We start from the raw sequence: 57,671 nt of genomic DNA on the forward strand, positions 1-57,671 counted from the left end.
TCGACGATGTTCTTGGCGGTGTCCTTGACCAGCTGGAGCTGCTCCTGGGGCGTGTTGCCCAGGGCGTTGCCGCCCAGCGCGATGACAACGGACTTGCCGTCACCCTTCTGATAAGGCATGCTAATTCACCTTGTCTTTCTTTAGGAGAGGGTGGCGTACATGACAGCCTTGATGGTGTGCATGCGGTTCTCGGCCTCGTCGAACACCTTGGACTGCTTGGACTCGAACACCTCGTCGGTGACTTCCATCTCGGTGACGCCGAAGCGCTCGGCGATGTCGGCACCGATGGTGGTGTTGGTGTCGTGGAAGGCCGGCAGGCAGTGCAGGAAGATGGCGTTGGGGTCAGCCACAGCCATGAGCTCGGAGGTCACGCGATACGGCTCGAGCAGACGGATGCGCTCGGTCCACACCTCGTCCGGCTCGCCCATGGACACCCACACGTCGGTGTAGATGGCATGCGCGCCCGTGCAGGCGGCCTTGGCATCTTCGGTCAGCGTGATGGTGCAGCCGTTCTCGGCAGCGATTTCCTTGCAGGTCTCGACCAGCTCGGCCTCCGGCATGTTCTCCTTGGGGCCGCAGGCAACGAAGTTCATGCCCAGCTTGGAGCACACGACCATGAGCGAACGAGCAACGTTGTTGGCAGCGTCGCCCATGAACACCAGGGTCTTGCCCTTGATGTCGTAGTTGAAGTTCTCCTGCACCGTCAGGATGTCAGCGAGCATCTGCGTGGGATGCCACTCGGTGGTCAGGCCGTTCCACACCGGCACGCCAGCGTTGGCGCCGAGTTCCTCGACGTCGGTCTGAGCATAGCCACGGAACTCGATGCCGTCGTAGAAGCGGCCGAGCACGCGGGCGGTGTCCTCGATGGACTCCTTCTTGCCCATCTGCGAGCTGCCGGGATCGAGGTAGGTCACGCCCATGCCCAGGTCCATAGCGCCAACTTCGAACGCGCAACGCGTACGGGTGGACGTCTTCTGGAACAGCAGGACGATGTTCTTGCCCTCGAGGTAGCGATGGGGGGTACCCGTCAATTTCAGGTTCTTGAACTCGCGGGACAGCTTCAGGAGGTACTCGATCTCCTCGGTCGTGAAGTCGAGGAGCCTCAGAAAGTTGCGACCGCTCAGGCTAGTAGGCATAGTTCATTCCTTTCGTCGTTACTGACAACAAACTTGAAAATCGGCAGGCGGCGCCAAGTTTTCCACCTGCCCCTTTTCGGTGCGCCTCGACCGCTTCGCACAGTCTTGGCGCACCGTAAAAGACAGAAACCGGATGGAACTAGATTATCGCACGAGCGAGGGTAAGACTAGTCCTCGCGGATCAGCGGCATGCTCATGCAGCGCGGGCCGCCACGGCCGCGGGACAGCTCGGCGGAGGGCATCTCCAAAACGTTGAGACCCTTCTCCTTGAGCAGCGCGTTCGTCACGTCGTTGCGCTCGTACACCACGATGGTGCCCGGAGCGATGCACAGCGTGTTCGAGCCGTCGTTCCACTGCTCGCGCTCGGCCGCGATGCGGTCGCCGCCGCCGCAGGGGATGAGCTCCACGGGGTTGCCGACGTACTTCGCCAGGATATCCTCAAGCGTGTCGTTCATTTCCTTGACCTTGATACCGTCGCCTTCGGCGGTGATCTCGAACACGGTCAGCGGGCCCATGATGCCCGGGTGGATGGTGAACTTGTCAACGTCGATCTGGGTGAACACCGTGTCGAGGTGCATCATGGCGCGGTTGTTCGGAATGTAGAACGCCAGGATGGTGTCGACCGGGCTGGTTTCATCGTTGAAGATGTTGTGCGCGATCGCGTCGATGGCGTCGGGCTCCGTGCGCTGCGAGATGCCGATGGCCAGCACGTGATCGTTGATGTTGAGGATGTCGCCGCCCTCGATGTGGAACGTGTTGTAGCGGCTGTAGTACTCAGGGGTTCCCTGGAAATCGGGATGGTACTTGAAGATGTACTCGGCGTAGATGGTCTCGCGGTTACGCGTGACGGAGTACATGCGGTTGATGGACACGCCGTTGCCGATGGACGCGAACGGGTCGCGGGTGAAGTACAGGTTCGGCATCGGGGCGACGACCATCTTGGAAGACTCGGAAACCAGGTCAACCAAGGAGTTCGACTTGTCCGTATGCAGCTCGGTAAGGTTGATGCCCTCCATCGTCTTCATGACGAAGTCCTTGGCATCGGGGTAGTTCTCCTGCAGGTAGTCGAAGATGATCTTCTGGTAGCGCTCCGTGCGGATGCCGGCCTCTTCGATCCACTGCTTCAGGAACTGCTCGCGCAGCGCAGGGTCAGACTCGAGCACCTCAGCCGTGAGGTCCTCCAGGTAAACGACCTCGACGCCGTTGTCACGCAGAATCTGCGCGAAAGCGTCGTGCTCCTCCTGGGCGACCTTCAAGAACGGGATGTCGTCGAACAGCAGCTCTTCGAGCGTGTTCGGCGTCAGGTTCAGAAGCTCTCGGCCAGGGCGATGGAGCAGAACTTTCTTCAAGGGCTTGATCTCGCTCTTGACGTTCACGCCAGCCATTGCAACCCTCCTTTTCCTTTTATGCATTTACAGATTTTCGACTTGCGGCAGCGCCCGTTGCGCACCGGGCGTCCGTTCGACATCGCCAAAATCTCATGGTTCGAAATAAATTGCAACCACAAAACCGAAACAAAACGGACCCCCTCGCAAAGGCACGTGCTTTTTCGGCGAATGGTAAGGTAAATCTACGCATTTCTTCACATTTTGAACACATTTACTAGCGCAAACTAAAGCGTTTGGACGCTCAAAAACGGCCTTATTCGCACAAAAACAAGCGTGCCTCCCCCCTTTCGCACCCGGGCCTTGTTTCGTGTTTATGCATAAATATTCAAAAAGATGCAATTACCCTGCAAACAGGTCGACGCTTTGCGCTCCAGCGCGGGCGCTTTAGGAGCCATTCATGCTTTCGAATCGAGTCTGAGCTATATAAAACCCCTGGTCTACGGCTATTTTTACCACGAGAGAAGCCCTATTGCCCCATTGGCTCATAGTTTGTCCCGCCCGGCTTCATTTAAGGTATAATACCGATGCTCAATGAAACGCGCCCATGGCTCAATGGATAGAGCAACGGACTTCTAATCCGTCGGTTGCAGGTTCGAGTCCTGCTGGGCGCACCAGATTGCTCCAGCCGTTTCGCTTTCGCGAAACGGCTTTTTACTGACTCCATTTTAAAAAACTTTGAATTATTTCAAATTTCTTTTTCTATTGCAATAGTTTTCGCGCATTATTTTTCTTTCCAACAACAGGCTGGAAACCCCGCGCCCATTCGACGCCCGTTCGGGAAACCGATTGGCAACAGCTGCGTCGCAGGGCGCTTCCCCTAAAGATGATAAGTTAGAATAGTAATCTAAATCACCGACAGAAACGCTCGCCCTTGCTCAGCGCATCGAGAGGAGCCGCACATGCCCTACCTGGAAAACCACACGCTTTACTACAAGAAATCCTGCCCGTACTGCCAAAAAGTTCTACGATTCATGGACGCGAACAAGATCACCATGGACACGCGCGACACGCTGCAACCGGGAAACCAGAACGACCTCGTGCGCATTGGAGGCAAGAAGCAAGTCCCCTGCCTCGTTATCGGCAACCGTCCGCTGTACGAATCGGACGACATCGTCTCGTACCTGCGGGGCATCGTATCCTAAAGCGGTGCCCCGACTTCTCGTCTGCGCACTCAGAATCGCTTGCGCAGACGAGCGGCACGCTCGCACAAGTACTCCACCAGCTCGTCTTCAGCAGACGTGGGAGTTCGCGTTTTCAGACGAGACGCCCCGAATCCCCACGTAAATCCGCGTAAAGGCACGGCGCGCACGTCCTCGTTGCCCTTGAACACTTCCAAACACGCCAAATGAGGCAGCGTGAACCCGACGCCCCTCCCGTGCAGCACGAACTCGTATATCCAGAAAATCTCGGAGTACTTCACGATCTCGGGCGGATTCGCTGCGGCGCGCGCGAACCAATCCGACAGCGCGCGGTAGCATTTGAAATCGTCGCCGGGCATGGCGATGCGTCGGCCCGCAAGGTCCTCGGGACCTATGGATTCGCAATCGCCGAGCGGATCGTCGCGGCGCACCCAATACCATACGGGAGACGTGTACAGAAGCCGGGATTCGAACTCCTCGTCGCACGGCACGACGGTCAAAGCCATGTCGTAGAGACCCTCTCTCAGCGCGGCCTCGCACAGAGCGTCGGGCATTTCGCACAGCGATATGGACACGTCTGCATGGGTTTTGAGGTAATCCTGCAAGAAATCGCAGCCGAGAAAACCGGGGATGCCGAGCGAGCAGGCAATACGCAGCTCGACGTAGCCGCTCGAAGCTATGCGATCGAACGCAGCTGCCAGCAAATTGCGCTCGGCTCGCACGCGTTTGGCGTACTCGTAGAACTCATGGGCGTACGGCGTGGCAACGCGCGAGCCGTCCTCATCCATGGTGAACAGCGAAACTCCCAGTTCGCGCTCCATACTGCGAATAGCCTTCGTGAATCCCTGAGGAGACATGGGAACCTTGGCGGCGGCAGCGCTGAAGCTGGGCGATTCGTACGCCAGTATGAAGTAGTCGCACCTGTCCTGAAGCATGGAGCCCTCCCTCCCCTTCTCCAGATCGAACCTTATTGTACTACCAACCGCGTACGAACGGGTGAAACCAAACGTTTCAAGGGGCATCGGCTAGCTGGCCGCGAATCCATTGCGCAACCCGATCCCGAAGGGCCAAACTGAAGGCACGCCGCAGGAGGGCGGCTGGAATCGCTTCTCAGGGAAGCGACGTACAAGGAGGATCATCATGTCCGAAGCAACCAGCAACTTGAGTCGTCGATCGTTTCTCGCAGGGGCCGGCATTCTGACCGCAGGATTCGCCGGAGCCGCGCTGACCGGCTGCAGCCCGAGCGCGCCCGCCACAGGCAGCAAGGACCCGGCTTCCGCGCCCGAAGCGGGCGGCAACGAGCCTGCCGCAAACGGCAGCGACGCTTTGTGGAACATCCCCGAACTGGGAGAGCCGAAAGAAACCGTCAAGGCGGACGTATGCATCGTCGGTGCGGGAGGAACGGGCACAGCAGCGGCCATCCAAGCCATTGACCTGGGTCTCAAGCCAGTTGTGATCGAGCGTCTTTCCGGATACGGCGGATCGTTCATCGGAACCGAAGGCATGACGGCCCTGGAAACGCATTTCACCAAGGCAGACGGCGACATCATGTTCGCCGGCGCCTACAATCCCAACGCCCCGTACGATGTGAAGAACGCCACGAACACGTGCCTGAACTACCATCACTGGATTCCGCAGCACAAGCTGTACGAGAACTTCTTCGGGCAGACGTCCGAAACCATCGATTGGTTGGAAAGCCACGGCATCGAATTCGAAGGGAACATCTCCATCGGCGCCGGTCCGAAGGTATGGCACGTCTACGACAAGGGAGACAACGCCAGTCCCGGCGGCTACTTCATGCAGTGCTTCGGCAAGGAGGCCGAGAAACTAGGCGTTGAAGCTCACTTCAACACATTCGGCCGCAAGCTGATCCTGGAAGACGGCAAAGTGGCCGGCGTTCTGGCCGAAAAGGACAACGGCGACGTATTGAAGGTCGAAGCGCCCGTGGTCATGATATGCACGGGCGGTTACGCGAACAACCCCGAAATGCTCTACAGCGTATCCGAAACGAAAAACGAGAACATCCAGGCGCTTGGCATGGACTGCCGGGCAGGCGACGGATTGAAGATGGCCAAGGACGCCGGCGCCGAATTCGCCGAAGGCCTGGGCACCGTCATGTGGTGCGGACCCGTCACTATAGGAGCCGTTACGGCAACGTGGACCACCGACGCGTACTCCGTAGGCGTGCAGCCCACCGTATGGCTCAACGAAAAGGGCCAGCGATTCTGCAAAGAAGACCTCTGGCTGGACGACTTCTCGGGCGCTGGCATGTGCGTACGCAACCAGGATAAAACGTTCGCCCTGTTCACCGAAGCAGATATGAAACGCTGGGAAGCCGACGGCCCCGATGGGCAAGTGTTCTCGTTCGGCACGCCGGGAACGCCGCTGGCAAAAGCGCGCGAGGTCCTGCAAAAAGCCGAAGGCTGCCACGTGGGCGATTCGCTGGAAGACCTCTGCGCCAAAGTCGGGCTGGACCCCGCCGCCGTCAAGGCGACCGTCGAGCAGTACAACGCCTACTGCGACGTCGCGGCGGGCCTGGACGGAGAAGACCCCAGCGCCGACGAGGAATTCGGCAAGCGATCCAAGTTCATGCACAAGGTGGACGCAGGCCCCTATTGGCTGTGCGAAACCGCTGACGGGTTCTACACCACGTGCGGCGGCATCAAGGTGAACGAGAAGATACAAGTCCTCGACGACAAGGACCAGGTGATTCCGGGCCTGTACGCCGGAGGCTCCGACGCAGGCGGACTGTACGGCGACTCCTACGACGTCAAGTTCGCACCTGGCTCGCAAGCCGCCTGGGCCGTGAACTCCGGGCGCCTGGCAATGAAGGACGCCAAGGAGTACCTGGGCAAGTAAGCCGTTTCGCCCGGTGCAGACGATTTTGCAGCCGCCAAGCATCCCTTCCAAACGCTTGGCGTCGAACGCACCGGGCACATCTTTGCGCTGCGGCTTCGGCGCCGCCCCCTCCCCCGCGCCGAAGTCGCAGGACCCCGTGCACCGCGACCCGATCTCAATTCGACCGAGTCGCGGTGCGCTTTCGAGCAGGCGTTTCGCGACGATGGCTCTTGCGCGATGAATTGGGATGTTGCCGCAAACCGCTCCGCATGCGGTAAAAAGCATCGATTCCTGCCAAAATTTCCGGTTTCCACCGCACAGGACGGCAAGCATCGGGGCGAAAGCGGCTCGATTCCCGCTTTGGGTTTTCGCGTCAATGGCCGGGTTCGACCGGATTCGTGGATTCCCTGGGATAATTTTGCGCGCATCGGAGAAACTTGCGGTACAATAGGCGCCGCGCTTAATGCGATATGCGGGTGTGGTTCAATGGTAGAACCTGAGCCTTCCAAGCTCATGACGCGGGTTCGATTCCCGTCACCCGCTCCACGAACGCTCAAGAAGCCCGATCATCGCGATCGGGCTTCTTTTTTCCTTCGCTTCCCTTGAGTCAGCAAGGCTACAATTCCAGCATTGCGCGGAACCCGCGCGCCGCATAGTAGGAATCGGCTCCGTTGTGAAACGTGAACACGCGGTTGTAACGACGGTCGCAGAACAGCGCGCCGCCTAAAGCGCGCACGTCGTCAGGAGTATCTATCCAGCTCGACGTCTTGAGGTCGAACGCACCGACCTCCTGCAAGCCCCGGTATTGAGCTTCGGTGAGAATCTTCGCGCCCATGGCATCCGCCACGCCAAGCGCGCTCCCTTGCGGCTTGTTGCGCTTGCGAGCTTGAAGCGCTGCGTCGTCGTAGCACAAGCCTCTTCTCCCGGCAGGACTTTCAGGCGAGCAGTCGAAGAACGCGAGCGCATCGCCAGCGGCTCGATCGCGCACGACGTCAGGTTGGCCGCCGGATGCCTCCATGGCCTGCAAGACGGCCAGCTTCCCGGGAGCCGCCGCAAGGCGAAGACGCACGTCGTCCCATGACGCATCAAGATGACGCTCGGGATGTTGTTCGAAACGGACGCGCAAGGTTGTCAGCAGATCGCCGAACTCACGATCAGCTTCGGAATGGACGGATTCCATCGCTATCGCCCCTTATCTAGTCTCATGCTCATTTGAAAACATGGTAGGACAAGAAGGCGCGCGCGGCGCACAGGACGCGAAACGGGAAGGAAACGGTTGCCGACGGCGTTTGCGCTTGTGACGAGAATGCCGAGATCTTGCAAGATTGCGAGCCACTTGCACAGACGCCGATCCGATTCAAAAAGAAAAATGGTCGGGATGACAGGATTCGAACCTGCGACATCCTGCTCCCAAAGCAGGCGCGCTACCAGGCTGCGCCACATCCCGACGTTCGGCTTGACGAAAGCCTATACATGATAAACGAACCGCATGATAATGGCAAACGCAAAGACGGCAAACGCCGGAGGGCAGCTCGAACGGCCCCGTACGACGTACGGCGCTTCAGCGAGCGGTTGCTAGCGCTTCGCCTCCAGCTTCGATCGCAGCTCGCGCAGGGCATTGCCGCGATGAGACACCGCGTTCTTCTCTTCGGGAAGCGCCTCGGCAAGCGTACGGCCATCCGCGAACACGTCCGGCAGGAACAGCGGGTCGTACCCGAAGCCGTTGCTCCCCCGCTCCTCATGCCCGATCCGGCCCTCCACGGTACCTCGCGCCACCGTCTCCGAACCGTCTTCGTCGATCAGCACGAGCGTGCACACGAATCGCGCCGTACGGTCGCGATCGGGCACGTCCGCAAGCGCTGAGAGAAGCTTGGCGTTGTTGTCGGCATCGGTGGCGTCTTCGCCTGCGTAACGAGCCGAGTACACGCCGGGCGCGCCGTCGAGCGCGTCGACCTCAAGACCGGAGTCATCGGCCAAAACGGCCTTCCCGCCGCTCGCTTCGTGCGCCGCGCGCGCCTTGATGCGCGCGTTGCCCAAAAACGTATCGGCATCTTCTGCAGGGTCGGACTGGATCCCCAGCTGACGCAGCGTGCCGAACTCCCAACCGGGAAAGTCCAGCGCCTCGGCGATCTCCTGAGCCTTATGAGCATTGTTGCTTGCGATGACAACCGTTTTCATGCGATGCCTTTCGTCTCTTTCATGCCAGCGGCCTGTAGCTGACGCAAAATGCCTACGAGCACGGGGGAAAGTCCACGCGCCCGGCGGCGTCGATAGGATTGCGAAACACCCGGCTGCCGAACGTGCGGAACTCTTCGGCATCCTCTCCGGTGGTGTAGAACTCGTAGCGCGGCACATGGTCGCACGAAGCAAGGGCTCCGCGTCGACCGAGTATCTGCATCACGTCGTTCGCGGCTTCCTTAGCCGACGAGATGAGCGTGACATCGCGCCCCACCACGCCGCCTATCAGCGCTTTCAGCAACGGAAAATGCGTGCAGCCAAGCACCAACGTGTCGATATCGCATCGACGGAGCGGCTCGAGATACTCCTTCGCGATTTCCTGGAACGCCGGACGGATGTAGACCTTCGACGCAAGCGAGGTGTAGTTTTCAATGGGTCCCTCGGCCATGCGAATGCCCTGCTCGGCAATCTCGACGAAACGGGGCGTAGCCGTCGAGAACACGGTGATCCCCGCGTCGATATGGCGGATGGCGTCGGTGTACGCGTTCGAGTCCACCGTCGCCTTCGTTGCAATTACCCCGACCCGGCGACTCTTCGTAGCGTGAACCGCCGCACGAGCCCCAGGTTCCACCACGCCGATGACCGGCACGGGAAACGTCTTTTGAGCATGAGCCAAACCGGCAGCCGTCGCCGTGTTGCACGCGATGACGATGAGCTTGACGCCGCGCTCCACCAGCCAGCCGCCGATCTGCTGCACGAATCCGTCAACCTCGGACAACGAGCGGGGCCCGTAGGGACAGCGAGCCGAATCTCCCAGGTACGTGATAGACTCGTGCGGAAGGACCTTCGCGATCTCGCGCGCAACGGTAAGCCCGCCAAAGCCTGAATCGAACACGCCGATCGGCGCGTTGTCGTAAGGAATGCGCAATCCGTTCTCGCGCGACTCGGTAGATGTTCGAAGATCGTCCATGCATCCAAGTATACCGCAGGCTCGGTTCATGCACCGAATCGGCACCGGGCTGCCATAGTTTCTGCTAATCTTGCAGCTGCCCTAAAATCCGAACGAACCCCCGAAGAAAGAAGCCCATGAGCTTTCAAGCTATCGAATACCAGATGATCGTGCTGTTTTTAGCCATGGCGCTTGGATTCGTCGCGCGCAAGCTGCACGTCATGAGCGAGGAATCGGACAAGATGCTCTCGCGCCTGGTACTGACCATCACCCTCCCATGCACGATCCTGGCATCCGTCCTCACGCGCGACAGCCTGCCCGATCCCGCCACTATCGAAACCATCCTTTTGTTCTCGTGCCTCGCGTTCGCGCTGGTCCTTGCCATCGCCTTCGCCGTGCCGCTTCTGTTCGGGCTCAATCCCTCGAAACGCGGAACGTACAGCTTCATGCTGGCGTTCGGCAACACGGGCTTTCTGGGATACCCGGTGCTCGAAGCGGTTTTCGGCCGCGAGGCGGTTCTTTACGGAGCGATATTCAACATCCCTTTCAACATTTTGGTGTTTACCGTAGGCGTTATGATGCTCTCCCAATCCGAGCGAAGCCTGAAAGAACAGGTGCGCGAAGGCGCACGCAACCTGATCAGCCCCAGTCTGATCGCATGCCTTGCAACCATGGCGCTCGCGCTTTTGAGCGTGACGGACATCGGCGTGTTCGGCGAAGCCATCGACACCATGGGCTCGATGACCACGCCAGCGGCGCTGCTCATCATTGGATCGAGCCTGGCAACCGTGCCTGTAAAAACAATGATCACGCACTTCAGAACCTACATCATGGCGGCGTTTCGCCTGCTGATCATTCCCGTATGCATCTGGCTTGCGTTCAGTCCCTTCGTTGCCGACCCGCTGCTGCTCGGCGTGCTGGTCGTGGTGAACGGAATGCCCGTGGCAACGAACGGCACCATCCTATGCCTGCGCTACGGAGGAGATCTGAACACCATCATACGCGGAACGTTCGTGACGACCGCGCTTTCGCTTGTAACCATCCCCGTTCTTGCCGCTTTGGTGGGCGGCGTGTAGGAGCGAACCATGTCCAAGCAACACGAAACGAAAACCAACGCCGTACGCGAACTGGAAGCAGCCCATGCCGACTTCGAAGCGCGCTTCTTCGACTGCCCCGAGGCCCTGTCGGGCGTCGAGGTGGCACAGCTTCTGGGACTCGACCAGGACCGCGTGTTCAAAACCCTGGTCACGCAGGGAAAATCGGGGGAACACTACGTGTTCATGATACCCGTGGCCTGCGAACTCGATCTCAAGAAGGCAGCGGCGACCGTGAACGAGAAAGCCGTAGCCATGATCAAAGCGCGCGAGCTTTTACCGCTCACCGGCTACGTGCACGGAGGCTGCTCTCCCGTGGGCATGAAAAAGCAGTTCGTCACGACCATCGACGAAACAGCCGAGCTGTTCGAGCGCATCGCCTTTTCCGGAGGGCGTATCGGATGCCAGGTGGAAATGCCGCTCTCCGAACTGGCGCGCATGATGCCGCTTGGCATAGCGGATCTGACCGTGGTATAGCCTACCAGTGGCTAACCACCACGTCACCCGGCTGAATGATGCCGTACAAAGCCGCAGCAGACGAAGGCGGCAGGTTCACGCAACCGTGGCTTCCGCCGCCGTCCTGGTACCTTGTACCGCCGAAATACGGCTGCCAATCGGCATCGTGCATGCCGATCACGTTGCCGACGAACGGCATCCAGTACTGCACGGTGGACTCGTACTTCGAACCGTCCAGGTTCGTTCCCTTCAACACTGACGGAGAAGCCTTCGAGTTGAGCACGTACACGCCCGTGGGGGTATTGTGCGCGCCGTTAGGCGTGCCGCTCACGCACGGGGCCTCCCAGATCAGCGCGCCCGAAGCATCGTAGAAGCGAACGTACTGCTCGGACAGGTCGATGTCGCAGTACCGAGCGCCCCAGTCCTGGGCGCCGGCGCCATTGAACGCCGTGCCCGAAGAGAACGTGGGCACCTCCGCGCTCTGCACGCTTCCTGCAGCGACCGCCTCTTTCACCATGGCAAGAAGCGCATCGCGATCGACGTCCCATCCGTAAGACCCGCCCTGGACGGTAATCACCTTGCCGTCGGGCCGCGTGTACGTACGCGCCGTGCCCACGGTGTCGCACGCGGCAACCACCCCGTCGACCCACGCGGTAAGAGCCTCTTCGTTCAACGTAGCGTTCACGTCTTCGCCGAGCACGACCCACTGAGAAACAAGGTCGGGATTAACAGCGCCCACCTGGGTTCCGCCCATAGTGAGCGTGAGGTTCGCCTTGATCATGGTGTTGGCCGAATCGGCCGCAGCTTTCAGTCGCTGATCGGAGGAGAGGACGGTCGGCTTCTTCAGATGGTCGGCCGTCAGCTTGGCCGTGGGGTCGAGCGCTACCAACGCCTCGTCAGCCGCCCGCACAACCGCATCGGCATCAAGGGCGGTTCCGGAGACCTCTGCTTTCACGACGAATGCGCCTACGGATTCATCGTAGGCAACCGTGGCATCCGCTGGCGGCGTAGCGGTTTCGTTGAACGTTTCCACAGCCTTACGTACGGCCTGCTCAAGGCCGGATTCGTTGAAGCTTGCAACCAATTTGTCGGTAGCATCGTGCGCGCGCGCCAGCTCAAGGGGCCACGCCCACGGGTTGACATCCGCATGAGCTTGCTGGACGATCTTTTCGGAATCAAGCGACAGACCGGCATCGGCAGCCGTCAACTTCAACGTGAACCCTTGCCCGGTCACGGTAAGCTTGTAATCCTCGACGGAGGATGCCAGAGAACGCTCGGCATCCGCGGAGGACATGAGCGACACGTCCACGTTGCCAATGGCGGAGTTCGGCATGAATCGATCGAAGAAGTACACCGACCCGCCGATGTATGCAGCAGCCGCCAGCGCCACGATCACGCCCAGCACGATGGCGAGCACCTTCAACGGCCTGCGCCGCCGACGAGGAACGGCCATCGCATCCGCGGAGAGCGTATGGAGCGAGTCGGGAGACGCGTACACCTGCTCGGAAGCGTACATCAACGGATAGTCCTCCGCCTTCGAAGCGGAAGCGGGCGGCATGGCGGCCGTCGCATCGGGAGCCGAAGAATCGGAGGGAACAGGAGAAAATACCTGCTCAGAATCGGTATCGTTCGGACGCTGCGCGCCAGCGGCATGACGGCCGTGCGCAGCCTTGTTATATTTCTTGTCGCTCATAATCTCTCTCATGAGGTCGGGGCGTCGCATTATTGTAGCAAGCAAAAGCTGCTTTTTCTGTAACAAAACGGCAGCAGCTACAACTAACGAGCCGTTCGGCGGCAGCGCGGAAGTCCCGGGGTTGGGCGCGAATCAGGGGCGTTTCCACGCGCTGGGTTGCCACCGACGCGTCCGAACCCGGGCTTCCGCTTGCCTGCGCACGCTTGAAGCAACAGCCCAACGAGCCTGCTCGCCCCATGCGAACCTGAAACAAAAAAAAGCCGCCCGATCTGCGATTTCGCACGATCTGGCGGCTTGCTTGTCTTGGTGGAGGCGCGGAGAATCGAACTCCGGTCCATACTACATAATCCATGAGGCTCTACAAGCTTAGTCGTTGGTCGGATTTCGGACGGGCGCGGTCCATCGACAAACGTAGCCCAACCTAGCCGGTTCGATCTTTGCTTGAGCCATACCGGCTACGTGCTCAAGCGCATTCCCCTTAGTTGATGCCGGACCGAGAGTCGGGGAAATCCCAAGGCCGACAGCCAGGTGCGATTAAGCAGCCATGGCGAGCGCCGGAGCGCTCTGAGTGTTGTTCTTGCCAATTAAATTGACGGTACCCCTGTTTAACGTGGCGAGGAGACCACGACCTGCTCCTCATTTCAAACGTACCATGTCGAAACCAGTCGCCCCCCTTGCATAAGGCAAGGCCGTTCGCCTGCTCGGCGAAACGTCCAGGGTCGATAAGCCCCACCTTGTCAAAGTTCACGCGACGACATCGCCTACCGGTGTATCGGAATGCCGGAGCGTCAGATGCATCGCGAACGTTCATTCTATCCGGTGATCCCGGTTTGTCAAGCGAAGGGCCTCCGAGCGCTTCCCCGAAGACCCTTCAACTAGGCAACTAGGCAGTTCGGCAAGCAGCCGCTACTTCTTCAAAAGCGAGCTGAAATCAAGGGCGCTCTTGATGTCGTCGAACGCACCCTTCAACTCAGCCGCAACGGCGATGCCGTCCTTGTAGATGGCGTTGACGTCCTCGGTCGCCTGAGCAACGCCTTCCTTCGTGATGCCCAGGTCGAATTCGTTGTCCTCCTCGGCACCCTCTTCTTCGTCCTCGTCGTCTTCGACGTACAGGTACTCGGCCTCCTCGCCGTCCTCCATGAGCACGAAGCCGATGCGATTGCCCTCGTCGTCTTCGATATAGCGGACGATATCGTCCTCGTCCAGCTCGAGCTCCACCAATTCGTACCCGTCGTCTTCATCGGAAGGCTCGTCGATGAACTCCTCGTCATCGTCGCCTACGATATGAAAGCCCTCCTCGGACAGATCGACTCCGGTCTTCTGCTCGACGACCGCCGCCAGGCCGCCGTCGTCACCATCGGGGCTGGTCTCCCCTTCGCCGTCGGGCCCTTCTTCGGCGAAGAAGTCCTCGTACGCCTCCTCGAGGTTCGCTTCGTCGTCGCGTGGATCGAACTCTTCGTCATCTTGGAATTCCTCGACGTCTTCGATCTCGGTTTGCTGATCGATCAGCTCGGCCTCCGTTTCGGCGCCGGCTTCCATGCTCTCCAGCTGTTCGTCCAAGCCCATGATGGCCTCCTTTTCCACTTCGTCGACCGGCGCGAGGCGCGGCTCGGCATCTAACGGTTGCGCTCCTTCAGCGCTCGCTCCACCTCGCGGCGAGAATCGCGGGCAGCCATGCTGGCTCGCTTGTCGTAGAGCTTCTTGCCGCGCGCGACCGCCAGCTCCACCTTCACGAGCGAATTCTCCTTGAAGTACATCTTAAGGGGCACGATGGCCATGCCCTTTTCCTTCACCTGCTCTTGCAGCTGGCGAATCTCCTTCTTATGGAGCAGCAGCTTGCGCTTGCGGTCCGAATCCACGTTCGCGATGTTGCCGTGCGTGTAGGGAGGAATGTGCACGTTGTGCAGCCACACCTCCCCGTTGCGGACGAGCGCGAAGCAATCCGTCAGCTGGCAGTGGTTCTCGCGCAGCGAGCGCACTTCGGTGCCCGTCAGCTCGATGCCGGCCTCCAGCGTTTCGAGGATCTCGTACTCGTGGAACGCCTTGCGGTTCTTGGCTATGGTCTGCGCTTCGCGTTTCATGAGCGTGTTACTCTCCTACTCCGCAGCGGCTTCGCGAAGCGCGTCGGCCGCAACGTCGGAATCCGCCGGGTCCTGCGCGTCGCTCGCATAGCCGCCCATGCCCGGCACGAAGCTTGCGTCCTCGTCCAGATCCAGCGCGAAGCGAACCAGCAAGCGCACCGTGGCGTCCAGGTCGGACAGGCACACCACCTCGGTGGGCGTGTGCATGTAGCGCAGCGGCACGGACACGAGGCCCGTGGGGATGCCGCCGCGCGTCACCTGAATGGCGCGCGCATCGGTGCCGGTCACCGCAGGCTCGGCCTCGATCTGGTACGGAATGCCCTCGGCCTTCGCCGCAGCCACCAAACGCTCGAACACTTCGGGGTTGATGTTGGGGCCGCGCGCAATGACGGGGCCTTCGCCGCACACGATCTTGCCGTACTTGGTCTTTTCGATGCCGGGGTAATCGGTGGCATGAGTGACGTCGAAGGCGATGGCCACGTCCGGGTTCTCGCCGTATGCGGACGTGGTTGCCCCGCGCACGCCGATCTCCTCCTGCACCGTGGCGGCCGCGATGAAGTCGCCTTGCGCACGGCCCGCCTTGGCCAGCTTCTCGAGCACGCGCGTGACCACCCACACGCCCGCCTTGTCGTCGAACGCGCGCGACACGGCCATGTTGCTGCCGAAGCGCTCGAAGCCCACGCCGAACGTGATGACGTCGCCCACGCGCACGAGCTTCTTCACGCGCTTGGCCGGCATGCCCAGGTCGATGACCAGCTGATCGATCGGCGTCACGTTCTTGCGCTCGTCGGCCTTGATCAGGTGGATGGGCTTGCGCCCCACCACACCGCGCAGAGGCTCGATCGAGTTGGAGGCGTGCACGTCCACGCGCAAGCCGGGCAGGATGGCCGCGTCGACGCCGCCCACGGCAGACACCGACAGAAAGCCGTCGTCGGAAACGTAGGTAACCATAACGCCGATCTCGTCCATGTGGGCAGCCAGCATGAGCGACGGACCCAGCCCGCGCCCGAACAGCCGCGCATGGACCGAGCCCATGACGTCGGTCTGAATCTCGTCCGCCGTGTCGGCAAGGCGCTCGCGGACAACCTTGGCCACCGCGATCTCGCTTCCGGTGGGCGACGGGGTTTCCAAAAGCCGCTTGAGGTATTTCACCTGGTTTTTCTTCATGATGCTCCTTATGAGACGATGCCGCTTTCGCGCGCGGCTACCACCATTCCTTCTTCTTCGCGCGTTTGCGCTCGGGCTTCGGCGCTCGGAAATCGAGTTCCAGCTGCTCGTCGCAGGCCACCGTGGTGGCTTTTTTGCGCTCGACCTTCACGATGCTCCACGACACGGCGTCTTTTCCGTACAGCTCGAGCATCTTCAGGCGCGCATCGCGCTGGTTGCCCTTGGTTCCCGCACGGGACTCGCTCTCGAATTCGAACAGGCCCTTCGCTCGAGCGTCGGAAGCGACGGGGGAAGAGTAATGGGCGATGTAGGTTTGCATATCCGTCCTTCTTGCAATGCTTGGTGCTTGTGAGCAATCTTACCACGAGCCGCACCTCTCGCGATGACGAGCGCTGGACTTCGAATAACCGTCACGCCCTTGACACCGGACGACCCGAAATCAGGAGCCGTCGGCCTCCCCTTCATGGAAGGCATCGGGCAGAGCAGCACGAAGCACCTGGTCGAACGGCTCTTGAAAAGCCCGTCGAACCAGGCGCTCCTTTTGGGGTCGAGACAGGTGCTTGAAGCGGTACTCCGCGCTCATGGCCTCGCGCTTCGTTGCGAACGCGGCCTGCGCGACAAGGCGAACCGGCAGACGGGAGCGCGTGTACTTCGCCCCCTTGCCCGCGTTGTGCGTACGCACGCGCTCGGCCACGTCGACCGTGTAGCCCGTGTACCACGTGCCGTCCGCGCATTCGATCACGTACAGATAGTGGGCGGCGTCCGTCGAATCGGACCGCACGGCGACGCTAGACCCGCACCTTCACGACGATCTTGCGCACATGCTTCGCCGCGCCGAACGAGCACCCGGGCTTATGCCCGTCTTCGGGGGCGAACACGGCAATCTGGCCCGCGCGCAGCACGATGCTGCTGCACCCCGGAGGCGTGCCGTACACGCCGAAGTCGGAATCTTCGTCGAACGAGCCGATCTCGATCATGCCTTCGAGCGGCGCGTACTGAATCAGCTCCTCGCCCGAAACCACGAACTGCACGTCGTAGTAGCGGCGGTGGGCTTCCATGCGCTTGTCCGGCGCGGGAACGGTCTCGTACTCCTGCACGTTCGCGAACACGTCGTCGCCGTCGATGTCGACGCGTCCGAGCGGCAACGCGGCCAAGTCGTCGCGCGAGAGGAACTCGTAGGCTTTCCGGAAGCGTTCGGCCAGGTAGTCGTTCTGCGCAGCATGCGCGAGCGGGGTAACGAGCATGGGTGTCCTTTCATAGCGGCTCGCGGCAACGCCGTGCTGTGGGCGCGCCGCTTCGTTCGGCATTGTTCGTGCAGCAGTATACACCTTGCCGCCGCCAACGGCGCCCGGCCCGCAAGCCCTGCGGCGCCGCATGCGCGAGCCCGTGAGCCTCGCGCAGCAGGCCGCCCGGCCTCACGCTCTTTCGGCGCGCCAATCCTCCCTGGCCAAACAGTACAGCAGCAGGTCCTGAAGCGTCCCGTCATGAGAAGGCTCCGCCGCATGCAGCACGCCTTCGCGCGAGAACCCGCACTTCTCGATGACCCGCCGGGAGCGATCGTTGAACGGGTAGCAGGTGCACGAGACGAGAAGCAGGCCCAGCTCGTCGAAGCCGTAACGGATCATCTCGCGTGCGGCTTCCGTCACGTAGCCGCGCCCCCACGCGCGCTTCGCCAACGCATAGCCCAGCATGAGGCAGTCGACGTTGCGCCGCTGCGGGTCGCGGATAAGGCCGATCGAGCCGATGCACGGCCCGCATGCACCGTCCTCGAAACGCTCGAATATGCCGAACACGTGCGGTGCCGAAGCGATCTCTTCCACGAAGAAGCGCGCATCCTCGCGCGTGCGATGCGGCGCCCACCCGGCGTCCGGCCCGATGGCGGGATCGCTGCAGTACGCGAACACGTCGTCGATGTCCGCCTCGGTAAGCGGGCGCAGCACAAGGCGCTCGGTTTGGAGCGCAGGGCACTGCGCGGACGACGACGCGAGCACGGCGGGCAACGCGCCCGGATCGCGAGCGACGCTGGCGGCGACGCACGCCCGTAGCTGGTTCTCGTCGAGCACGCGGACGCCCTCGGCGCGCAACGCTCGCGCAGCCACGCCGTACCCGGCAACGAGCGTGCCGGTGAACGTCCCGTCGTAGATAAGGCCGTTGCCGCAGGAGGGGCTTTTCGACTTCAGCACCGCAAGCTGGCAGCCTTGGGCGCGCACGCAATCGACCACGCTCTGCGCTCCGGCAAGAAACGCGTCGGTTCCGTCTGTGCCTTGACAGTCCACCACGCGCAGCGCGCGCTGCTCAGCCACGATCTCGAACGCCGGATGCGGCACGCTCAAACCGCCCGCAACCTCGGGGCACACGGGCGTCACCTCGTGGAAATCGCGCAAGGCCAGCACGTCCGCGCATGGCTTGGAGGCGCCGTCGAACCGGCACGGGGCGCTCAGCAAACACGCGCTCGCCGCTATCTTCATGAAGCACCGTCCGTTCCGTCGACTCTTTCACCGCCCCGTTTCCTTCTGCATTGTACCATCGGGCCGCGCGCGAACGGCACCAGCCGGGCGCATGGAACTCGGCAAGGCCCGGCACGCTTGCGCTTTCCGATTGAAGACCCGGGAAGCACCCTCGACGATCCGGCCGGCAAGGCAGATAATGACCGTACCAGTCCGTGCGCCGCATGGCGCCGTCCCGTCGAAGGAGCTCCGGTATGATCAACAACTTCTGCAAGAAACCGCTCTGGGAATGCTCGAAGACGCTCGCTGCCGTTGTGCAAGGGCAAAAGCCGGCCGACGTCGTGATTCGAGACGCCAAGCTGGTGAACGTTTGCACCGCGGAGATCCAGGAAGGCATCGACGTGGCCATCGCGCAAGGGCGCATCGCCTACTTGGGAAGCGCCGAACACTGCATCGGCGAAAGCACGCAGGTCATCGACGCGCAGGGACAGTACATCGCACCCGGATTCCTAGACGGGCACATCCACGTGGAATCGTCGATGATGGGCGTGGGCGAATACGCGCGCGCCGTCGTTCCCCACGGCACCACGGGCATCTACATGGATCCGCACGAGATCTGCAACGTGCTGGGACTCGACGGCGTGAAGGTGATGGACGAGGACGCCCATCGCACGCCGCTCAAAACCATGATCACCACCCCGTCGTGCGTGCCCGCGGTCCCCGGCTTCGAGGACACCGGCTCGTTCGTCGGCCCCGAAGACGTTGCCGAGACCATGAGCTGGCCGAGCGTCGTCGGGCTGGGCGAGATGATGAACTTCCCCGGCATCCTGGGCGGCACCGATCACGCGCACGGCGAAGTGGGAGCCACGCTGGAAGCCGGCAAGATCGTGACCGGCCACTACTCCATGCCCGAAACCGACCGAGGGCTGAACGCCTACATCGCCTCGGGCGTGCGCTGCTGCCACGAATCGACGCGCGCCGAAGACGCACTGGCCAAGATGCGCTTCGGCATGTACGCGATGCTGCGCTACGGATCCGCCTGGAAAGACCTGCCGGTGCTGGCCGAAGCCGTGACCGGCAACGACATCGACACGCGCTACGCAGTGCTCGTAAGCGACGACACGCATCCTCACACCCTGGTGGCCGACGGGCACCTCGACCACATCGTGCGCACGGCGGTCGAACTGGGCATCGACCCCGTCACCGCCATCCAGATGGTCACCATCAACTGCGCCCAGTGCTTCCAGATGGATCACGATCTGGGCTCCATCGCGCCGGGCAAGTGCGCCGACATCGTGTTCCTGGACAACCTGGAAGACCTGCGCGTCACGCGCGTCCTGATCGACGGCGACGTTGTCGCCGAAGACGGCAAGCCGACGTTCGACCTGGAGCCGTTCGTGTTCCCCGCATGGGTAACGCACTCCATGCACCTGGGGCTCGACATCACGCCCGAGACATTCGCCGTGCCGGTGCCCGAAGGAGCGTCGAACACGGCTGCGCGCATCCGCACCATCGAAGTCATACCGGGAAAGGTGGGGACGTTCGAAACGCACGTGGACCTGCCGGTGATCGAAGAGCTTCTGGAGTCCGACACCGGGCTCGACGTGCTCAAGACATTCGTATTCGAGCGGCACCACGAAACCGGCACGTTCGGCTACGGCTTCGTGAAGGGCTTCGGCATCAAGCGCGGAGCCATGGCGTCCACGGTGGCGCATGACGCGCACAACCTGCTGGTAGTCGGCACGAACGACGACGACATGGCGCTGGCCGCGAACACGCTGGCTTCCTGCGGAGGCGGCATGGCAGTTGTGGCCGACGGCGAGATCCTGGGCTTGGTGGAACTGCCCATCGCCGGCCTCATGGACGCGCTTCCCGCCGAAGAGCTGAGCGCGAAGGTGCATGCGCTGGAAGGCGCCTGGGAAAAGATCGGTTGCACGATGCCCTCGCCGTTCATGACCATGGCGCTCATCCCCCTGGCCTGTCTGCCCGAGCTGCGCCTGACGAACCGAGGGCTGGTCGACTGCACCACGTTCCAGTTCGCAAGCCTGCTGGCCGCGCAGTAAACCCGATCGCAAGAAAGCCCGGCACGCCGAAGTGGCCGGGCTTTCTCTTTTTTATTGGGAAGCAAAAGGCTCGGCTAGAGAACCGCGTCGTCTTCCTTGAGGTTCATGCTCATCGATACGCTCATCATCATGAGCATCTTCTCGACCAGGAGGCTCTTGCACATTTCCTTGAGCTCTTCGGGGTCATCGGGAATGAGATCGGCCTCCATTTCATCGACCATGTCGAAGGCGAACGACTCGTTCAGGCCGAAGACGTCGAAGAACTCGGGGTCGAAATCCGCGCCGCTCTCGTAACCGGCCCAATCGAGCATTTCCCCGTGCGCAGGATCGGAGGGATCCGCCAAGATGCGGCACAAGTCCTCGTACCCGCCCACGCCGCCGCAGTCTTCCGGCGGGGCGAGGCGCGCGCCGTCCACGCATATCGGGAAGAAGGGAACCAGGATGTCGGCTTCGGGAACCTCGTCCTCGACCTCCAGCTCTATCTCCCAGTTGTCCCCCAAGTCGTAGGTGTACAGAAGCTTGTCTCCCGGACGCAGCACTTCGGCCGCGCCCTTCTTCTCCGCATTGTAATGCGCGCCGCTTCCTGCGGGCTTCGTCGCCATGTCGTCGTAGAGCTGCGGAGCGTCGTAGGAGACGCCGTCCTTCTCGAACAGGTACAGATGATAGCCGGCCCAGTCGAACGACTTCGCAATCGATTCATGGAGCAGGCCCATGTCCACTCCGGAGGGAACCAGGATCCTGCGCCAAATAGGAGGCTCCGATTCGAGGATTGTGGCTTTGATCTGGTAAAGAGTGGGCTCCTGCGCCGATGAGGAGCCGTTGTCGCCCGGAAACTCGATGATTTTGGCCGTCATGGAAGGCCTCCTTCTTGATTGTCGTTCAGCAAGGTGAAGTGTAACAGAAAGCACCGTGGAATCGTCTGGCGCCCGCGTCCGGCTCGCCGTACAATGTCCTCGTGACGCTCATCGACGACATACGCGCGTACCGGCCCTTCAACCAGCAGGAGGCCGCGGACCGAACGACCATCCTTCAGCGACTGGAGGCCGATCCGCATGCGTTCGACCGCACGTCGCCCGCGCATGTGACGTGCTCGATCTGGACGGTCGACCCCTGCGCGGCCAAAGCCCTCATGGTCTACCACCGCATCTACGATTCCTGGTCGTGGATCGGCGGGCACGCCGACGGCGAGCGCGAGCTGGCGCGCGTCGCGCTGCGCGAACTGGAAGAGGAGACGGGCATCGCGCGGGCGCGCTTGGTGCCCTGCGGGCCGGGCGGCATCTTCTCGCTGGAAGTTCTTACCGTGAACGGCCACGAGAAGCGCGGCGCGTACGTCGGCTCGCACCTGCACCTCAACGTCACCTACCTGGCCGTCGCATCTCCCCGCGACCCGCTGCGCAGCAAGCCCGACGAGAACGCGGACGTGCGCTGGTTCGACCTTGCCGAAGCGTGCGAAGCCTCCACCGAGCCGTGGATCCGCGACCGCATCTACCGCAAGCTCGTCGAAAAGCTGGCCCTCGTCGATCCCGATGCGCTGCGCAGCGCGCATCTATCGGCTTCGCATGGAGAAGGCCCCGAATGAGCGCATTCCGCGAGCAAACAAACGTTCCCGCGATATACAATGGACGTTTGATCGCGAAAGGAGCGCGTCCATGATCTCAGAGCACGAACTCGGCAGCCAATGCGCATCCCGCACGCTTGCGCGGGCGCGCTCGATTGCGGAATCGGATCGCAACATCCTGACGAAGCAGGTGCGCTACGACGGCAACGAGACCACCTTGAGCGCGTTCGTGGCAAGCAGCAGCGGATGGGACGACCGCTACCGCACCTCCGTGGCGATCAACGAAAAGGACGACGCCATCCTTGACTACGCTTGCACCTGCCCCGCCTACCGCGAGTACGACGGCATGTGCAAGCACTGCGCGGCGCTGCTGCTGGCCTACAACGAGGAGCCCCAGAAATTCATGGGGTACCACGCCAAGAAAACCGCGGCCACGTCGAACTGCATCGCGGAGTTCATGAAGCGTACCGAACAGCTGACCAGCGACAACGACCTGCAAGGCACCATCGACATCGAAACGACCGTGGCCTACGGCTACCGCGACTGGTCGGCTCACTTCAAGATAGCGGGCCCGCAGGGATCCTACGTCATGAAGAGCATCTCGGAGTTCGTGGATCGCATGCGCACAGGCGAGCGGTTCTCGTACGGCAAGAAACTCGCCTTCACGCACGCCCCTGCCCTGCTCACCGAGCACGCACGCGACATCGCGCAGTTTCTGGACCGCGCGGTCTCGCTGCGAGAGCGCGCGAACGGAGCGGCCTTCTGGCGCTACCGCGGGCGCGACGAGGTGGGACGCGACCTTCAGCTTTCGGACATCGAGGTGATCGAGCTGCTCGACCTTCTGCACGACCGGCCGTTCGTCGTGCAGGGAACGGACTACGGAACGCGCTCGATCACCCATGCCCGCATCATCGAGGCCGATCCGAGCATAGACATCAACCTGCGCGCCGCCGACCAGGGAGGCTACCTCATCTTGCGCGGCGACGACATCGTGCTTGCCGCACAGGGAAGCCGCATGTACGTTTGGCAAGACGACGTCTTCTACCGCTGCTCGCCCGAATTCGCGCAATGCGCCGACTTCTTGCGCAACGTCTACGACAGCGACGAGAGCAAGCTGTTCATCGCCGAGGCGGACATGCCGCTGTTCTGCGCCGCCGCGCTGCCCGCCATCGAGCGGCATCTGCACGTGCGCGCGCCGCGCGAAGTGGAGGCGTACCGGCCCGTACCCTGCCAGCTGGAGTTCTTCTTCGACAAAGACGATCGGGGCGTGACCTGCGACGCCTGGGCCGCCTACGGCGAGAAGCGCTACCTGATCTGCGGATTCACCAACGATGAAACCGCCGAGGAAACAGCGGGGCCCCTGCGCAACGAGCGCATGGAGGCGAAGGCGGTCGACCTGATCAAGCGCTACTTCAACCCGTTCGACGCTTCCATCGACATCGATGACGACGAAGCCGTGGCAGCCCTCGTGTTCGGCGGCCTTGCCGAGTTCCGCGAGCTGGGCACCGTGTTCACCACGCCCGCGTTCGACCGGCTCACCCGCGACGGCAAGCCGCAGGTAACGCTGGGCGTGTCGCTGACGGGCAACCTGATCGACCTGACCGTGTCCTCCGAAGACCTGCCCGCGCGTGAGCTGAGCGCGCTGCTGGCCAGCTACCGCAAGCGCAAGCGCTTCCACCGCCTTCGCAGCGGCGCGTTTCTGGACCTGCGGGACTTCGATCTGTCCCAGCTTGACCGGCTTGCGGCCGACTTGGGCCTGACCGCGAAGCAGCTGACGTCCGGCCACGCCCAGCTGCCCGCCTACCGCGCGTTCTACCTGGACGAAGAGGACAACCTCGAGCGGGATCGGTCGTTCACCCGCTACGTGGAGAGTTTTCGCCACGTGGACGAGCGGTCGTACCATGTGCCGGACAGCCTTGCCGACACGCTCAGGCCCTACCAAGCGGAGGGCTTTCGCTGGCTTTCGGCGCGCTGCGACGCCGGGTTCGGAGGCATCTTGGCCGACGAGATGGGCTTGGGCAAATCCGTTCAGCTGATCTCGCTTCTGCTGGCCCGGCGCGACCATGCCTGCGAAACCGGTCCGAGCCTGATCGTCTGCCCCGCCTCGCTCGTTTACAACTGGCTTGCCGAAATCGAGCGCTTCGCGCCCGAGCTTCGCGCGCAGGCCGTGACGGGATCGAAGCGCGAACGAGCGCGCATCCGCAATGCCGCGCTCGACGGGCAGGGCGCGCGAAGCGATGGGCACGCGCCCGTCGATCAGCCGATCGACGTCCTGGTCACCTCGTACGATCTGCTGCGCATCGACGTGGCGGATTACGTGGGGCGTTCGTTTTTCTGTTGCGCGCTCGACGAGGCGCAGTACATCAAGAACCCTGCCACCCTCACGACGCGCGCCGTCAAGCGCATCGACGCCGCGCACCGCTTCGCCCTGACCGGCACTCCCATGGAGAATCGCCTGAGCGAGCTTTGGAGCATCTTCGACTTCCTGATGCCCGGCTTGCTTGGCCCGTACGCTCGCTTCCGCGAGCGGTTCGAAGCGCCCGTCGTAGGCGGAGACGAAGCCGTGGCCCGACGACTGCAAGCCGTGGTGGGACCCTTCATGCTGCGCCGTTTGAAGACCGACGTCCTTGCCGATTTGCCCGACAAGCTCGAGTCCATCGTCTACGCGCACCTGGAGGGCGAGCAGCAGCGCCTGTACGCCGCGCACGAGCAGCGCCTGCGCGAAGATTTGACCGAGCAGCGCAACAACAGGAAGAACAACGATTTCGGAAAGCGGAAGGTGGAGGTGCTTGCCGAGCTTACGAAGCTGAGGCAGCTCTGCTGCGATCCGCACCTGCTCTACGAGAACTACGGCGGCCAGGCGGCGAAGCTCGACGCCATCATGGAACTGGTCGACTCCGCTATGGACGCCGGCGAAAAGACGCTCGTGTTCTCGCAGTTCACCAGCTTTTTGGAGCGCATTGCACGGCGCCTGAGCGCAGCGGGCGTTGCCTACTACACCATCACGGGAGCCACGCCCAAGCAGAAGCGCCTGGCCCTGGTCAATTCGTTCAACGAGGACGAGACGCCGGTGTTCTTGGTGTCGCTCAAGGCCGGAGGGACGGGCCTTAACCTGACCGGCGCATCGGTCGTGGTGCATGCGGATCCCTGGTGGAACGCAGCCGCGCAAGACCAGGCCACCGACCGCGCCCATCGCATCGGCCAAACGCGCGTGGTGAGCGTGCAGCGCGTGATCGCCAAGGACACCATCGAGGAGCGCATCGTGCGTTTGCAGCAAGCGAAAAGCGAGCTGGCAAGCCAAGTCGTTGGAGCGAGCGGCGTTTCGCTTGCGAACCTGACCCGCGACGACCTTATCGACCTGCTGCAAGGATAAAACGAAGGCGGCGCCGGTGGGACAGCGATCGCCACCCCACCGGCGCCGCGGGCCGTCTTGCTCGCCCTAGAACTTCATGAAGCGCTCGTAGCGCTGCTTCAGCAGATCGTCCAGAGGACGCTCGCCAAGCTCCTCGAGCGTTTTGACCACGTAGGCCCGAACGCCTTGAGCAGCCGCTTCGGGGTTTTCATGGGCGGGGCCGGCGCCCTCGGGAAGAACGGCGTCGACGATGCCCATCTGGCAGGCCTCGTGCGCGCTCATCTTCATGACGGCCGCCGCTTCGGGGGCGCGCGTGCGGTCCTTCCAAAGGATGGAAGCGAACCCTTCCGGCGAGAGAACCGAGTACACGGCGTGCTCCTGCATGGCCACGCGATCCGCAACGGCCAGGGCCAGAGCGCCGCCCGACCCGCCTTCGCCCAGAAGCACGCTCACCACCGGCACGCGCATGCCCGCCAGCGCTATGAGGTTGTCCGCAATCGCGTTGCCCTGCCCGCGTTCCTCCGCCTCGGTGCCGCAGAACGCGCCCTGCGTGTCCACCAGGCACACGATCGGACGCCCGAACTTCTCGGCCTGGCGCATGATGCGCAGCGACTTTCGATAGCCTTCCGGCTGCGGGCAGCCGAAATTGCGCTTGATGCGCTCCTTCAGGTCGCGGCCCTTTTCCTGCGCGACCACGGTGACGGCGTGCCCGTCGATCCAGCCCAGCCCGCACACGATGGCGGCATCGTCGCCGAACGCGCGATCTCCGTGCAGCTCGATGAAGCCGTCGACAAACGACTCGATGTACGACAGCGCCGTGGGACGATGCACGTTACGCGCCAGCTGCACGCTTTCCCATGCGCGGTTCGAGCGCGTCGAGAGCGCAACCTCGCCCCGAGCCGACGACGACGGCGCGCCGTCTTCGAGGGGCAGCCGACCGTCCGCGTCGAACCCGCCTCGCTTGAGCGCACGCTCCAGACGTCTGCGCGATGCCGCATCGCTGCGCGCGAAACCGCCCATCAGGCCCGCGACGCGATCCCTCAACCGTGCCGGCGCCCAAGTCGCCTCGGTCAACGACGCGCCCTCCGGAGTGAGGTTCCCGTACGTCACGGTATTGTACGTATGCGTGCCGTTCGCCAGGTTGTCGCGCACGGCTTCGTAGCTGACGAATATCTCCCGGTCCCCCGGTTCGTGCCCGCTCTTCCCCGCGCCCGCAGGAGAGGTTGCCAGATGAATGGCCAGCACGTGCGCGAGCGCGCTACGCAGGTTCTCGCGCTCGACGATCGCGTCGATCAGCCCGTGCTCGAGCGCGAACTCGGCGGTCTGGAAGCCTTCGGGAAGCTCCTGCTTGATGGTGTCCTTGATCACGCGTTGGCCGGCGAACCCGATGAGCGCCCGCGGCTCCGCCAAGATGACGTCGCCCTGCATGGCGAACGACGCGGTCACGCCGCCCGTCGTGGGATCGGCGAGCACCGAGATGTACGGAAGCTTGGCCTCGGCATGACGGTCGAGCGCGAACGAGACCTTCGCCATCTGCATGAGCGACACCAGGCCCTCCTGCATGCGCGCGCCGCCCGACGCGGTGAACACCACCACGGGCAGGCGCTCGTCGGTTGCGCGCTCCACGAGCCGCGCCACCTTCTCGCCCACGACCGAACCCATGGACCCCATGAAGAACTGCGACTCCATGATGCCGATGGCAACGCGCAAGCCGGCGATGCGGCCCTCGCCCGTGCGCACGGCCTCGTCCAAGCCGGTTTTATCGCGCTGCGCGGCCAGCTTCTCCTCGTAGCCGGGAAATCCCAGCGGATCGGTTTCAGGCACCGATCGGCTCCATTCGACGAAGCTGCCCGCGTCGAGCAGGTCGTCGATGCGCTCGGCCGACGACATGCGCAGGTACGTGCCGCACGACGGGCAGACGTAATGCCCTGCGGCCACGCTGGCTGCATCGAACTTGAGGCCGCACGCATGGCAGGCCCGCCAGGCTTCCGTGCCGTTTGCCGTCTTTTCCGTGGAGCAGAGCACCCAGCCGAGCAGAGGGGACTCGACGCTGAGCGGCTTGAACACGCGCACGCCGCGCGCTGCAGCGCGCGCCAGGAAGCTGTCGACTTCCGAAAGCGCAACGGCTTCGTCGCAGAGCAAGATGCAGGACGCCTGGCACTCCGAAGCGGCCTGCAGCACGGCGTGGGCGTTGCTGAACAGGGCGTCCGTATACTTTTCGCCCAGGCAAACGCTCAGCGCAGCCGCCTTCACGTGCGGGTCGTAGCGACGATCCTGCGTATACGCCGCGCACGCCGCGAACCCGGCCTCGACCACTGCGGGAAACAAGCGGCGCGCCGTCTTCGCGCGGGCCATGACAAGAGCCACGGGAGCAGGTCGATCGACTGCAACGTCAACCCCCGAAGCGCATCGGCCCGCGCCGACGGCCTCGGAGAAAACGGACGCGTCCACCGCGTCGAGCGCGTTCGGAGCATCCGGGAAAGCTCCCGCCGCCTCGGCCGCCATGCGCGTCAGGCGATACACGACGTCGGCGGAACCCTCCGCCGCTCGGACCGCCGGCATAGCACCGCTCTGCGACAGCATCGCCCCGTCGGTTGCGATGGTGATGTAGTTCTGCTTACGCTGTTTCATCGAACGACCTTCCGCTTGCCGGACACGCGACGCTGTCGCGCGCTACGCCTCGGCCTTTGCCAGCACATACTTCTGCGTCGCCGTCGCGCACACCTGGCCGTCGACGCTCGCCTCGACCTCCGCCACGCACAAGCGAGACGAGGATTTCACGATGCGGCCCTTCAAGACGAGCGTGTCGCCCGGCTCCACCTGACGGCGAAACTTCGCGTTGTCGATGCCCGTCAAAAACCCGATCGACCCCTCGGCCCCGCGCTCTACGAGCACGCAGAACGAGGCGGCCTGGGCAAGCGCCTCCATGATGATGACGCCCGGCAGCACCGGGTGCCCCGGGAAATGGCCCGCGAACAGCGCCAAGCCGGGATCGACGTCAAACTCGGCCGTCACTTCGACGCCCGGCTTGCAGGAGGTCACTCGGCTCACCCAGCAAAACGGGTCGCGGTGCGGCAGCACCGCCTCGACGACGTCCTTGCCGCAGGGATACTCGATATCCATAGGTTCTCCTTTCAACGGCGCGCGCTTTGCGCGCCATGCGCCCGCGCGAGACGCCAAGGCGTCTCGCGCTCCGACGGCCGTCAGGCCAGCGAGGTCCGGTACGGCGAGATGGCCAGCGAGGCGTTGTGGCCGCCGAAGCCCAGCGAGTTCGAAAGCGCCACCTTCTGAGGGTAGTTCGTCTTCGCCTCCACCACCACGTTCACCGGGCACGCAGGATCGGCTTCGGCGAACCCGGCCGTGGGAGGAACGCAGTCGTTGGCCACGGACAGAGCGCACACGATAGCCTCGATCGCACCCGCGGCCCCCAGCGTATGGCCCGTCGTGCCCTTCACGGAAGTGACCGGCACCGTACGAGCGAGCTCTTCGCCGCACACGGCGGCAAGCGCCTTGGACTCGGTCGCGTCGTTTGCGGGCGTACCCGTCCCGTGCGCATTCAAATGCCCCAGGTCGGCAGGCGTGAAGCCCCCTTCCGAAAGCGCCTGCAGCATCGCGCGCGCCACGCCATCGCCGCTCGGCTCGGGAGCGGTCATGTGGTAGGCATCGCCCGTCGAGCCGAAGCCGACGACCTCAGCCAGCACGGTTGCCCCGCGCCCGAGCGCATGTTCGAGCGACTCCAGAACCACCGCGCCCGCGCCCTCGCCCGCCACGAAGCCCGCTCGGCGCGCGTCGAAGGGCAGCGACGCCTCGCAAGGATCGGACGACTTCGAAAGCGCGCCCAGGTTCGCGAACCCAGCCAAGCAGATGGGAGACACGGACTCTTCCGAGCCTCCGGCAAGCGCCGCGTCGATGTAGCCGTGCCTGATGTCGCGCACGGCCGTACCGATGCAATGGGCTCCCGTTGCGCAAGCGGTCACCACGTTCAGGCACTCGCCCTGCAAACCGTAGCGAATGGACAGGTTGCCAGCGGCGATGTTGCCGATCATCGTGGGGATGAACAGCGGGCTCACGCGCTTGGGGCCCTTCTCGGCCAACGTGGAGAACCCGCTTTGCAGCTCGTCGATGCCGCCGATGCCCGTTCCGAACACGCACGCGATGCGCGTGGCGTCCTCCGCTTCCATATCGAGCCCCGCCTGAGCCATGGCCTCGTCGGATGCGACGATGGCGTACTGCACGAACCGCTCGAAACGGCGCGCCTCCTTCTTGGAAAGGCCGTGCTCGGTCGCGTCGAAATCGCGCACCTCGGCAGCGATGCTCACGTCATGGTCGGTCGCGTCGAAACGCGCGATCGGACCTATGCAGCAAGTGCGGCCCATGACCGCGTTCCAAAGCGCCTCTACGCCGACACCGGCAGGAGACACCGCGCCCATGCCGGTGATGACCACGCGATGCGTGCCGTCGGGACGGCGCGTGGCGATATCCTGGGCACCCGAATTCGCGTTCTTGCTCATAGCGACATACCTCCATCGATGCAGATAACTTGCCCGGTCACGTAACCGGCCTCCTCGCTCGCCAAAAATCGAACGAGCGCGGCAACGTCCTTCGGCTCGCCGAAGCGTCCCGATGCGATGCGTCCCAAAACCGCGTCGCGCTGCTTGTCCGACAGCTCGTCGGTCATGTCCGTGGATATGAAGCCCGGAGCGACCGCGTTCGCCGTGACGTTGCGGGCGGCCAGCTCGCGCGCGAGCGATTTCGTCAGGCCGATAACCCCCGCCTTGGAAGCCGCATAGTTCGCCTGACCCGCGTTTCCGGCCACGCCCACCACGCTCGACAGGTTCACGATGCGACCGTAGCGCTGTTTCATCATGCGCTGGGCCGCCGCTTTGCAACAGTTGAACGTACCCTTGAGGTTCACATCGATAACCGCATCGAAGTCCTCCTCCTTCATGCGCACCAGCAATCCGTCGCGCGTGATGCCCGCATTGTTCACCAGCACGTCCACGCGCCCGAACGCTTCATAGGCGGCCTCGATCAATCCCTGCGCCTGATCGGCATCGGCAACGTTCGCCGCCACCGCAACGGCGCGCACGCCGTACTCGTCGGCCAAACCATCGGCCAGCTCCTGAGCTGCGGCAAGCCCGCGTTCGCTCGAGCAGTTCACGCACACGTCGAAGCCGGCGCACGCCAGTTCTTCGGCCACCGCACGGCCGATTCCGCGGCTCGATCCGGTAACGACCGCGCTTCGGCGCAGGGTTTCGGGTTGGTTGGTCACAGTGTCTCCTCTTCGGAATCGGAGGCGCAGCACGTTTCTGCGCACGCTTCAAGGCTCGTTCGATCCTGTACGCAGCAACGCGTGAAGCTCCGATCGATGCGCTTCACCAGGTTCGCCAGCACGCCGCCGTAACCCGCCTCGACGAACGTGTCCGCACCGGCGGCTGCAAGCGTCTCGATGCTTTGCTGAAAGCGAACGGGACCGGTCAAGTGTTCGACCAGGCGCGTCCGCGCACGCGCCGCGTCCAGGGGCGCGGCGGACAGGTTGCAGATGAGCGGCACGCGAGGCTCGGCAAACTCCACGCCGTCCAGGTACCGTGCGAGCTCGACTGCGGCGTCGCTCATCAAAGGGCTGTGGAACCCCCCGGACGTAGCCAACCGCGAGAAGCGCCCCCCTTGGTCGGCCCATGCGGCCTCGATGCGCTCGATAGCCTCCGGCGTTCCGGAAACAACGATCTGGCCAGGGCAGTTGTAGTTTGCCGGAACCAGAACGCCGCCCTGCGCGCATTCCGCGCACAGCGCGCGCACGCTCTCTTCGTCGGCCTTGAGCAAAGCGCTCATGGCGCCCGGTTGCGCGGCAGCCGCCTCGGCCATGAGGCGGGACCGCTCGCGCACGAACGCGAAGGTCGCCTCGTCCGACAGCATGCCCGACACGGCGAGCGCGCTCACCTGGCCCAGCGAGAAGCCCAGCACGGCGATCGGCTCCACGCCGCGGGCTTCGAGCGCACGCGCCGCGCCGATCGACAGCGCGCACAGCGCCGGCTGGGCATAGCGCGTGTCGTTGAGCTGATCGGCGCTTGCATTCGAAACCAGATCGGCTACGTTGTAGCCCAGCACGTCGGACGCGCAGGAGAACACCTCGGCCACTTCGGGAAGATCGAGCAGGCTCTCCCCCATGCCGGGCTTTTGCGAACCCTGGCCCGAGAGCATGAACACGGGATGCCCGGAAAGCATGCGCGGAACCGAAGGCGCGCCGGTGCGCGGTCCTTCCGCGAATTGCGTGTCAGCCACAGCGCACCCCTTACCGAACGCGTGCGCGCCGAGCGTTCAACTGCGCCAGCGCCTCAAGATCGAGTCCACCGAGAGCCTGCGCCTCGGCGACCATCGAAGCAACCACGTCCGCCGCCGTCCTGCGCTCGCTCACGAGCGCAGCCGACTGCCCCGCCATCATGGTCCCGTTGTCCACGTCGCCCTCGACGGCGCGCCTGAGCGAACCCACGTACATCGCCTCCAGCTCGTCGCCGTGCGCAGCAGCGTCGCCTTCCAGCTTGCGCACGGTGCGCGCGAACTTGTTCTTCAAACAGCGAACGGGATGCCCGCTGCCGCGGCCCGTGACTATGGTGTCGGAATCTTTCGCAGCGATGACCTTGTCCTTGTAGGCATCGGCGATGCAGCACTCGTCCACGGTCAAGAAGCGCGTGCCCACCTGCACCCCTTCGGCCCCAAGGGCGAACGCGGCAACAAGCCCGCGTCCGTCGGCTATGCCTCCCGCCGCGATCACGGGGATCGAAACGGCATCGCATACCGCCGGGACGAGGGCCATCGTGGCAAGCTCGCCGATATGGCCGCCCGCTTCCGTGCCCTCGGCCACCACGGCGTCGGCTCCCAGGCGCTCCATGCGCACGGCGAGCGCGCTCGAGGCGATCACGGGAACCACCTTGATGCCGGCGCCCTTCCACAGATCCATGTAGTTCGCCGGGCTGCCCGCGCCCGTGGTGATAACGTCCACTTCAAGCTCCGTCAAAAGCTTGGCGACCTCTGCAGCGTTCGGATCCATGAGCATGACGTTCGCGCCGATAGGCTTGTTGGTTTTCGAGCGGGCGATGCCCACCTGCTCCTCGATCCACGACAGCGGCGCGCCGCCGCATGCGATGATGCCCAAGCCCCCCGCTTCGCTGACCGCTGCGGCCAGATTCGCGTCGGCGATGCGAGCCATCGCTCCTTGGATGATGGGCACCTCGATGCCCAACGTGTCCGCTACCCGCGTTCTCATGCTCCGATCCTCTTTCTCGAACTAGCTCGTCATGCCAAAAGCGGGCCCCGAAGGCCCGCGTCTTCAGCCCCTCTACTTCAAGGAATCGATATGAGCGACCAGCTGGCCCACCGTTTCGATGCCCTCCGGCTCGCCGAACTCGACGTCGCACTTCTCCTCGAGATCGCAAATGAGCTCGACCATGTCAAGCGAGTCGATGCCCAGCGAATCGAGCGTGGCGTCTTCGACGATGCCGTTGGCATCCAGGTCGAGGTTTTCCACAAGTACGTCCTTCACGATGTCGATCGTAGCCATGTTGATCCTTCCACTTCCAAATTAGTTTGATAATCAAAGTATTTAGGCATAGACGATGATAAGGAGACTTTGCCTCGATTGCAAGTGCCTTGTCGGCCCCTCCACGATTTCTGCGCGCTACTCCTGCGCGTCGAAGAATGCCTTGACTTTCGCGAGGGCAACGGCGAACACGCGCTCTTCTTCCTCGCTCAGATCGGCTAGCGCCTCGTCGATCATCTGATGATGGAACAGGTTGTGGGCGCGCAGCACCTGACGGCCCTTTTTCGTAAGCGAGACCAGTACTTTGCGCCGGTCGTCCTCCGCGCGCTCGCGCTCGACGAAACCCTTCTTGACCAGCTTGTTAACGGCCGTGGTCAGCGTTGCCAGCGTCACGCCCAGGCGCGCGGCAACCACGTTCATCGGGCTGCGCTCGTGAAGGCCCACGGCCACGATGGTGTGCACTTCGGTAATGGTGAGCCCCTGCGTCAGACGGTTGTCCAAAGATCGCTCTTCGATGCGCAGGATGGAGTTGAACGTGCCCGACAGCAGGTCGTCGATCTCTTGCCGACGTGCGCGCACGGCATCGTCGGCCCCTGCCCGAGGCCTGCTCGAAAAAGATCGATCAAGGTCGCTCGATCCATGTGCCGTTTCCATAGCCGTCCCCTTCCCGCGCCGTCGATGCCCGCATCATACCGTATTCGCTTTGATCATCAAAACGAATACTCGATCAGCAATCGGAGCCTCGGCGACCGCCGGACGAACTCGGCCACGGAACAAGCCTTTTGACGATGGATCCCGAACCCTTGCTTTTGAGGTAGCGGTACCCGATAACCGAGAACACGATTGCGCCGATCAGGTTCACGAACAGATCCTCCATCGTGTCCATAAGCCCGATATCAAGGTAGCCCCCTACCCCAAGCTCCTGACCGTTCACGACAACCTCTTCTATCCCGTCTATGCGCACAGGGTGCTGCGATCCCGTGGGATCCAAGAGCGCGCTCGCGATGCTGGTGACCACCGCATCCTTTTGCATGTCCAGGCCGAACACCCGATCCATGCCGAATTCGAAGAACTCCCAAAGCACGCCGATGGTCATCGAGAAGCAAAACGCCACCACCACGCAGAAAAACGGCGAGAGCGAGAAGGCGATGCGGTCCGATCGATTGAGGATGGACACGAGGGCAAGCCCGATCGCAGCAGCTAGAAACCCGTTGAACGTATGCAGAAGCGTATCCCAAAATGGGAAGATGGTATAGAAATGCAGAAGCTCGCCCAAGATCTCGGCAGCGAAAATGAACAGCACGATGATCACTTCGAGCGTTTCGGGGATGGTGATGCTGAAGTTCACTTCAACGAACGCGGGCACCAAGAACAGCACCAGCGTGAGAAGGCAGAGAAAGAACGCCTCGTAATTGCCGAAAACGAGCGCGGAGGCCGCGCACGCGACCACGATCAAGCGCAGCACCACGTACACGGCGAACGTTCTCTTGTTGCTGTGCATCTGGCGCGCCATAGCTTGCGCCGTCTCCCTCATGCGCCCCATAGCCCCGGCTACCGCCCCTGTTGAACGGGACGGAAATCCAGCCGCCTGGCGCGCGGGTCGGCGGACGTCAAAACCACGGCAAGGCGCTGCCCCAAGCGATAGGTTGCGCCCGTATCCTGGCCGGTCAGGCGATGCTGAACCGGATCGAACGCGAAGTACTCAGGCCCCAGGTTCCTCACGGGCACCAAACCTTCGGCGGTGTTGTCCAACCGCACGTACAGCCCGTACGTGGCCACGCCCGACACCACGGCGGAAAACGACTGGCCCACGAACGCCTGCAAGTACTCGATGATTTTGATTTCCTGGGATTCGCGCGCCGCCTTCTCGGCCACACGCTCCATATCCGAGGAATGCTCGGCTATCCAGGGAAGCGCCGCAACCTCCTGATCGAATCGCTCCGACCGCTTCGTCAGCTGCGCCTTCAGCATGCGATGCACCACCAGATCAGGATAGCGCCTGATAGGGGACGTGAAATGCGCGTACGCGCTGCTGGCAAGCCCGTAGTGGGGCTCGCACGCGGGCCGGTAAACCGCCCGCTTCATGGAACGAAGCAGCAGCGACGAGACCAGCTCCCCTTCCGCGCGGGAAGCACTGGCCTGAAGAACCTGCTGCAGCACCCGGGGATCGCCCGCCACCAGCTTGTCCTGATCGACCAGGTCGAACCACGAGAACTCCTGAAACACCGGGATCAGAGCCGCCAGGCTGTCCGCCGACGGCTGCTCGTGCACGCGAAACAAGCTCGGGAACCGAGCGTCGTCCAAGTGGCGGGCCACCGTTTCGTTCGCGAAGATCATCGCCTCTTCGATCAGCGAGGTCGCGTCGGTCTTGCGCCTGAGGTCTATGGCAACGGGATGCCCCTCCCGATCGAGGCGCACGCGTGCTTCCACCGTGTCGAAGTCCAGCCCCCCCGCCGCTTCGCGCGCCGCCGAGCGCCTGCGCGCAATGAGCGAAAGACGGGCAAGGCGCCAGGCAAGCTGGTCGTCGGCTTCGGTCTGGGCGTCGAGCATGTCCTGCGCCTCGTCGTACGACAAGCGCGCGTTCGAGCGAATAAGGGCGGGGTACAGATCGTACGAAACCAACCGCGCATCGTCGTCGAGGTACAGATCGACCGTCATCGAGCGCCGCACTTCGTTCGGGCGCAGCGAGCACAGATCGCCCGACAGCTCCTCCGGCAGCATCGGAATCACCCGATCGACCAGGTACACGCTTGTTGCGCGGCGCCGCGCATCCAGGTCAAGCGACGAGTTCCACGGCACGTAATGCGAAACGTCCGCGATATGCACGCCCAGCCGCCAGCGTACGGCCTCCGCCCCGCGCCCGTCCACGAACCGCATGCCGCGAGGAGCTTCCTCCCGGCGCGCCGGCTGGCTCAGCACGATTTCGCCGTTCGTCAAAACGACAGGATCCAAGGAGATCGCATCATCGAAGTCGCGCGCATCCGCAGGGTCGATGGTGAACGTGAAGCGCTCGCGCAGATCGCGGTACCCTTCGGCCAGCGCGGCATCCTCGTCGACCGTCGCAGCGCGCGCCTCCGAAAGCGCGCCTTCGGAAAACGTCGTCTCGAGCTTGTGCCGCGCGATCACCAAATCTATCGCCGCGGCCTCCTCGTCGGCCTTGCCGAGCACTTCTTCGATAACCCCCGTCGCCGCCGTGTTGCGGGAGGGAAACGTGGAGATGCGCACGCGGACAAGCGAGCCGTCCTCGATATCAGGGTATTCTGAGCGCATCGTGAAAATGTCGTAGGGGATGCGCGTATCCTCCGGAACCACGACGCCGAAAGGTTCGGCCACCTCGTAGCGGCCAACCAGCGTATCGTGCGCGCGGTCGATCACGCGCAGCACGCGCGCAGCCGGCTTCTCCGTCGCAGGGGATCCGTGCCGCTCGTGCGGCTGCTTTCCACCGCCCTTCGGCGCGGGGAGAGGGGCCAGCTCCACCAAATCGCCGTCGAACGCACCCGCCATCTTCGACTCCGGCACGAAGAACTCGCCCTCGGCGGTCTGCACGAAGCCGAAGCCGCCCGCGCGAACCATCAGGACGCCTCGAGGATGAGCGCGGGGTGCGCGCCGCGTATGCGAACGGGAACGAGCCACGGCTCTACTCCCTCACAAGCGACTGAGCGGTTTCGATGGCAAGCGCCTTTTGATTGTCGACCCCTTCGGACAGGCCCACCGCGATGTCGGGCACCACGCCCACCTGGTCGATGTTGTGGCCGAGCGGGCTCTTGTAGTACGCGGCGGTGTAGCGAAGCGCTCCGCCGAAGCTGAGGTCGCGCGTGACCTGGACCGAACCCTTCCCGAGGGTGGTCGATCCCACGAGCGTAGCACGCTGGTTGTCTTTGAGCGCGGCGGCCAGCACCTCGGCGGAAGCCGCCGTGTTCCCATTGACCAGCACCACAAGGGGCTTGTCGGTCGCAATGGTGCCGTTCGCGTTCTTCGTGGTTTCTTCGGCTTCCTTCGTCTGGATCTTGACCACGGTGCCGCTCTTCACGAACAAGCTGGCCACGTCCACCGACTGCGTCAAGAAGCCACCGGGATTGTCGCGGATATCCAGGACGAACGAAAGCGCCCCTTGCGATTCCAGATCGGAAATCGCGCTGCTCACCAAGCTGGACGCGTTCTGGGTAACCTGCTTGAGCTGGATGTAGCCCACGGAACCCGAAAGCTCGGTGACGACGTTTTTCACGGTGTAGCTCGAGCACGAAAGCGTGGTGGTGAATTCCTCGCCGCCTTCGTCTTCAAGGGACGCAGCCCGCCGCCAGGTTATGACGGCGTCCTCCCCTTCGTCTCGGCGCAGAGCCGCAGCCACCTCCGTGGTGGTCCAGTCGTGATCGCGATCGCCGTCGATGGCCACGACGAAATCGCCTTGGCGCACGTCGGCGGCCTGAGCAGCGGAACCCTCGAACACGTCCACGGCGTACGCGCGCCCGTTGTATTCCGAGAACAGCACACCGATGCCCGCATAGCTTCCCGCGCTGTCCTTCATAAGCGCGGCATAGCGGTTCGCATCGTAGTAGCGCAGGTACGGATCCTGCGTGGTCTTGGCGAACGCCTCGAGCACGTTCGAGGTTGCCGTATCAAGATCGTAGGAGTCCAAGCTGTCGTTTTTGAGGATGTCCTCCACTTCGCCGACGCGCGCGCCCAACGATCCGTACGCGTCGCGCGACGAGTCGCTTCTCAACGAGGTTTGGGAATCTCCGGGAAGCCCGCCCATCCCCAAGGACTCCAGCAAGGGAATTTCGCCGCGCACGAAAAAGCCGCCGACAAACGCCAGGCACACTACGGCAAAGAAAGAGAACGCCTTGATAAGGCGCACGTTGCGCGCCCGCGCTTTACGCGCGGACGCGGCAATCTTCGAACTGTCAGTATGCTTCGCCATGACCTTCCACGCGAAACGCTACACCTTGAGGTAGCGACGCATAGCCAATGCAGAGCCGACCAAGCCGATGAACAGGCCGGAAACGATCAGCACCGCATAGATGAGCAGGAACATGTTCAAGGAGATGTCGAAGTTCAAGAACATGAGCGCGCTTTGCAGGCGCGGCAACGCGAAGTTGCGAAGCAGCTCCAAGCACCCGACCGCCAAAAGCGAGCCGATGATAGCGTGCAGCGCGCCTTCCATGAGGAAGGGCCCGCGGATGAAGCCGTTCGACGCACCCACCAAGCGCATGATGGCAATCTCCTTGCGACGGGCAAGAATGGCAAGGCGAATGGTGTTGTTGATGAACACAAGCGCGATGAACACGAGCAAGCCAACCAGGGCTATGCCCACGTAGCGCACGTAGTTGGTCAGAGCGAACAGCCGCTCAACCGTCTTCTCGCCGTACTTGACGGAATCGGCAGGATCGCTGGGATCCTCGCTGATCTTTTGGTACGTCGTATTGCCCAGCAGCGACGAGGCAACCTGCTCGACCAACTGCGGGTCGGACAGCTCGATGTCGATCGAAGCCGGCAAGGGGTTCTGCCCGTCGAGCGTGTCGATGATGTCGGAGCTCGACGTAGAGCGGAATTTCTCGAGCGCCTGGTCCTTCGTCGTGAACCCAACCGAGGCCACGCCCTCAAGACCCTTGACGTAGCTCGAAACGCTCTGGATGTCGGCTTCGGGAGCGTCGTCGGCCACATACGCCGTGATGGACACCTCGTTCTCGACCGACGAAACCACGTTCTCGACCACAAGGCCGGCAACGAAGAAAATGCCGATGATCAGAAGCGACAGGAAGATGGTGACGATGGAGCCCAGTGCCGTTGAAAGGTTGCGCGTGAAGCCGGTGAGCGACTCGCGCAAGAAGTAGAAGAAACTAGACATCGAAACCGTACACCCCCCTATCCTGGTCGCGGGTCAGGTTGCCGCGGTCGAGCGCGATAACGCGACGACGCATGTTGTCGACCATTTCGCGGTCATGCGTGGCAACGAGCACCGTGGTGCCCGTACGGTTGATGCGCTCAAGCAGGTCCATGATGCCACGCGAGGTCTGCGGGTCCAGGTTTCCCGTGGGCTCGTCGCAGATGAGCAGCGGCGGGCGGTTCACGATGGCGCGGGCGATGGACACGCGCTGCTGCTCGCCGCCGGAAAGCTGATCGGGGCGCTTGTTGAGCTTGTCCTGCAGGCCCACCAGGCGCAAAACCTCGGGGACCTGCGTCTTGATGACGTGACGGCTCTTGCCGATTACCTCAAGGGCGAACGCGACGTTCTCGAACACGGTCTTGTTCGGCAGGAGCTTGAAGTCCTGGAACACGCATCCGATGTTGCGGCGCAAGTACGGCACGCGCCAGTTGCGCATGGTGGACAGGTCCTCGTCAGCCACGTAGATATGACCCTGCGTGGGCTTCACCTCGCGAATGAGCATGCGGATGAAGGTCGACTTGCCCGAACCGGAATGGCCTACCAAGAAGATGAACTCGCCCGCGTAGATCTGCAGGGAGATATCGTTGAGAGCCGGCTTGTTCGGCTGCGCGGGGTACACCTTCGTCACATGGTCGAACGTGATGACCGGGGTGCCCGTTTGCTGGGGAATGTCATCGACTTCCAGCACCGGCAGCGACGCGGACAGCTGCGACGCAGTTTGCCGCACCGGCGCCGCATGGGCACCGCCGCGCCGCTGCGGGCGCGCAGGAACCCCTTGGCTGATGTCGTTCGTCACAGAATGCTCCGTTCAAATAGTGATGTACTGAGACGGCCTGATTCTAGCAGAACCGCTATCGGGCCATAACCTTCTTCACAGCTTCGACAATCGCCCGCGAACCCAGGTTGAAGTAGTCAAGAAGCTCCTCGAACTCGCCCGATTTGCCGAACTGATCGCGCATGCCCACGAACTCGACCGGCGTCGGATTCGTGCGCGCAAGCACCTCCGCCACAGCCGATCCCAAGCCACCGTAGACGCTGTGCTCCTCGGCCACCACCACGCGGCCCGTCTTCGCCGCGGACGCCACGACGGTCTCCTCGTCAAGGGGCTTGACGCTGAACGCATCGATGACCTCGACCTGAACGCCCTCTTCAGCGAGCATGTCCGCAGCCTTGAGCGCCTGCTCGACCTCGACGCCGCACGCCACGATGGTGGCGTCGGATCCTTCGCGCAGCACGTAGGCGCGACCCAGCTCAAGCTCTACGCCGTCGGCGTAGACGGCGGGGACGGACGCGCGGCCCATGCGCACGTAGACCGGGCCGGGCGTGGTCGCGGCCAGGCGGATCGCGGCGCGCGCCGCCGCATAGTCGGCCGGCACCAGCACGCGCATGTTGGGAAGCCCGCGCATGAGCGAGACGTCCTCGAGCATCTGGTGGCTGCCGCCGTCGGGTCCGACGGAAATGCCCGCATGCGTGGGGGCGATCTTCACGTCCAGCTTGCTGTAGCACACGGTGTTGCGGATCTGGTCGTAAGCGCGGCCCGTGCCGAACACGGCGAACGAGCCCGTGTAGGCCACGTGCCCCGTGATGGCCAGGCCCGCCGCCACGTCGACCATGTTCTGCTCGGCGATGCCGCAGTTGAACAGGCGATCCTCAAAGCCAGCGTCGGCCAGCTTCTTGGTGGTGGTCGAACCCGTCAGGTCGGCGTCCACGGCAACGACCGGCAGGCCCTCGCCGGCCAGCTCTGCAAGCGTCGCTCCGTACGCTGCGCGCGTTGCGCGCTTGACCTGGGACTGCGTTTCGTCTGCCAGCTTAACCACGGCAGGCCTCCTTCTCCTCCAGCGCCGCCAAGTCGGCCAGCGCGGCCTCGGTCTGCTCGGGCGACGGCGCCTTGCCGTGCCAACCCGCTTGATGCTCCATGAATGACACGCCCTTTCCCTTCACCGTGCGAGCGATGAACGCATGGGGCTTGCCCTGACGATCCGCCTTCGCAGCCGAAAGCGCTTCGACGAGGGCGTCGATGTCGTGTCCGTCGACCTCGCGCGCGTCCCAACCGAACGCCTGGAACTTCGCCACCAGATCGCCCGGATCGCACACGTCGGCCGTGTCGCCGTCAATCTGCAGGCAGTTGCGATCCACGATGGCCACCAGGTTGTCCAGATTGCGGTGAGCTGCGAACATAGCGGCTTCCCATACCTGGCCCTCCTGGCACTCGCCGTCGCCGAGAAGCGCGAACACCGTCTGGTCCTTCCCGTCAAGCTTCAAGCCGGCGGCAGCGCCCGCCGCAACGGACAGCCCCTGGCCGAGCGAGCCGGTGGACACCTCAACGCCGGGAACCAAGCTGGAATCGGGATGGCCCTGCAAACGGCCCCCCAGCTTGCGCAGCGTCAGCAGTTCCTCGCGCGGGAAGTAGCCCGCATGCGCGAGCACGGCGTAGAGCGCCGGCGCAGCATGGCCTTTAGCCAAGATGAAGCGATCGCGCGCTTCGTCGTCGGGATTCTGGGAGTCGTGCTCGAGGACGCCTCCAAAGTACAGCGCGCATAGGATGTCGGCGCACGAGAGCGACCCGCCCGGGTGCCCGCTGCCCGCTTCCGCGATCATGCGCACGATGTCCTTGCGCATCTCGTTCGCCCGCCGTTCAAGCTCGGTCATTCCTGTTCCTTTCATTATTGGGACACTCTCCAACGGTGATAGCCCACCACGAACTCGTCCAGATCGCCGTCGAGGACCGCGTCCACGTTGCCGGTCTCGATGCCGCTGCGGACGTCTTTAACCATTTGATAGGGATACAGCACGTAATTGCGAATCTGGCTGCCGAACGTGGAGTCCATGCGCTCGCCGCGCAGTTCGGCCAGCTCCTGAGCGCGCTTCTGCTCTTCGCGCTCGTAAAGCTTCGCCTTCAGCACGCGAAACGCGGCTTCCTTGTTCTGCAGCTGGGATTTCTCGTTCTGGCACGTGACCACGATGCCGGTGGGCACGTGCGTGAGGCGCACGGCCGAGTCGGTGGTGTTGACGCACTGACCGCCCGGGCCGCTCGACCGGTACACGTCCACGCGCACGTCGGAGGGATTGAGATCCACCTCGATGTCGTCGGGAAGCACCGGAAGCACCTCCACGCCGGCAAACGTGGTGTGTCGGCGCTTCTTGTCATCGGTCGGGCTGATGCGCACCAGACGATGCACGCCGTTTTCGCTTTTCAGCATGCCGAAAGCGTTGCGGCCCTCCACCTGGATGGTGGCCTTGTCCAATCCGATGCCCTCGCCCGGAACCACGTCGAGCACGGTGACCTTCCACCCTTTGCCCTCGGCGTAGCGGGCGTACATGCGATACAGCATCTCGGTCCAGTCCTGGGCTTCCAAGCCGCCCGACCCGGGGTTCACCGTCAAAATGGCGTCTCCCCCGTCGAAGCGCTCGGAGAACCACGAGCTGATCTCCAGCTTGTCCAGCATGCCGTCGAGCGCGTCGAGCGCGGATTGGGCCTCGTCGGCGAACAGCTCGTCTTCCGCGGCCAGCTCGAACGCGGCGCGCGCGTCCTCCAAAAGAGCCGCCGCCTCGTCGTACTCGCCGATCGTGTCGCGCAGCACGCTGGCCTGCTTCGACACGCTTTGCGCATGGGACGCGTCGTCCCAAAAGCCCGGCGACGCGATCTCGGCGTCAAGCTTTTCGAGCTCCGCCGTTTTGTCTTCGATGTGCAGGTACCCGCGCGCGTCTTCCACGCGACGGGCCACCTGCTCTAAGTCTTTCAAGTCTCTATCAGCCATGTTCCTACAGATTCTTACCGTGGCACTTCTTGTACTTAAGGCCCGAGCCGCACGGGCACGGGTCGTTGCGTCCTACGTCGGCGAAGGGGTCGTCCTTGTCCTTGACGTAGGTTTGCGGCTTGGCCGCCGCAGGCTTGGGAGGCCTTGCCGGCTGGCCGTCGGCAGCCGGAGCTCCAGAAGCCGCAGCCTGCCTGCGCGCCGCTGCGACGCCCGTTTCCTCGAGCACCTGCTCGGGCGACGAATAGCTCACCTTACCGTCAAGCGGGCTTTTTTCCTCGGCCAGTTCGGGCTGGTCTTGCTTCACGGCCACCTGAAGACGCAAGAGCGTACGCAGGTAGTCTTCGTACATGCCCGCCGTCAGGCTTTGGAAGGCGTTGTACGCTTCGTTCTTGTACTCGACCAGGGGGTCGCGCTGACCGAACGCGCGCAAGCCGATACCGGCCTTCAGGTAATCCATCTCCTGCAGATGGGCCATCCAGCGCGTATCGATGATACGCAGCATGACCTGGCTCTCGAGCATCTTCATGACCGACTCGCCCAACTGCTCGGACTTCTCGTCGTACACGCGCTCAAGGTAGTCCGTCAAGCCTTCGGCCAGAACCGCCGGATCGTCGTCGTGGTCGACTTCGCTTACGCGGAAGTCGTCGCGGCCCGTCATGTTGGCGGCCCACGCCTCCACGGCCTTGCTGTCCCAGTCGTCGCTGGGAGCCTTGGCGGGGCAGTTCTCCTGCACCGCAGCCTCCGCCGCGTCGCTCACGATCTGGGGAATGCGCTCGTCCATGTCCTTGCCGTCCAGGATGGCGTTGCGCTCTCCGTAAATGGCCGCGCGCTGCAGGTTCATGACGTCGTCGTACTCGAGCACGTTCTTACGAGCGGCGAAGTGCATGCTCTCCACCTGGCGCTGCGCGCCCTCGATGGCCTTCGACACCATGCCGGCTTGAATGGGCATGTCGTCGGGCATGTCGGTCTTCTCCATCATGCGCCCGATGGAGTCCATGCGGTTGCCGCCGAACAGGCGCATGAGGTCGTCTTCGAGCGACAGGTAGAACTGCGTCACGCCCGGATCGCCCTGACGGCCGGCGCGGCCGCGCAACTGGTTGTCGATACGCCGGGACTCGTGGCGCTCGGTGCCGATGACGGTCAGGCCGCCCGCAGCGATCACGGCGTCGTGCTCTTCGGCGCAAACGCGCTTGGCCTCGGCGAGCGCATCCGCTCGCTGCTCGGCGGTAGGCGCGGGCGGCTTGCCCTCTTCCACCTCGGCGTCGGCGTCCAGCTCGGGGTCGAAGCCCCGCGCGCGCAGAACGTCGTCGGCCATCACGTCGGGGTTGCCGCCCAAAAGGATGTCGGTACCGCGGCCCGCCATGTTCGTGGCAATGGTCACGGCGCCTACGCGGCCCGCCTGCGCGATGATATGGGCTTCGCGCTCGTGGTTCTTCGCGTTCAGGGTCTCGTGCGCGATGCCGCGCTTGTCCAGCAGGCGCGACAGCTTCTCGGAGCTTTCGATGGACACCGTGCCGATAAGGCAGGGCTGACCGTTCGCGTTGCGCTCGGCAACGTCGTCGGCCACGGCGTTGAACTTCGCCTCCACCGTGCGGTAGATCAGGTCGTTCTCGTCCTTTCGAGCAACCGGGCGGTTCGGCGGAATGGCCACGACGGGCAGCTTGTAGATCTCGCGGAACTCGGCGTCCTCGGTCATGGCCGTACCTGTCATGCCGGACAGTTTCTCGTACAGGCGAAAGTAGTTCTGCAGCGTGATGGTGGCCAGCGTCTGGTTCTCCTCGCGCACGAGGACGCGCTCTTTCGCCTCGAGCGCCTGATGCAGGCCCTCGGAATAGCGCCGTCCCTCCATGATGCGGCCCGTGAACTCGTCGACGATCTTCACTTCCCCGTTCACCACCACGTAATCCACGTCGCGATGGAACAGGAACTGGGCCTTCAAGGCTTGCTGGAGGTGGTTCGGAAGCTGCCCGGACGGATCGGCGTAGATGTCGTCGATCCCCAGCATGGCCTCGATTCTCTCAAGGCCGCTCTCCGTGGCGTTGATGGTCTTCTTCGCCTCGTCCATCTCGAAGTCCTCGTCAAGGCGAAGGCCGGCCATGACGCGGGCGAACTTGTTGTACGTTTCGGCCGCCTGCGTGCCCGCGCCGGAGATGATGAGCGGGGTTCGCGCCTCGTCGATGAGAATGGAGTCCACCTCGTCGACGATGGCGAAATGATGCCCGCGCTGCACGCGCGCCTCGGCACGGGTCACCATGTTGTCGCGCAGGTAGTCGAAGCCGAACTCGCTGTTCGTGCCGTACGTGACGTCAGCCAAGTACGCGGGCTTCTTCTTGTCCGGGCGCATGCCGTTCTGGATGAGGCCCACCTCCATGCCGAGGAAGCGGTACACCTGCCCCATCCACTCGCTGTCGCGCCGGGCCAGGTAGTCGTTCACGGTGACCACGTGCACGTTGTTGCCCGAAAGGGCGTTCAAGTAGCCGGCCAACGTGGAAACGAGGGTCTTGCCCTCGCCGGTTTTCATCTCGGCGATCTGGCCGTCGTTCAAGGCCATGCCGCCGATCAACTGCACGTCGAAATGCCGCAGGCCCAACGTGCGCACGGACGCTTCGCGCACGGTGGCGAACGCCTCGGGCAGCAGGCTCTTGAGGTCTTCTCCTCCTTGAGCGCGCTCGCGGAAAGCGGCGGTAAGCGCGCGCAGCTCTTCGTCGGTCTTCGCCTGCATCTGGGTCTCGAGGGCGTTGACCTTGGCTACGGTCGCCTCGTAATTCTTCATCTGCTTGCCCTCACCGAGCGTTAGCAGCTTGGATAGGAATCCAGCCATGTATGCGCCATCCTTTTCGCGGCCGGAACTGCGCCGGTCGCGCGGTCGAACGTTTGAATACAGCACGAACCACTCTAACATAACGAACCCGCCGCCATCGGCCGGTCAATAATCTCAACAGCATTTTCGCACCGCCGGCCCCGATGCGGGCGACAACGCGCGGGGCTGCGGAAACAGCGTTTTTCCCTGCGGTCGACGGCCGGTCATTCAAGCTCCTCTTCGCTCTCGATGATGCTGCGGTACAGGCGCGTGGTCTCGATGGACGGATCGATGCCCAGTTCGTTCACCAAGTAGCGGCGGCATGCGAAGTACGTCTCGAGCGCCGCGCTGCGCTGCCCCGCCCCCAGCTGGGCCTCCATGAGCGCCACGTACGCATCCTCCCGCCCGCCGTCGCGCTGCAGCGCAGCCCGGGCGAACCACAGCCCCTCGCGCACTTCGCCCGCTCCCACCAGTCGCGTCGAAGCCGCCACCAAGGCGTCCACCAGCTTGTCGCGACATTCGGCCCGCCTGCCCACAAGGGCGTCATTGTTATTCTCGCTGGGAAGGATGTCGTCTGAGAACCTGTCGTTCACCTGCGAAAACAAGTATGCCCATCCCCCGTATCCCGGCTGTTCGAACAACAGCTTGTTGCACACGTCGTCCAACTGAACAACGTCGCTGTCCAGCAGGTCGGCATCGAGGCGCAGTCCGCGTTGCTGCCGAATCAGGTACGGGCAGGTGCCGTCCGGCGTTTTGAGCGCACGCCGCAAAAGGCTCCAAACCCCGTAGAAATTCTTGCGCGCCGCTTCCAGCGGGCTTTCCGGCCACAGCAGCGAAACCAGTTTGTCGCGCGAGAATTCGCGCCCCCGGTTGAGCACGAGAAGCGCCAGCAACGTTTTGACCTTCTGCCTCCTGAACAGCGCATCGTCGACCCGCTTGCCCCCTATGCGCACGTCCAAGCCGCCGAACAGGTTCACCGTGAGCCTCGGCGTCGCCCCGATGGCCGCAGACGGCGCGGGCATGCAAGACTGGCTGCTGAGCGCATCGGGATGGGTGGCCGAGAACACGAAGCGGCGCTCGGCGCGCTCTCGCTCGATGCGCTCATGATCCGCACGCTGGGAGAACAGGGCCATCTCGACGCGGCGCACGGCCAAAGACGAGCGCGCGTCAAGGGAAGGCACCGACACCGCTCCGCTTTCGCATGCGCGCTCGAGCCCCGCGCCCGCCATTCCGTCGAAAAGCCGCAATGCGTCCTGCGCAAGCGTCGAAACGCGCGCTCGCACCACGACAGCCACCTGGTCGACCGGTTCCGAGGGCAAGGCCTCGGCCCGCGATCGCCCGGTGCGCGCTTCAAGCTCCGCGCAAGAGAGCACCCAAGCTGCAGCATAGGCCATCATGCGCCCGCGAACGCCGCCTTCGTACCAGGCCAACCACGCTTTCGCTCCTTCCGTGCACGACGTCTCAAGCGCATCCTGCACGGCAGCTGCCGCCGCAAGAGACCGCCCGTCCGCATCCGGCAAAAACCCGTCATCCTCGCGCGCGGCTTCGGGAGCAAGGGCCAGCGACGAGGCCAGGCGAATAGCGCGACGGCGCTCCCCTTCTTCGGCGCATCGGCCCAAGACGAGCGCCGCGGCGGCTCGCAATCCGACTGTGGCGGCAGAAGACCCGCTCACCCGTCGCGCAACGGCGCAGGCTGAGTCGCGATCCCCCAACAAGGCGCGCCGCGCGGCCTCCGCGGCGTCGAGGGAGCAGGCCAGACCGGCTTTCTCCCCGCCGAGCGAGCGGTACACGCCGCACGCGGGGACCAGGCAGGCCCCGTCGGAAAGCTCGCGGCCCCGGCTTGCCAACCATACCGCGCGCGCCTTGCGCGATGCCAGCAAGCGAGCCGCATCGCACGCACGCGCAAGCTGCTCGCGCTTCAGCAACGCGTCCGCAATGTGCGTCGCGAGCGCATCGGCGTCGGAAAACACCGACCTCTCCGCAAGGCCGGGCAATGTCGGCGAAAACGCCTCCGACAGCTCGTCCATCGAAAAAGAGGCGGCGTCGAAGCGTTCTTTCCTACAGTCGATCCCCAGGTAAGGATACTGCTCCGACAAAATCGCAATCGAATCGTCCTCGCAGGAACCGAACGCCGCAAGGTCGGTAAGCGCGCCGTTTTGCAGGCACAGCATCGAAAACAAGGGGAGCATCAAATCGGCGGGAAGCTCCTCTTTCGCAACCGACGCGAGAAACGCTGCGCGATCGTCGGGCGTCCCCCACACAAGCGTCGCGATGCGACGAGCCGTCGGCATGAGGGCGGCGGGTTCGGCCTCGCGCTCGGCAGCCGTGCGCAAAGCATCAAGCTCGGCATCGGTCAACAGCAAGTCCGCGGCCCCCAGCTTGAGGCGGTCCCGCTGCCCATGGAAGGCATCGCGCATGGGCAGGCAGGTGACCAGAACCTCGCAGCCACGGTCGATCAGCGCGTCCATCTCGCGAGACAGCAACTCGACGCGCTGAGGGTCCAGCGAGGGCACGTCCTCGACAACAGCCAAGAACGGAGCGCGGTCTTCCGAGGAAAGCGTCTTGGCAATGCGCCCGTCATCGAGATCGCGCAAAAAGCACGGGCTTTTCGCGTCGATCCAAAACACGTGCTCGAACCGGAAAACCGTTTCCGCGTACTCCAGCGCTACGAACGATTTGCCGAATCCCTCGGGCGCAACGATGAACCGGGGGACATGGCGCTCCCTCAGCAACTTCGCAATGAGGTCGGGGCGCCGGTAGTGGCGGGCCGAGACGAATCGCTGCGGACGACGTCCGCGACAAGCGGTCTTGGTCAGAAAATCTGGCATGCGAATCACTCCCATCGTAAGGGAGGGATGCAGCGGTTTGAAAGGGTTTCCACCGTATCACTGCGAAGAGGGCGCCGCAAGCCGACATAAGTTCGATCCCGGCATCTTTCCACCGGCAAGCCGAAGCCGGTGCGGCCCGGTTGCGCCCTTCGGCAGCGAAGGCTCCTTCAACGGTGTACAATGCGACTACTGCATGACCAGTCTCCTCAGGAAGGAACCGCTATGCTCCAGCCCGCTTCCCTTTCCGACCTGCCCGCGTTCTTGTGCGGCCACGCGCACGATGCCGCTGCGGCAACGGGCTGCACCGTGGTCATCGCGCCCGAAGGAGGCGTCTGCGGCGTCGATGTGCGCGGAGGCGGTCCCGCCACGCGCGAGACCGATCTGCTCAAGCCGGAGAACATGATCCAAGCCGTGCACGCCGTTGTCCTTTCGGGCGGCAGCGCTTTCGGCCTAGCCGCGTCTACCGGCGTGATGGAGGAGCTGGCGGAACGCGAGATCGGCTTTCCCGTCGAAAGCGCGCGGGTGCCGATCGTATGCGGAGCATGCCTGTTCGACCTGCTCGTAGGCAAAAACGCGCATCCCGATGCGGCCATGGGCCGCGCCGCCGCCCGCGCAGCTTTCGAGCGTAAAGCAACCGAGCCGCTTGAAGAAGGAAACGTCGGCGCCGGATGCGGGGCCACGGTCGGGAAGCTCCTGGGCGGCGATCGGGCCATGAAGGCGGGGCTGGGCATCTGCGGGCTGCGCATGGGAGACGTGGTGGCGGTGGCCATCGTCGCCGTGAACGCGCTCGGCAACGTCTGCGAAAGCGACGGCACCTGGATCGCCGGATGCCGAGGAGCCAACGGCCTTGTCATGGAGCCGCTCGATGCACTGACCGAGCTTGCAAGCCGCGTCCAAGACGACGGAAGCCGCGCGGTCCCAAGCGAAGGACCCTGCCCGAACACCACCATCGGACTGGTCCTCACGAACGCCCGCATAACCAAGGCGCAGGCCACCAAAGTATCATCCACCGTCCACGACGCGTACGCCCGGGCCATCAAGCCCGTCCACACGTCCGGCGACGGCGACACCGTGTTCACGTTCTCCTCGTGCGAAGCAGAGGCCGACTACGACCTGGTGGCCATGCTGGCCACCGAAGCCATGCAGGGCGCCATCGTGCGCGCCGTGCAAACGGCGCAAGGCGCGTACGGCCTGCCCTGCGCCCGAGACATCGCCACGCGTTAGGAGTCCATCGTGAAGGCAGCGAAGTTCGCAAACCGTTCCCTGTTCGTCGCGTCGGTCATCGTGACCGGAGCCATAGCGGGAGCGTTCGTGTGGTTTCTCCTCTTCGTCATGAACCTGGGCATCTCTTTTATATGGGAGAAGATGCCCGCGCATTTCGGGCCGTACTTCCCCCTGGCGGCCTGCCTAGTGGGAGGATTGATCATCGGCCTGTTCGCCAAGCGCTTCGGCCCTTACCCGGAAGATCTCAACGAGGTCATGGCCAAAGTGAAGCAAGACGGTCGCTACGAGTACGACAAGCTGGGAACCATGTCCATCGCGGCGCTTCTTCCGCTGTTCTTCGGCGGCTCCGTCGGCCCCGAAGCCGGCTTGACCGGGGCGATCGCCGGCATTTGCACCTGGGTGGGCGACCGCATGAAGCGCTTCGGATCCGACTTCAAGCAGCTCACCTCGGTCGGCACCATGGCTGCGCTTTCCGCCATATTCACCGCACCCCTGTTCGGGTTCGCCGCACCGCTGTACGGCGGAGAGCCCGAAGGGTCCGAGCAGACCATCACCCTTCCGAAAACCTCGAAGCTGGTCGTGTACTTCTGCGCGATAGCGGGCGCGCTCGGCGCGCTTATGGGCTTGTCGTCGCTGTTCGGCGGGGGTATGTCGCTTCCGCATTACAGCGACATCCACGTCGGCGCAACCGAAGCGGTCTGGTTTCTGCCGCTTGCCTTGATCGGCGCGGCAGGCGGGTGGCTGTTCTGCGCGTTCGACGGCTGCTTCAAGCGGGCGTCGGACAAGATGGGAGATCGCCCGGTGCTGAAAGCGATCATCGCGGGGCTTGTCCTTGCAACCATGGGCATCGCGTTGCCGTTCACGATGTTCGCCGGCGAAGTGCAAACCGAGCAGCTTAACGAAGCTTGGATGAGCATGGGAGCGGTCACGCTGCTTGCGACGGGATTCGTGAAAGTGGCCGTCACGCCCCTGTGCATCCGCTTCGGCTGGCGCGGCGGACACTTCTTCCCCGTCATCTTCGCCGGCGTCTCCATCGGCTACGGCATGGCTACGCTCACGGGAGCCGACCCCGTGTTCTGCCTGTGCACCTGCACGGCAGCGCTCGTCGGCGGCGTCATGCGCCAACCGCTCATGACCGTGCTGCTGCTGTTCCTGTGCTTCCCGGTGAAAGGCGTCGTGGTGATGATCGCCGCAGCCGCATTAGGAGCAGCCCTTCCCCTTCCGAAGGCGCTGCGGACGACTACCGAAAAAAGCCATGCGTAAACCGCACCGCTTCCAATCGTTTCCGGCCGGCCTATGCGTCAGGAACAACCTCAAGCTTGAAGCCAAGAGCCGAAAGCACGTCGACAACGGTGCCGAACCGCGGGTTGCCCTCCGCCGATAGCGACTTGTACAAGCTTTCGCGACCGACCCCTGCCTGCTGTGCTACCTGCGCCATTCCTCCGCGCGCCTTCGCCACGTCGCCGAGAGCCCTTTGGAAGAACTCGGGATCGCCCTCGGCCAGCGCGGCAGTGAGGTACGATGCGATCGCGTCCTCGGAGTCCAAATAGCCGGAAACGCAAAACTCCTTGACCTTTAGCGGCCGTCTAAACGGATTCTTCATCGAAAGCCCCTTCCTGCCGTATGCGCCGAGCAAGCCGCTTCGCTCGCGCGATATCGAAACGCTGAGACCCTTTGTCTCCGCCACACAAAAGCAGAACGACCTTGCACCCATGCCGCATGCCGTACAAACGATAGCCCGGCCCCTGCATGACGCGGAATTCGACCACCGCATCCCCGATCGAGCGGACATCGCCCCAAAGCCCGTCCTCCAGGCGAGCGATCCTCGCAAGAATGGCCACGCGAGCGCTTTCGTCCTTCAAACGCCTGAGCCACCTGTCGAACGTCGCCGTGCTGAAAACCTGAACAGAACCGTCTGCCATCTTTGCTCCTTTGTATCTTATAGGATACAACTTGCCGCGTCAAGCACCTTGGCAAAAGCATAGCGAGGCAATCTAGCGCGCAGATGGCGCATATCCGACAAGGATCCAACCCGACCTGCCGCGGATCCAGCAGCTTCCCAGCAAAAATCCAGCGCGCTCCTGACGCGAATCCAGCGCGGACCGCACGAAAATCCAACACGTTTCCCACGCGCATCCAGCGCGCATCGAAACAGCCTGGTCAACGAGAAACGGGGCCGAAGCCCCGTTTCTCGCTACAAGCCGTATGGCGTGTGGACGACCGCTAGTTGCGCCCGAGCATCTTCGCAATGCGATCGGAATACTCGATCTCGGTCAGGCCCGCTTCCTTCGCCAGATCCACCACGGGCGCGTCGTTCCAGAGCGCCTCCAGTCGGTAGTAGTCGCGCGTTTCGGGCTGGAACACGTGCACGACGAAGCTGCCGTAGTCGAGCAGCGACCAGGTGCCGTCCTGCGTTCCCTCGCGATGCAGGGGCTTCAGGTGGCCCTGCGTGCGAACAGCCTCCTCGATCTCGTCGATGATAGCCTCGACCTGGCGGTTGTTCGACGCGGTTGCAATCACGAAGTAATCGGTTACGCCGATAAGATCGCGCACCTCCTGCACCATGATGTCGGTGGCCTTCTTCTCATCGGCGGCGCGCGCAGCGATGAGCGCGCATTCGCGAGAGGTCACCTTGGGGGTCTCGTTCTTCGTTTCGGTCACGTTATTCCTTTCTTCGGTGTTTCGCCTGCGGCTTCTCGCGCGCGGACAAGGTAATGGTTCCATATTTCGAGCGTTCGCGGATACACCCGCTTACGCCGATCGATAAGGTTGAGAAGAACATGTTGAAAGGTTGCCAAGAACAGCTCTTCGAGCGAGACCTGGCCAACCAGCGCGCGCAGCTTTTCCAGCCCATCGTATTTTCTACCGGGCTCGACGGCATCGGCAACGTACACGACCATATCCAAATCGCTCATGCCGATAGCGCCCGTCGTATGCAGCTCGATGGCCCGCACGATATCGCACGGGATGCAAGGATACGCCCGCGAAAGCGCGAGCGCGGCCGTGGGACCGTGCAAAAGCGCCGGAAGGTCCCCGATCGCAGAGGCATCGACGTCGAGCCCCAGCTCTTCGGCCCGTCGAAGAATTCCCTCGTCATCGAAACTCTTGTCCCAGTCGTGCAGCAGCCCCGCCAAGCGCGCCTTGCGCTCATCGACGCCGTACAAACGCGCAAGTCGCACGGCGGTGTCGGCCACCCCCAGCGTGTGCTCGTATCGAGAGCGCTTGAGCCTTGCCTTCAAATCCTGCCTGCGCGCTTCGAAAAACGCGTCGGAAAGCGCGTCGTCCCCACAAGGAGCAGGCGCGCACGACGTATCCCGTTCGCTCATCGCAACGACCCTCCTTCCGTACCGCCGCATGCGGCGCAGCCTTGCGCGCGATACAGCGCATGCGCTTGAATATAGTCGAGAACGCCCTGCATGGTCAAATAGCGAATCGACCTTCCCGCCGCAACCCGGTCCCTCAGATCGCTCGAGGAGATGGCAAGCGCCGTAACTTCCAGATAGTCGACCGTGAAGCTCCCTCGCTCGGCGATGGCCGCGCGATGCGATTCGGACAGCGCGTAGCCCGGCCTTGTAACCGCGATCAAACGAGCTAGATCGGCGATGGCCGCGCTTTCCCGCCATTGCAGGATGTGGTACACCGCATCGGCCCCGGTGATGAAGCACAGCTCCACGTTGGCGGGGTAATGCGCGCGCATCTGGCGCAGCGTGTCCACCGTGTACGTGTCGCCGCCGCGGTCGATCTCGATCGAGCTCACATCGAACGCAGGATTGCTGTCCACGGCAACGCGGCACATCTCAAGACGGTGCGCGGCAGGAGTCACGTTCCTGTCCTTCTTGAACACCGGATTGCCTGCGGGAACGAACACCACGCCGTCCAGCCCGTAAGCCTCGCGCGCCTGCTCGGCGCACGCAAGGTGCCCGATATGGATGGGGTCGAACGTGCCCCCCATGATGCCCAGCCGAGCAGGACGCCCGTCCATGCCCAGCTGATCGAACCTATCGCAGATGACGGCCACTTACGCGCGCACCTGCCCCGTACCGCGCAGCACGTACTTGTACGACGTGAGGGCCGCAAGCGCGAACGGGCCACGCGCATGAAGCTTCTGGGTGGAAATGCCGATCTCCGCGCCCAAGCCGAACTGCCCGCCGTCCGTGAACGCCGTCGAAGCGTTCGCGTACACGGCAGCCGCGTCAACGCGATTGAGAAACGCCTCCAGCGCCGTTGCGCCCTCTGCATCGGCGGGGTCGGCGACGATAGCCTCGGAGTGCCGTGTGCCGTACCGGTTCACGTGATCGATGGCCTCGTCGACGCCGCCAACGCATTTCACGGCCATCTCGGGCGCCAGGTATTCGGTAGCCCAATCCTGCTCGACAGCGGCTTCCGCCTTGACGCCATGAGCGCGCGCCACGCGAAGGGCGCATTCGTCAGCATGCAGCAGCACGCCCTTTGCCTGCAGGTCGGCAAGCAGTCGAGGAAGCATGACCTCCGCCGCAGCCTCGTCGATCAGCAGCGTTTCGGCCGCGTTGCACACGCCGTAGCGGCGGCATTTCGCGTTGAGCACGATGGCGCGCGCCATCTCCAGGTCCGCGGTGGCGTGCACGTACACATGGCAGTTGCCCGTGCCCGTTTCGATGACGGGAACCTTGGAATGCTCGACGCAGTGGCGGATAAGCCCTGCCCCGCCGCGCGGAATGAGCACGTCGATCACCCCGTGAAGCTGCATGAGCTCGTCGGCCGCAGCGCGATCGGTCGAGGCGATCAGCCCGATGCAACCCTGCGGCATGCCGGCGCCCACCGCAGCGTCATGGAGCACGCGCGCGACGGCCTCGTTGGAAGCGGAGGCCAGACTGCCGCCGCGCAGCACCGCAGCGTTGCCCGACTTCAGGCAAATGCCGGTCGCGTCAGCCGTCACGTTGGGACGCGCTTCGTACACCACGGCCACCACGCCCAAAGGCACGCTCACGCGCGTAAGCTCGATGCCGTTGTACAGCTGGCGCTCGTCTTGGATGCATCCCAGCGGATCGGGCAGGGCGACCAAATCCTCAAGGGCGCACGCCATCGCATCGACGCGATCCGCATCCAACATGAGGCGGTCAAGCAAGCTCTCCTTGGTTCCGGCCTCGCGCGCCGCGTCCATATCGCGTCCGTTGGCAGCGATAATATCCACCGCATGCTCGCGCAGAGCCCGCGCCATTGCGATGAGCGCCCGATTGCGCTCCCCTGCAGTGGTCTGCCCCAGCGCCGCGCTTGCGGCCCGAGCAGACTCAGCAACGCGACGTACCTCGTCGCGCACGGTTTCGTCGATCATATCGTTGCCTCCTTGTCCCGCCTTGCCCATAGCCGAACCGGCCTACTCGAACACCACAAGCTCGTCACGGTGAACAAGCGGGCGTTCCGCCAAGCTTGCCAACAGGCGATTCGCCTGCAACTGCGAGCGTGTGCGTCCTATGGCAAGCGCGGTCTCATCACTTGAAAACGCCGCTTTGCCCCGTGCGAACAGATGCCCCGCACCGTCTTTGATGTCAACGATGTCGCCCGGATCGAAGCGACCTTCCACCGCGCGCACCCCCACCGACAAAAGCGAGCTGCCCTTGCATGTGAGCGCCGCCTTGGCGCCGTCGTCCACCACCAGCGACCCGCGCGCGGAATCTCCGAGCGCGATCCACAGCTTCTTCGGGGTTATCTCGTGCGGCTTTTCAGCCGCGACGAACCGCGTCCCCACGTCTTCGCCGGCAGCCACGTCGACGATGACGTTCTCGCGACGGCCATGGCAGATGACCATGGGAATGCCCGCAACCATGAGCACGCGCGCCGCTTTGATCTTGGTGATCATGCCGCCCGACCCCACCGTGGTGCCCGCGCCGCCCGCCACGGCCATGACCTCCGGTCCGATAGCCTCGACGCACGAGATAAGGCGCGCGTCGGGATGGTGATGCGGGTTCGCGTCGTACAAGCCCTCGATATCGGACAAGATGATCATGAGGTCCGCGTCGATGAGACACGCCGTCAAAGCGGCGAGCGTGTCGTTGTCGCCGAAGCGAATCTGCTCAACCGAGATCGTGTCGTTCTCGTTCACGATGGGCACGACACCCAAGTCGAGCAAGCGCAGCAACGTGTCGCGCGCATGCAGGTACGCGTTTCGATCCGCCGTGTCGCGACGCGTGAGCAGCACGGTCGACGTCGTGATGCCATGAGGCGCGAACGCCTCGGCGTAGGCTGTCGAAAGCGCGCTCTGCCCCACCGAAGCCGCAGCCTGCAAGCTGGGCATGTCCGAAGGCCGCTTGGCAATGCCGAGCGCCTCCAAACCGCACGCGATAGCGGCCGACGTCACGATGACGGGCTGCCAGCCGACGCTCTTCGCATGGGTTATCTGATCGGCCAGCTTCTGCAGGTACGCATAGTCGATCGAGCTCTCCGAAGTGGTGAGCGTCGACGACCCTATTTTGATAACCAGGCGCTTCCCCTGCATCGGCTGCGCCGCATCGACCACACGGTCTGCTTTCATTACAGATCAAGCTCCTTGTACAAATCCTCCGCCGTGCGAGCCGACTCAAATTCGAACGCGCGCCCCACAATGCGGATCTCGTCGCCGTCTACCGCGCCTGCGCGCTCGAGCGCCTGCTCCACGCCAAGACGCTTCAAGCGATGCTGCAGGAAGAGAATGGCCTCCTCGTTCTCCCAGTCGGTCTGCACCACCATGCGTTCGACCTGCGGCCCCTCGATGCGGAACACGCCGCCGCCCAACGGAAACACCTTGAAGCGCTTGTCGCGCGCCTCGCGCTTGAGCTCCCACACGTGCTCGTACTGCACGTCCTGCTCGGCATGCGCGCGAGCGGCCTCGCGCAGCTCGTGCACCTTCGTGGCGATGGCGGCCTTCAGGCCGTCGACGCCTTCGCCCGTCAGCGCGCTGATGCAGTACAGCTTCGGATCGATGGAGCTCTGCCCGAACTCGTCGCCGTCGGCCGCAGCAAGGGAGTCCTCGCGCACGCGCTCGGCCAGCAGCTCGCACGCCTCCTCCACGCCGGGCACGTCGATCTTGTTGGCCACCACGATGCGCGGGCGATTCGCCAGTTCGTCAGCGTACAGCGCAAGCTCGCGGTTGATGATCTCGTAGTCTTCAAGCGGATCGCGGCCCTCCCAATCGCCCGTCAAGTCCACCACGTGCACGATGAGCGCCGTGCGCTCGATGTGACGCAGGAACTCATGGCCGAGGCCCTTGCCCTCGTGAGCGCCCTCGATCAGGCCAGGGATGTCGGCCACGACGAAGCTCAGATCGCCCGAGCGCGCCACACCGAGGTTCGGAACCAGCGTGGTGAACGGGTAATCGGCAATCTTGGGACGCGCGGCGCTCATCTTGGCGATGAGCGACGACTTGCCCGCCGACGGCATGCCCACCAGCGCGGCGTCGGCCATGAGCTTCATCTCGAGTTCGATCCAACCCTCCTGGGCGGGCTCTCCCAATTCGGCGAAGGCTGGGGCGCGCCTTCTGGACGTGACGAAATGGATGTTGCCGCGGCCGCCCATGCCGCCTTCGGCCACGGTCACGCGCTCGCCATCATGCGTCAGGTCGGCTATGAGCTCGCCGGTTTCCTTCTCGTCTTCGAAGTACTCGCGCACCACGGTGCCGACGGGCACCTTCAGAACCAAGTCCTCGCCCGTGGCTCCGTGCATGCGGCTGCCTTTGCCGTGCGTTCCGCGCTCGGCCTTGAAATGGTGCTTGAAACGGTATTCGATGAGGGACGACAAGCTGGCGTCGGCCTCGACCACCACGTTGCCGCCATGACCTCCGTCGCCGCCGTCGGGCCCGCCTTTGGGGACATGGGCCTCTCGGCGAAACGACATGCAGCCTGCTCCGCCGTTGCCGCCTGTTACGTGAATGCGCACTTTATCGATAAACACGGAAGCGTTCCTTCGTATTCGTTCCGCATCTCGCATCGGGGAGCTGCGGTTTGATGGTATCCAACCTTACGGATTGTATATGAAAAAGTGCCCCCTGACGAACAGGGGGCACCGCTCAACATAAGAACGTTATGCTGTCGTTGTCAGCAGACCCTTACGCCTCGGGGCGCACATGGATCTTGCGCTTGACGCCACGCGT

The 57,671-nt window shown here is 63.4% G+C and carries 51 protein-coding genes, 3 tRNA genes, 1 other RNA gene and 1 pseudogene (1 of these 56 running past the window's edge); 11 read left to right on the plus strand and 45 right to left on the minus strand.

The annotated features are described in order from the left end of the window. The 3 genes and pseudogenes from LQE90_RS10165 to arcA form a co-directional block, all read right to left on the minus strand. A pseudogene (locus LQE90_RS10165) lies at positions 1-119 on the minus strand (carbamate kinase); the annotation flags it as partial. 21 nt (positions 120-140) lie between these two features. Next, entirely contained in the window at positions 141-1,136 is a 996-nt protein-coding gene (argF, locus tag LQE90_RS10170; protein WP_114567550.1) for an ornithine carbamoyltransferase, read from the minus strand. A gap of 167 nt (positions 1,137-1,303) precedes the next feature. Beyond that, a complete protein-coding gene (gene arcA, locus LQE90_RS10175) occupies positions 1,304-2,521 on the minus strand; it encodes an arginine deiminase (protein ID WP_216529644.1) in 1,218 nt (405 codons plus the stop codon). Positions 2,522-3,062: 541 nt separating this feature from the next. Between arcA and LQE90_RS10180 the strand changes: the two genes are divergently transcribed. Together LQE90_RS10180 and LQE90_RS10185 are read left to right on the plus strand one after the other, a co-directional pair. Continuing rightward, positions 3,063-3,138: transfer RNA gene (locus tag LQE90_RS10180), tRNA-Arg, on the plus strand. A gap of 285 nt (positions 3,139-3,423) precedes the next feature. Next, positions 3,424-3,666: a glutaredoxin family protein gene (locus LQE90_RS10185; RefSeq protein ID WP_114567552.1), complete on the plus strand. Its 243-nt coding sequence runs from the start codon at positions 3,424-3,426 to the stop codon at positions 3,664-3,666. Positions 3,667-3,695: 29 nt separating this feature from the next. On the opposite strand, the gene LQE90_RS10190 is transcribed toward LQE90_RS10185, so the two are convergent. Next, positions 3,696-4,598: a LysR family transcriptional regulator gene (locus LQE90_RS10190; RefSeq protein WP_216529645.1), complete on the minus strand. Its 903-nt coding sequence runs from the start codon at positions 4,596-4,598 to the stop codon at positions 3,696-3,698. A gap of 205 nt (positions 4,599-4,803) precedes the next feature. On the opposite strand from LQE90_RS10190, the gene LQE90_RS10195 reads away from it, so the two are divergent. Continuing rightward, positions 4,804-6,522: an FAD-dependent oxidoreductase gene (locus tag LQE90_RS10195; protein ID WP_114567554.1), complete on the plus strand. Its 1,719-nt coding sequence runs from the start codon at positions 4,804-4,806 to the stop codon at positions 6,520-6,522. Positions 6,523-6,973: 451 nt separating this feature from the next. Beyond that, positions 6,974-7,047 (plus strand) — tRNA-Gly (locus LQE90_RS10200). Between the two features lie 70 nt (positions 7,048-7,117). Here the strand turns inward: LQE90_RS10200 and LQE90_RS10205 are convergent. From LQE90_RS10205 to murI, 4 genes are all read right to left on the minus strand, one after another. After that, the gene (locus tag LQE90_RS10205; protein ID WP_216529646.1) at positions 7,118-7,681 is read right to left on the minus strand and encodes a DUF4256 domain-containing protein; all 564 of its coding nucleotides are present in this window, start codon (positions 7,679-7,681) and stop codon (positions 7,118-7,120) included. Between the two features lie 190 nt (positions 7,682-7,871). Then, positions 7,872-7,948: transfer RNA gene (locus tag LQE90_RS10210), tRNA-Pro, on the minus strand. 128 nt (positions 7,949-8,076) lie between these two features. Then, positions 8,077-8,679: an RdgB/HAM1 family non-canonical purine NTP pyrophosphatase gene (rdgB, locus tag LQE90_RS10215; RefSeq protein WP_216529647.1), complete on the minus strand. Its 603-nt coding sequence runs from the start codon at positions 8,677-8,679 to the stop codon at positions 8,077-8,079. A gap of 52 nt (positions 8,680-8,731) precedes the next feature. Next, entirely contained in the window at positions 8,732-9,649 is a 918-nt protein-coding gene (gene murI, locus LQE90_RS10220; RefSeq protein ID WP_216529648.1) for a glutamate racemase, read from the minus strand. Positions 9,650-9,765: 116 nt separating this feature from the next. On the opposite strand from murI, the gene LQE90_RS10225 reads away from it, so the two are divergent. Then, complete coding sequence (locus tag LQE90_RS10225) at positions 9,766-10,704, plus strand: AEC family transporter (RefSeq protein WP_216529649.1); 939 nt, start codon at positions 9,766-9,768, stop codon at positions 10,702-10,704. A gap of 9 nt (positions 10,705-10,713) precedes the next feature. Then, complete coding sequence (locus LQE90_RS10230) at positions 10,714-11,199, plus strand: aminoacyl-tRNA deacylase (protein ID WP_216529650.1); 486 nt, start codon at positions 10,714-10,716, stop codon at positions 11,197-11,199. 1 nt (position 11,200) lies between these two features. On the opposite strand, the gene LQE90_RS10235 is transcribed toward LQE90_RS10230, so the two are convergent. The 9 genes from LQE90_RS10235 to LQE90_RS10275 form a co-directional block, all read right to left on the minus strand. Continuing rightward, on the minus strand, positions 11,201-12,871 hold the full coding sequence (locus tag LQE90_RS10235; RefSeq protein WP_231088287.1) for a L,D-transpeptidase family protein: 1,671 nt from the start codon (positions 12,869-12,871) through the stop codon (positions 11,201-11,203). 304 nt (positions 12,872-13,175) lie between these two features. Beyond that, positions 13,176-13,544: a transfer-messenger RNA gene (gene ssrA, locus LQE90_RS10240) on the minus strand. 233 nt (positions 13,545-13,777) lie between these two features. Continuing rightward, positions 13,778-14,437: a hypothetical protein gene (locus tag LQE90_RS10245; RefSeq protein ID WP_114567561.1), complete on the minus strand. Its 660-nt coding sequence runs from the start codon at positions 14,435-14,437 to the stop codon at positions 13,778-13,780. A 50-nt stretch (positions 14,438-14,487) separates the two neighbouring features. Next, positions 14,488-14,952, minus strand: coding sequence for an SsrA-binding protein SmpB (smpB, locus tag LQE90_RS10250; RefSeq protein WP_216529651.1), 465 nt, complete (start codon positions 14,950-14,952; stop codon positions 14,488-14,490). A gap of 15 nt (positions 14,953-14,967) precedes the next feature. Further along, the gene (locus tag LQE90_RS10255) at positions 14,968-16,119 is read right to left on the minus strand and encodes a M42 family metallopeptidase (RefSeq protein ID WP_216529652.1); all 1,152 of its coding nucleotides are present in this window, start codon (positions 16,117-16,119) and stop codon (positions 14,968-14,970) included. Positions 16,120-16,156: 37 nt separating this feature from the next. Further along, positions 16,157-16,438, minus strand: coding sequence for a hypothetical protein (locus LQE90_RS10260; protein ID WP_114567564.1), 282 nt, complete (start codon positions 16,436-16,438; stop codon positions 16,157-16,159). A 120-nt stretch (positions 16,439-16,558) separates the two neighbouring features. After that, positions 16,559-16,900 (minus strand): GIY-YIG nuclease family protein, encoded by a 342-nt coding sequence (locus LQE90_RS10265; protein ID WP_216529653.1) that lies wholly within the window; start codon positions 16,898-16,900, stop codon positions 16,559-16,561. A gap of 7 nt (positions 16,901-16,907) precedes the next feature. Beyond that, positions 16,908-17,363, minus strand: coding sequence for a NanQ anomerase/TabA/YiaL family protein (locus tag LQE90_RS10270; protein ID WP_114567566.1), 456 nt, complete (start codon positions 17,361-17,363; stop codon positions 16,908-16,910). Positions 17,364-17,534: 171 nt separating this feature from the next. Continuing rightward, positions 17,535-18,587 carry a GNAT family N-acetyltransferase gene (locus LQE90_RS10275; protein WP_216529654.1) on the minus strand — a complete coding sequence of 351 codons (1,053 nt, stop codon included), beginning with the start codon at positions 18,585-18,587 and terminating at the stop codon, positions 17,535-17,537. A gap of 233 nt (positions 18,588-18,820) precedes the next feature. On the opposite strand from LQE90_RS10275, the gene ade reads away from it, so the two are divergent. Beyond that, a complete protein-coding gene (gene ade, locus LQE90_RS10280; protein ID WP_216529655.1) occupies positions 18,821-20,629 on the plus strand; it encodes an adenine deaminase in 1,809 nt (602 codons plus the stop codon). 74 nt (positions 20,630-20,703) lie between these two features. Here ade and LQE90_RS10285 read toward each other — a convergent pair whose 3' ends face one another. Then, positions 20,704-21,483, minus strand: a complete 780-nt coding sequence (locus LQE90_RS10285) for a plasmid pRiA4b ORF-3 family protein (protein ID WP_216529656.1) — start codon at positions 21,481-21,483, stop codon at positions 20,704-20,706. Positions 21,484-21,584: 101 nt separating this feature from the next. On the opposite strand from LQE90_RS10285, the gene LQE90_RS10290 reads away from it, so the two are divergent. Together LQE90_RS10290 and LQE90_RS10295 are read left to right on the plus strand one after the other, a co-directional pair. After that, positions 21,585-22,208, plus strand: coding sequence for an NUDIX hydrolase (locus LQE90_RS10290; protein WP_216529657.1), 624 nt, complete (start codon positions 21,585-21,587; stop codon positions 22,206-22,208). A gap of 70 nt (positions 22,209-22,278) precedes the next feature. Further along, positions 22,279-25,560 (plus strand): DEAD/DEAH box helicase, encoded by a 3,282-nt coding sequence (locus LQE90_RS10295; protein WP_216529658.1) that lies wholly within the window; start codon positions 22,279-22,281, stop codon positions 25,558-25,560. 66 nt (positions 25,561-25,626) lie between these two features. On the opposite strand, the gene LQE90_RS10300 is transcribed toward LQE90_RS10295, so the two are convergent. The 18 genes from LQE90_RS10300 to LQE90_RS10385 all read right to left on the minus strand — a co-directional run bounded on the left by LQE90_RS10300 (position 25,627) and on the right by LQE90_RS10385 (position 48,346). Then, positions 25,627-28,170, minus strand: a complete 2,544-nt coding sequence (locus LQE90_RS10300) for an acetyl-CoA carboxylase carboxyltransferase subunit alpha (RefSeq protein ID WP_216529659.1) — start codon at positions 28,168-28,170, stop codon at positions 25,627-25,629. Positions 28,171-28,212: 42 nt separating this feature from the next. Continuing rightward, positions 28,213-28,662, minus strand: a complete 450-nt coding sequence (fabZ, locus tag LQE90_RS10305; protein ID WP_216529660.1) for a 3-hydroxyacyl-ACP dehydratase FabZ — start codon at positions 28,660-28,662, stop codon at positions 28,213-28,215. Positions 28,663-28,742: 80 nt separating this feature from the next. Next, positions 28,743-30,050 carry a beta-ketoacyl-ACP synthase II gene (gene fabF / locus LQE90_RS10310; RefSeq protein ID WP_216529661.1) on the minus strand — a complete coding sequence of 436 codons (1,308 nt, stop codon included), beginning with the start codon at positions 30,048-30,050 and terminating at the stop codon, positions 28,743-28,745. After that, a complete protein-coding gene (gene fabG / locus LQE90_RS10315; RefSeq protein WP_216529662.1) occupies positions 30,047-30,811 on the minus strand; it encodes a 3-oxoacyl-[acyl-carrier-protein] reductase in 765 nt (254 codons plus the stop codon). The genes fabF and fabG overlap by 4 nt, the downstream gene beginning before the upstream one ends. Further along, complete coding sequence (locus LQE90_RS10320) at positions 30,808-31,821, minus strand: ACP S-malonyltransferase (protein ID WP_231088288.1); 1,014 nt, start codon at positions 31,819-31,821, stop codon at positions 30,808-30,810. The genes fabG and LQE90_RS10320 overlap by 4 nt, the downstream gene beginning before the upstream one ends. A 10-nt stretch (positions 31,822-31,831) precedes the next feature. Then, positions 31,832-32,803, minus strand: coding sequence for a nitronate monooxygenase (locus LQE90_RS10325; RefSeq protein WP_216529663.1), 972 nt, complete (start codon positions 32,801-32,803; stop codon positions 31,832-31,834). Positions 32,804-32,875: 72 nt separating this feature from the next. Continuing rightward, the gene (locus tag LQE90_RS10330; RefSeq protein WP_114567577.1) at positions 32,876-33,097 is read right to left on the minus strand and encodes an acyl carrier protein; all 222 of its coding nucleotides are present in this window, start codon (positions 33,095-33,097) and stop codon (positions 32,876-32,878) included. 117 nt (positions 33,098-33,214) lie between these two features. Next, positions 33,215-33,730 carry a MarR family winged helix-turn-helix transcriptional regulator gene (locus tag LQE90_RS10335; protein ID WP_231088289.1) on the minus strand — a complete coding sequence of 172 codons (516 nt, stop codon included), beginning with the start codon at positions 33,728-33,730 and terminating at the stop codon, positions 33,215-33,217. A 73-nt stretch (positions 33,731-33,803) separates the two neighbouring features. Further along, positions 33,804-34,610 (minus strand): DUF2238 domain-containing protein, encoded by an 807-nt coding sequence (locus tag LQE90_RS10340; RefSeq protein ID WP_231088290.1) that lies wholly within the window; start codon positions 34,608-34,610, stop codon positions 33,804-33,806. Between the two features lie 17 nt (positions 34,611-34,627). Continuing rightward, positions 34,628-36,709 (minus strand): ribonuclease R family protein, encoded by a 2,082-nt coding sequence (locus LQE90_RS10345; RefSeq protein WP_216529665.1) that lies wholly within the window; start codon positions 36,707-36,709, stop codon positions 34,628-34,630. 4 nt (positions 36,710-36,713) lie between these two features. Then, positions 36,714-37,994, minus strand: a complete 1,281-nt coding sequence (locus tag LQE90_RS10350) for a S41 family peptidase (protein ID WP_216529666.1) — start codon at positions 37,992-37,994, stop codon at positions 36,714-36,716. Between the two features lie 18 nt (positions 37,995-38,012). Continuing rightward, positions 38,013-38,921, minus strand: coding sequence for a permease-like cell division protein FtsX (ftsX, locus tag LQE90_RS10355; protein ID WP_216529667.1), 909 nt, complete (start codon positions 38,919-38,921; stop codon positions 38,013-38,015). Next, on the minus strand, positions 38,914-39,756 hold the full coding sequence (gene ftsE, locus LQE90_RS10360) for a cell division ATP-binding protein FtsE (RefSeq protein ID WP_114567582.1): 843 nt from the start codon (positions 39,754-39,756) through the stop codon (positions 38,914-38,916). Before ftsE ends, ftsX begins: the two co-directional genes overlap by 8 nt. 55 nt (positions 39,757-39,811) lie before the next feature. After that, positions 39,812-40,777, minus strand: coding sequence for a transketolase family protein (locus LQE90_RS10365; protein ID WP_114567583.1), 966 nt, complete (start codon positions 40,775-40,777; stop codon positions 39,812-39,814). Next, positions 40,770-41,609, minus strand: coding sequence for a transketolase (locus LQE90_RS10370; protein ID WP_114567584.1), 840 nt, complete (start codon positions 41,607-41,609; stop codon positions 40,770-40,772). Before LQE90_RS10370 ends, LQE90_RS10365 begins: the two co-directional genes overlap by 8 nt. Positions 41,610-41,623: 14 nt before the next feature. Next, a complete protein-coding gene (prfB, locus tag LQE90_RS10375; RefSeq protein ID WP_114567585.1) occupies positions 41,624-42,718 on the minus strand; it encodes a peptide chain release factor 2 in 1,095 nt (364 codons plus the stop codon). 4 nt (positions 42,719-42,722) lie between these two features. Beyond that, positions 42,723-45,539, minus strand: a complete 2,817-nt coding sequence (gene secA, locus LQE90_RS10380) for a preprotein translocase subunit SecA (RefSeq protein WP_114567586.1) — start codon at positions 45,537-45,539, stop codon at positions 42,723-42,725. Between the two features lie 203 nt (positions 45,540-45,742). After that, positions 45,743-48,346 (minus strand): AfsR/SARP family transcriptional regulator, encoded by a 2,604-nt coding sequence (locus tag LQE90_RS10385; protein ID WP_216529668.1) that lies wholly within the window; start codon positions 48,344-48,346, stop codon positions 45,743-45,745. Positions 48,347-48,568: 222 nt separating this feature from the next. Between LQE90_RS10385 and LQE90_RS10390 the strand changes: the two genes are divergently transcribed. Further along, on the plus strand, positions 48,569-49,570 hold the full coding sequence (locus LQE90_RS10390) for a P1 family peptidase (protein WP_216529669.1): 1,002 nt from the start codon (positions 48,569-48,571) through the stop codon (positions 49,568-49,570). Between the two features lie 9 nt (positions 49,571-49,579). Continuing rightward, positions 49,580-50,833 carry a chloride channel protein gene (locus LQE90_RS10395; protein WP_216529670.1) on the plus strand — a complete coding sequence of 418 codons (1,254 nt, stop codon included), beginning with the start codon at positions 49,580-49,582 and terminating at the stop codon, positions 50,831-50,833. A gap of 31 nt (positions 50,834-50,864) precedes the next feature. Here LQE90_RS10395 and LQE90_RS10400 read toward each other — a convergent pair whose 3' ends face one another. The 9 genes from LQE90_RS10400 to rpmA all read right to left on the minus strand — a co-directional run. Then, positions 50,865-51,173, minus strand: coding sequence for an addiction module antidote protein (locus LQE90_RS10400; protein WP_216529671.1), 309 nt, complete (start codon positions 51,171-51,173; stop codon positions 50,865-50,867). Further along, the gene (locus LQE90_RS10405; RefSeq protein WP_216529672.1) at positions 51,157-51,492 is read right to left on the minus strand and encodes a type II toxin-antitoxin system RelE/ParE family toxin; all 336 of its coding nucleotides are present in this window, start codon (positions 51,490-51,492) and stop codon (positions 51,157-51,159) included. The genes LQE90_RS10400 and LQE90_RS10405 overlap by 17 nt, the downstream gene beginning before the upstream one ends. A gap of 301 nt (positions 51,493-51,793) precedes the next feature. Beyond that, on the minus strand, positions 51,794-52,231 hold the full coding sequence (gene rsfS / locus LQE90_RS10410; RefSeq protein ID WP_225748918.1) for a ribosome silencing factor: 438 nt from the start codon (positions 52,229-52,231) through the stop codon (positions 51,794-51,796). Then, on the minus strand, positions 52,228-52,896 hold the full coding sequence (gene yqeK, locus LQE90_RS10415) for a bis(5'-nucleosyl)-tetraphosphatase (symmetrical) YqeK (RefSeq protein ID WP_216529673.1): 669 nt from the start codon (positions 52,894-52,896) through the stop codon (positions 52,228-52,230). The genes rsfS and yqeK overlap by 4 nt, the downstream gene beginning before the upstream one ends. Then, on the minus strand, positions 52,893-53,588 hold the full coding sequence (nadD, locus tag LQE90_RS10420) for a nicotinate-nucleotide adenylyltransferase (protein ID WP_114567593.1): 696 nt from the start codon (positions 53,586-53,588) through the stop codon (positions 52,893-52,895). The genes yqeK and nadD overlap by 4 nt, the downstream gene beginning before the upstream one ends. Further along, on the minus strand, positions 53,589-54,881 hold the full coding sequence (locus LQE90_RS10425) for a glutamate-5-semialdehyde dehydrogenase (RefSeq protein WP_216529674.1): 1,293 nt from the start codon (positions 54,879-54,881) through the stop codon (positions 53,589-53,591). Positions 54,882-54,923: 42 nt separating this feature from the next. Next, positions 54,924-56,078, minus strand: coding sequence for a glutamate 5-kinase (proB, locus tag LQE90_RS10430; protein WP_231088292.1), 1,155 nt, complete (start codon positions 56,076-56,078; stop codon positions 54,924-54,926). Then, a complete protein-coding gene (gene obgE / locus LQE90_RS10435) occupies positions 56,078-57,472 on the minus strand; it encodes a GTPase ObgE (RefSeq protein ID WP_123192101.1) in 1,395 nt (464 codons plus the stop codon). Before obgE ends, proB begins: the two co-directional genes overlap by 1 nt. A gap of 154 nt (positions 57,473-57,626) precedes the next feature. Continuing rightward, positions 57,627-57,671: the end of a 50S ribosomal protein L27 gene (gene rpmA, locus LQE90_RS10440; RefSeq protein ID WP_123192102.1), read on the minus strand. The gene runs 207 nt beyond the window's last position; 45 of the gene's 252 nt are visible here — the last part of the coding sequence; its start codon lies off the right edge, out of view; it ends in the stop codon at positions 57,627-57,629.

The sequence above is a fragment of the Paraeggerthella hominis genome (assembly GCF_021044775.1).
Classification (GTDB): domain Bacteria; phylum Actinomycetota; class Coriobacteriia; order Coriobacteriales; family Eggerthellaceae; genus Paraeggerthella; species Paraeggerthella hominis.

What these genes read in the sequence shown, in the direction of transcription:
- argF (WP_114567550.1), bottom strand. Translation starts at nt 1,136, where the DNA reads ATGCCTACTAGCCTGAGCGGTCGCAACTTTCTGAGGCTCCTCGACTTC.
- arcA (WP_216529644.1), bottom strand. Translation starts at nt 2,521, where the DNA reads ATGGCTGGCGTGAACGTCAAGAGCGAGATCAAGCCCTTGAAGAAAGTT.
- LQE90_RS10185 (WP_114567552.1), top strand. Translation starts at nt 3,424, where the DNA reads ATGCCCTACCTGGAAAACCACACGCTTTACTACAAGAAATCCTGCCCG.
- LQE90_RS10190 (WP_216529645.1), bottom strand. Translation starts at nt 4,598, where the DNA reads ATGCTTCAGGACAGGTGCGACTACTTCATACTGGCGTACGAATCGCCC.
- LQE90_RS10195 (WP_114567554.1), top strand. Translation starts at nt 4,804, where the DNA reads ATGTCCGAAGCAACCAGCAACTTGAGTCGTCGATCGTTTCTCGCAGGG.
- LQE90_RS10205 (WP_216529646.1), bottom strand. Translation starts at nt 7,681, where the DNA reads ATGGAATCCGTCCATTCCGAAGCTGATCGTGAGTTCGGCGATCTGCTG.
- rdgB (WP_216529647.1), bottom strand. Translation starts at nt 8,679, where the DNA reads ATGAAAACGGTTGTCATCGCAAGCAACAATGCTCATAAGGCTCAGGAG.
- murI (WP_216529648.1), bottom strand. Translation starts at nt 9,649, where the DNA reads ATGGACGATCTTCGAACATCTACCGAGTCGCGCGAGAACGGATTGCGC.
- LQE90_RS10225 (WP_216529649.1), top strand. Translation starts at nt 9,766, where the DNA reads ATGAGCTTTCAAGCTATCGAATACCAGATGATCGTGCTGTTTTTAGCC.
- LQE90_RS10230 (WP_216529650.1), top strand. Translation starts at nt 10,714, where the DNA reads ATGTCCAAGCAACACGAAACGAAAACCAACGCCGTACGCGAACTGGAA.
- LQE90_RS10235 (WP_231088287.1), bottom strand. Translation starts at nt 12,871, where the DNA reads ATGAGCGACAAGAAATATAACAAGGCTGCGCACGGCCGTCATGCCGCT.
- LQE90_RS10245 (WP_114567561.1), bottom strand. Translation starts at nt 14,437, where the DNA reads ATGGGCTTGGACGAACAGCTGGAGAGCATGGAAGCCGGCGCCGAAACG.
- smpB (WP_216529651.1), bottom strand. Translation starts at nt 14,952, where the DNA reads ATGAAACGCGAAGCGCAGACCATAGCCAAGAACCGCAAGGCGTTCCAC.
- LQE90_RS10255 (WP_216529652.1), bottom strand. Translation starts at nt 16,119, where the DNA reads ATGAAGAAAAACCAGGTGAAATACCTCAAGCGGCTTTTGGAAACCCCG.
- LQE90_RS10260 (WP_114567564.1), bottom strand. Translation starts at nt 16,438, where the DNA reads ATGCAAACCTACATCGCCCATTACTCTTCCCCCGTCGCTTCCGACGCT.
- LQE90_RS10270 (WP_114567566.1), bottom strand. Translation starts at nt 17,363, where the DNA reads ATGCTCGTTACCCCGCTCGCGCATGCTGCGCAGAACGACTACCTGGCC.
- LQE90_RS10275 (WP_216529654.1), bottom strand. Translation starts at nt 18,587, where the DNA reads ATGAAGATAGCGGCGAGCGCGTGTTTGCTGAGCGCCCCGTGCCGGTTC.
- ade (WP_216529655.1), top strand. Translation starts at nt 18,821, where the DNA reads ATGATCAACAACTTCTGCAAGAAACCGCTCTGGGAATGCTCGAAGACG.
- LQE90_RS10285 (WP_216529656.1), bottom strand. Translation starts at nt 21,483, where the DNA reads ATGACGGCCAAAATCATCGAGTTTCCGGGCGACAACGGCTCCTCATCG.
- LQE90_RS10295 (WP_216529658.1), top strand. Translation starts at nt 22,279, where the DNA reads ATGATCTCAGAGCACGAACTCGGCAGCCAATGCGCATCCCGCACGCTT.
- LQE90_RS10300 (WP_216529659.1), bottom strand. Translation starts at nt 28,170, where the DNA reads ATGAAACAGCGTAAGCAGAACTACATCACCATCGCAACCGACGGGGCG.
- fabZ (WP_216529660.1), bottom strand. Translation starts at nt 28,662, where the DNA reads ATGGATATCGAGTATCCCTGCGGCAAGGACGTCGTCGAGGCGGTGCTG.
- fabF (WP_216529661.1), bottom strand. Translation starts at nt 30,050, where the DNA reads ATGAGCAAGAACGCGAATTCGGGTGCCCAGGATATCGCCACGCGCCGT.
- LQE90_RS10325 (WP_216529663.1), bottom strand. Translation starts at nt 32,803, where the DNA reads ATGAGAACGCGGGTAGCGGACACGTTGGGCATCGAGGTGCCCATCATC.
- LQE90_RS10330 (WP_114567577.1), bottom strand. Translation starts at nt 33,097, where the DNA reads ATGGCTACGATCGACATCGTGAAGGACGTACTTGTGGAAAACCTCGAC.
- LQE90_RS10335 (WP_231088289.1), bottom strand. Translation starts at nt 33,730, where the DNA reads ATGGAAACGGCACATGGATCGAGCGACCTTGATCGATCTTTTTCGAGC.
- LQE90_RS10340 (WP_231088290.1), bottom strand. Translation starts at nt 34,610, where the DNA reads ATGAGGGAGACGGCGCAAGCTATGGCGCGCCAGATGCACAGCAACAAG.
- LQE90_RS10350 (WP_216529666.1), bottom strand. Translation starts at nt 37,994, where the DNA reads ATGGCGAAGCATACTGACAGTTCGAAGATTGCCGCGTCCGCGCGTAAA.
- ftsX (WP_216529667.1), bottom strand. Translation starts at nt 38,921, where the DNA reads ATGTCTAGTTTCTTCTACTTCTTGCGCGAGTCGCTCACCGGCTTCACG.
- LQE90_RS10370 (WP_114567584.1), bottom strand. Translation starts at nt 41,609, where the DNA reads ATGACCGAGCTTGAACGGCGGGCGAACGAGATGCGCAAGGACATCGTG.
- prfB (WP_114567585.1), bottom strand. Translation starts at nt 42,718, where the DNA reads ATGGCTGATAGAGACTTGAAAGACTTAGAGCAGGTGGCCCGTCGCGTG.
- secA (WP_114567586.1), bottom strand. Translation starts at nt 45,539, where the DNA reads ATGGCTGGATTCCTATCCAAGCTGCTAACGCTCGGTGAGGGCAAGCAG.
- LQE90_RS10385 (WP_216529668.1), bottom strand. Translation starts at nt 48,346, where the DNA reads ATGCCAGATTTTCTGACCAAGACCGCTTGTCGCGGACGTCGTCCGCAG.
- LQE90_RS10390 (WP_216529669.1), top strand. Translation starts at nt 48,569, where the DNA reads ATGCTCCAGCCCGCTTCCCTTTCCGACCTGCCCGCGTTCTTGTGCGGC.
- LQE90_RS10400 (WP_216529671.1), bottom strand. Translation starts at nt 51,173, where the DNA reads ATGAAGAATCCGTTTAGACGGCCGCTAAAGGTCAAGGAGTTTTGCGTT.
- LQE90_RS10405 (WP_216529672.1), bottom strand. Translation starts at nt 51,492, where the DNA reads ATGGCAGACGGTTCTGTTCAGGTTTTCAGCACGGCGACGTTCGACAGG.
- yqeK (WP_216529673.1), bottom strand. Translation starts at nt 52,896, where the DNA reads ATGAGCGAACGGGATACGTCGTGCGCGCCTGCTCCTTGTGGGGACGAC.
- LQE90_RS10425 (WP_216529674.1), bottom strand. Translation starts at nt 54,881, where the DNA reads ATGATCGACGAAACCGTGCGCGACGAGGTACGTCGCGTTGCTGAGTCT.
- proB (WP_231088292.1), bottom strand. Translation starts at nt 56,078, where the DNA reads ATGAAAGCAGACCGTGTGGTCGATGCGGCGCAGCCGATGCAGGGGAAG.